The 57671-nt window shown below is 65.5% G+C and carries 44 protein-coding genes and 1 tRNA gene; 14 read left to right on the forward strand and 31 right to left on the reverse strand.

What is annotated here, in order from left to right; all coding sequences use genetic code 11:
- The first annotated feature begins 322 nt into the window (after nt 1-322).
- From CK620_RS12570 to CK620_RS12595, 7 genes are all read left to right on the forward strand, one after another.
- Complete coding sequence (locus tag CK620_RS12570) at nt 323-3763, forward strand: hypothetical protein (protein WP_095550595.1); 3441 nt, start codon at nt 323-325, stop codon at nt 3761-3763.
- Nucleotides 3760-5382 carry a carboxypeptidase-like regulatory domain-containing protein gene (locus CK620_RS12575; protein WP_095550596.1) on the forward strand — a complete coding sequence of 541 codons (1623 nt, stop codon included), beginning with the start codon at nt 3760-3762 and terminating at the stop codon, nt 5380-5382. Before CK620_RS12570 ends, CK620_RS12575 begins: the two co-directional genes overlap by 4 nt.
- Nucleotides 5383-5467: 85 nt before the next feature.
- Nucleotides 5468-6043 carry a hypothetical protein gene (locus CK620_RS12580; protein ID WP_143326101.1) on the forward strand — a complete coding sequence of 192 codons (576 nt, stop codon included), beginning with the start codon at nt 5468-5470 and terminating at the stop codon, nt 6041-6043.
- On the forward strand, nt 6043-6360 hold the full coding sequence (locus CK620_RS13930; protein WP_143326102.1) for a hypothetical protein: 318 nt from the start codon (nt 6043-6045) through the stop codon (nt 6358-6360). Before CK620_RS12580 ends, CK620_RS13930 begins: the two co-directional genes overlap by 1 nt.
- Nucleotides 6357-7466, forward strand: coding sequence for an ABC transporter ATP-binding protein (locus CK620_RS12585; RefSeq protein WP_095550598.1), 1110 nt, complete (start codon nt 6357-6359; stop codon nt 7464-7466). Before CK620_RS13930 ends, CK620_RS12585 begins: the two co-directional genes overlap by 4 nt.
- Complete coding sequence (locus CK620_RS12590; protein ID WP_095550599.1) at nt 7463-8062, forward strand: formyltransferase family protein; 600 nt, start codon at nt 7463-7465, stop codon at nt 8060-8062. The genes CK620_RS12585 and CK620_RS12590 overlap by 4 nt, the downstream gene beginning before the upstream one ends.
- A 391-nt stretch (nt 8063-8453) precedes the next feature.
- A complete protein-coding gene (locus CK620_RS12595) occupies nt 8454-8828 on the forward strand; it encodes a helix-turn-helix transcriptional regulator (RefSeq protein WP_095550600.1) in 375 nt (124 codons plus the stop codon).
- Here CK620_RS12595 and CK620_RS12600 read toward each other — a convergent pair.
- The 7 genes from CK620_RS12600 to CK620_RS12630 form a co-directional block, all read right to left on the reverse strand.
- Nucleotides 8819-9694, reverse strand: coding sequence for an isocitrate lyase/PEP mutase family protein (locus tag CK620_RS12600; RefSeq protein ID WP_095550601.1), 876 nt, complete (start codon nt 9692-9694; stop codon nt 8819-8821). The two genes, CK620_RS12595 and CK620_RS12600, sit on opposite strands and share 10 nt — an antisense overlap.
- A gap of 91 nt (nt 9695-9785) precedes the next feature.
- Nucleotides 9786-10985 carry a 2-methylaconitate cis-trans isomerase PrpF gene (gene prpF, locus CK620_RS12605; RefSeq protein WP_095550602.1) on the reverse strand — a complete coding sequence of 400 codons (1200 nt, stop codon included), beginning with the start codon at nt 10983-10985 and terminating at the stop codon, nt 9786-9788.
- 56 nt (nt 10986-11041) lie between these two features.
- A complete protein-coding gene (locus CK620_RS12610) occupies nt 11042-12079 on the reverse strand; it encodes a hypothetical protein (RefSeq protein WP_095550603.1) in 1038 nt (345 codons plus the stop codon).
- A complete protein-coding gene (locus tag CK620_RS12615) occupies nt 12076-13068 on the reverse strand; it encodes a Bug family tripartite tricarboxylate transporter substrate binding protein (RefSeq protein ID WP_095543160.1) in 993 nt (330 codons plus the stop codon). Before CK620_RS12615 ends, CK620_RS12610 begins: the two co-directional genes overlap by 4 nt.
- Before the next feature lie 40 nt (nt 13069-13108).
- Complete coding sequence (gene acnD / locus CK620_RS12620) at nt 13109-15757, reverse strand: Fe/S-dependent 2-methylisocitrate dehydratase AcnD (RefSeq protein ID WP_095550604.1); 2649 nt, start codon at nt 15755-15757, stop codon at nt 13109-13111.
- Between the two features lie 97 nt (nt 15758-15854).
- Nucleotides 15855-17009 (reverse strand): bifunctional 2-methylcitrate synthase/citrate synthase, encoded by a 1155-nt coding sequence (gene prpC / locus CK620_RS12625; protein ID WP_095550605.1) that lies wholly within the window; start codon nt 17007-17009, stop codon nt 15855-15857.
- On the reverse strand, nt 17006-17404 hold the full coding sequence (locus CK620_RS12630) for an acyl-CoA thioesterase (protein ID WP_095550606.1): 399 nt from the start codon (nt 17402-17404) through the stop codon (nt 17006-17008). The genes prpC and CK620_RS12630 overlap by 4 nt, the downstream gene beginning before the upstream one ends.
- Nucleotides 17405-17538: 134 nt before the next feature.
- Between CK620_RS12630 and CK620_RS12635 the strand changes: the two genes are divergently transcribed.
- Complete coding sequence (locus CK620_RS12635) at nt 17539-18975, forward strand: short-chain fatty acyl-CoA regulator family protein (protein WP_095550607.1); 1437 nt, start codon at nt 17539-17541, stop codon at nt 18973-18975.
- 14 nt (nt 18976-18989) lie between these two features.
- Here the strand turns inward: CK620_RS12635 and CK620_RS12640 are convergent, their stop codons facing one another.
- The 9 genes from CK620_RS12640 to CK620_RS12680 form a co-directional block, all read right to left on the reverse strand.
- On the reverse strand, nt 18990-20138 hold the full coding sequence (locus CK620_RS12640; RefSeq protein ID WP_095550608.1) for an NADH:flavin oxidoreductase/NADH oxidase: 1149 nt from the start codon (nt 20136-20138) through the stop codon (nt 18990-18992).
- Nucleotides 20139-20170: 32 nt separating this feature from the next.
- Nucleotides 20171-21394 carry an MFS transporter gene (locus tag CK620_RS12645; protein WP_095550609.1) on the reverse strand — a complete coding sequence of 408 codons (1224 nt, stop codon included), beginning with the start codon at nt 21392-21394 and terminating at the stop codon, nt 20171-20173.
- A gap of 27 nt (nt 21395-21421) precedes the next feature.
- Nucleotides 21422-22381: an MBL fold metallo-hydrolase gene (locus CK620_RS12650; RefSeq protein WP_095550610.1), complete on the reverse strand. Its 960-nt coding sequence runs from the start codon at nt 22379-22381 to the stop codon at nt 21422-21424.
- 30 nt (nt 22382-22411) lie between these two features.
- A complete protein-coding gene (locus CK620_RS12655; protein WP_095550662.1) occupies nt 22412-23122 on the reverse strand; it encodes an ABC transporter ATP-binding protein in 711 nt (236 codons plus the stop codon).
- A gap of 16 nt (nt 23123-23138) precedes the next feature.
- The gene (locus CK620_RS12660) at nt 23139-24920 is read right to left on the reverse strand and encodes a branched-chain amino acid ABC transporter ATP-binding protein/permease (RefSeq protein WP_095550611.1); all 1782 of its coding nucleotides are present in this window, start codon (nt 24918-24920) and stop codon (nt 23139-23141) included.
- Complete coding sequence (locus CK620_RS12665; protein WP_095550612.1) at nt 24917-25840, reverse strand: branched-chain amino acid ABC transporter permease; 924 nt, start codon at nt 25838-25840, stop codon at nt 24917-24919. Before CK620_RS12665 ends, CK620_RS12660 begins: the two co-directional genes overlap by 4 nt.
- Nucleotides 25841-25911: 71 nt before the next feature.
- Nucleotides 25912-27108, reverse strand: a complete 1197-nt coding sequence (locus tag CK620_RS12670) for an ABC transporter substrate-binding protein (protein WP_095550613.1) — start codon at nt 27106-27108, stop codon at nt 25912-25914.
- 69 nt (nt 27109-27177) lie between these two features.
- Entirely contained in the window at nt 27178-27942 is a 765-nt protein-coding gene (locus tag CK620_RS12675; RefSeq protein WP_238946131.1) for an SDR family NAD(P)-dependent oxidoreductase, read from the reverse strand.
- Between the two features lie 24 nt (nt 27943-27966).
- On the reverse strand, nt 27967-29682 hold the full coding sequence (locus CK620_RS12680) for an FAD-dependent oxidoreductase (protein WP_095550614.1): 1716 nt from the start codon (nt 29680-29682) through the stop codon (nt 27967-27969).
- Nucleotides 29683-30026: 344 nt separating this feature from the next.
- Here CK620_RS12680 and CK620_RS12685 point away from each other — a divergent pair, with 344 nt between their 5' ends.
- On the forward strand, nt 30027-30875 hold the full coding sequence (locus tag CK620_RS12685; protein ID WP_095550615.1) for an IclR family transcriptional regulator: 849 nt from the start codon (nt 30027-30029) through the stop codon (nt 30873-30875).
- Nucleotides 30876-30995: 120 nt separating this feature from the next.
- Here the strand turns inward: CK620_RS12685 and ubiB are convergent, their stop codons facing one another.
- From ubiB to CK620_RS12710, 5 genes are all read right to left on the reverse strand, one after another.
- Nucleotides 30996-32564 carry a ubiquinone biosynthesis regulatory protein kinase UbiB gene (ubiB, locus tag CK620_RS12690; protein WP_095550616.1) on the reverse strand — a complete coding sequence of 523 codons (1569 nt, stop codon included), beginning with the start codon at nt 32562-32564 and terminating at the stop codon, nt 30996-30998.
- A 17-nt stretch (nt 32565-32581) separates the two neighbouring features.
- Nucleotides 32582-33283 (reverse strand): hypothetical protein, encoded by a 702-nt coding sequence (locus CK620_RS12695; RefSeq protein WP_095550617.1) that lies wholly within the window; start codon nt 33281-33283, stop codon nt 32582-32584.
- A 147-nt stretch (nt 33284-33430) separates the two neighbouring features.
- Nucleotides 33431-33505: transfer RNA gene (locus CK620_RS12700), tRNA-Arg, on the reverse strand.
- A gap of 48 nt (nt 33506-33553) precedes the next feature.
- Nucleotides 33554-34528, reverse strand: coding sequence for an NAD(P)H-dependent flavin oxidoreductase (locus tag CK620_RS12705; protein WP_095543136.1), 975 nt, complete (start codon nt 34526-34528; stop codon nt 33554-33556).
- 345 nt (nt 34529-34873) lie between these two features.
- Nucleotides 34874-35164, reverse strand: coding sequence for an H-NS histone family protein (locus CK620_RS12710; protein ID WP_095550618.1), 291 nt, complete (start codon nt 35162-35164; stop codon nt 34874-34876).
- Between the two features lie 755 nt (nt 35165-35919).
- Here CK620_RS12710 and CK620_RS12715 point away from each other — a divergent pair.
- Nucleotides 35920-37887, forward strand: coding sequence for a TonB-dependent receptor domain-containing protein (locus CK620_RS12715; RefSeq protein ID WP_095550619.1), 1968 nt, complete (start codon nt 35920-35922; stop codon nt 37885-37887).
- A gap of 127 nt (nt 37888-38014) precedes the next feature.
- Here the strand turns inward: CK620_RS12715 and CK620_RS12720 are convergent, their stop codons facing one another.
- Nucleotides 38015-39460: an L-lactate permease gene (locus CK620_RS12720; protein WP_095550620.1), complete on the reverse strand. Its 1446-nt coding sequence runs from the start codon at nt 39458-39460 to the stop codon at nt 38015-38017.
- Nucleotides 39461-39520: 60 nt separating this feature from the next.
- Here CK620_RS12720 and CK620_RS12725 point away from each other — a divergent pair, with 60 nt between their 5' ends.
- Complete coding sequence (locus CK620_RS12725; protein WP_238944962.1) at nt 39521-40138, forward strand: helix-turn-helix domain-containing protein; 618 nt, start codon at nt 39521-39523, stop codon at nt 40136-40138.
- Between the two features lie 193 nt (nt 40139-40331).
- On the forward strand, nt 40332-40838 hold the full coding sequence (locus CK620_RS12730; protein ID WP_238946139.1) for a DUF2478 domain-containing protein: 507 nt from the start codon (nt 40332-40334) through the stop codon (nt 40836-40838).
- A 57-nt stretch (nt 40839-40895) separates the two neighbouring features.
- Here the strand turns inward: CK620_RS12730 and CK620_RS12735 are convergent, their stop codons facing one another.
- The 6 genes from CK620_RS12735 to bacA form a co-directional block, all read right to left on the reverse strand.
- Nucleotides 40896-46511, reverse strand: coding sequence for a DNA repair ATPase (locus CK620_RS12735; protein ID WP_095550623.1), 5616 nt, complete (start codon nt 46509-46511; stop codon nt 40896-40898).
- A 108-nt stretch (nt 46512-46619) separates the two neighbouring features.
- On the reverse strand, nt 46620-47273 hold the full coding sequence (locus CK620_RS12740; protein WP_095550624.1) for a pilin: 654 nt from the start codon (nt 47271-47273) through the stop codon (nt 46620-46622).
- An 11-nt stretch (nt 47274-47284) separates the two neighbouring features.
- Nucleotides 47285-49378: a flotillin family protein gene (locus CK620_RS12745; RefSeq protein ID WP_238946132.1), complete on the reverse strand. Its 2094-nt coding sequence runs from the start codon at nt 49376-49378 to the stop codon at nt 47285-47287.
- 57 nt (nt 49379-49435) lie between these two features.
- Nucleotides 49436-50086: an OB-fold-containig protein gene (locus CK620_RS12750; protein ID WP_095550625.1), complete on the reverse strand. Its 651-nt coding sequence runs from the start codon at nt 50084-50086 to the stop codon at nt 49436-49438.
- A gap of 140 nt (nt 50087-50226) precedes the next feature.
- Nucleotides 50227-50952 (reverse strand): PspA/IM30 family protein, encoded by a 726-nt coding sequence (locus CK620_RS12755; protein ID WP_095550626.1) that lies wholly within the window; start codon nt 50950-50952, stop codon nt 50227-50229.
- 47 nt (nt 50953-50999) lie between these two features.
- Nucleotides 51000-51632 carry a biofilm formation regulator BacA gene (bacA, locus tag CK620_RS12760; RefSeq protein ID WP_095550627.1) on the reverse strand — a complete coding sequence of 211 codons (633 nt, stop codon included), beginning with the start codon at nt 51630-51632 and terminating at the stop codon, nt 51000-51002.
- Between the two features lie 174 nt (nt 51633-51806).
- Here bacA and ahpC point away from each other — a divergent pair, with 174 nt between their 5' ends.
- Together ahpC and ahpF are read left to right on the forward strand one after the other, a co-directional pair.
- Nucleotides 51807-52370 (forward strand): alkyl hydroperoxide reductase subunit C, encoded by a 564-nt coding sequence (ahpC, locus tag CK620_RS12765; protein WP_095550628.1) that lies wholly within the window; start codon nt 51807-51809, stop codon nt 52368-52370.
- A 144-nt stretch (nt 52371-52514) separates the two neighbouring features.
- Entirely contained in the window at nt 52515-54068 is a 1554-nt protein-coding gene (gene ahpF, locus CK620_RS12770; protein WP_095550629.1) for an alkyl hydroperoxide reductase subunit F, read from the forward strand.
- A gap of 120 nt (nt 54069-54188) precedes the next feature.
- Here the strand turns inward: ahpF and nrdE are convergent, their stop codons facing one another.
- The 3 genes from nrdE to nrdH all read right to left on the reverse strand — a co-directional run bounded on the left by nrdE (nt 54189) and on the right by nrdH (nt 57302).
- Nucleotides 54189-56435 carry a class 1b ribonucleoside-diphosphate reductase subunit alpha gene (nrdE, locus tag CK620_RS12775; RefSeq protein WP_095550664.1) on the reverse strand — a complete coding sequence of 749 codons (2247 nt, stop codon included), beginning with the start codon at nt 56433-56435 and terminating at the stop codon, nt 54189-54191.
- Nucleotides 56436-56535: 100 nt separating this feature from the next.
- Nucleotides 56536-56982, reverse strand: a complete 447-nt coding sequence (gene nrdI / locus CK620_RS12780; RefSeq protein WP_095550630.1) for a class Ib ribonucleoside-diphosphate reductase assembly flavoprotein NrdI — start codon at nt 56980-56982, stop codon at nt 56536-56538.
- Nucleotides 56983-57071: 89 nt separating this feature from the next.
- Nucleotides 57072-57302 (reverse strand): glutaredoxin-like protein NrdH, encoded by a 231-nt coding sequence (gene nrdH, locus CK620_RS12785; protein WP_095543123.1) that lies wholly within the window; start codon nt 57300-57302, stop codon nt 57072-57074.
- Between the last annotated feature and the right edge of the window lie 369 nt (nt 57303-57671).

Genomic DNA, 57671 nt, shown 5'->3' on the forward strand with positions numbered 1-57671 from the left:
CGCGGCCTGCCTCCGCCCGCGCCAGCGCCCGCGCCCCAGCCCGCCCCTCCTGCGCCGCCTGCGCCGCCGGTGCACATCACCCTCAACGCCAACGGCGTCAATGACCCGCTGCGCCTGGCGCGGCTGATTGAGCCCGAGCTCAGACGCATGGCGCAGCTGGCGCGGTAGGCAAAACGGCCACAAAGGCCGGTTTGCTCATCTTCTGACACCTGTCAAAAGACCTGCCCTTACAAACCCGGCACAGTGCCCGTCACTGGCCGGGTTTTGTTTTTGCAAAACGCTTTAATCAACGTTCGCGGCCAGTACCCAGCACACTGCCGCCATGCCATCCGTCCAACGCTATCTCTCCGGCCACAACAACGCCGCCCGCAGCGCCGCATTGAGCGCCTCCAGCGTGCGCGCCAGCCAGGCCATTGAGCGCGTGCGGGCGCAGCGCACGGGCGGCGGGCGCGTGCGGCTGTCAGGGGCCTACAGCGGCCATGCGGCCGCGCAGGTGGAGATTGAGCTGCGCGCCGCCGGCGGCGTGCCGCGCGCCTCGCAGCCGCAGTTTGCCGGCGTGGGCAATGGGCAGCTGTCGGTGCTGGGCGTGGATGCGGCCGCGCCGCTGCAGGCGTTGACGCTGACGCTGGTCGATCTGGGCGTGCCCACCGAGCATGCGCAGCTGGCGCTGCGCGAGGTGCAGATCCGCGCCCGCGCCCCGGGCGCGGCGGGCAATCAGATCCGCATCACGGTGCAGCCGCAGCTGCACCGCGCGGCCACCGATTGGGCGCTGCTGGCCGATTGGCCCGCAGGCAGCGCCCTGCAGCAGGGCGCGCAATGGGATTGGGGCGGCCTGCCGCTGTCGGCCCAGGGGCAACTCGATGAGCGCAGCGGCCGCATCCAGGTCGGCCACGACCCGCAGGTGTATCGCCCGTACCGTGTTTACAAGGATGGGGCCTGGCAGTTTGGGATCACGCCCGCGCCCGAGCGACCGCTGCCGGCGGGCGCGCCGGTCTGGCGCGTGACCGGCGGGTATGTGGTGACGGTCACCGATGGCCAGGCGGTGGAGACCTACGGCGACACGGCCGCGGGCCAGGCGGCGCTGGTGACGCTGTACGAGCTGCTCTCCGCACTGGCCGGCTCGGCCCTGGTGGAGGTGGCCGGCGTGGTGGCCGCCGAGCGCGCCCTGGGCGGGCAGGCGGCGCTGGACGTGCCGCTGCGCACGCAAGCCTGGCTGCATGGCCTCTCGGGCAAGGTTGATCTCAAGGATGTGAGCGTGCCGCCGGCTGCGCCCACGCAGCAGCTGACTGTGCGCTGCATCAATGCCGACGTGGTCGGGCGCGAGCGCTGGAGCGTGCAGGGCGCGGTCTCCGGCGCGCTGCCCGTGGCCGTGACCGGCCAGCGCTACCAGAGCGCGGCGGCTGATTTTTTGATCCCGGCCACCCCGCCGGCTGCCGTGGGCAGCGGCGAGGTGGGGTTTGTGTACACGCCCACGGGGCGCAGCGATGACGAGGGCCTGCCCAGCGTGTGCCTGCGCCCGTTGCGCCTGGGGGCCAATGCGCGGCCGCTGACGGTGACGTTCCGGTATTCCAAACGCCCGCCGGCCGAGTGTTCGTGCAGCGACATGCCAGCGCCGCGGCTGTCGCCAGCCTGTCTGGGGATTGGAGAGGATATGGACATTGAGGACGTGGAGTTCATGAGCCGCATCAAGGCGGTCTACGCCTGGCGCGAGGCGTTCATTCGGGGCAACACCGGCGTGCAGTTGGCGGGCATGACGCCCGGCACGCCGGAAATCCCCGGTACCCCCGGCACGCCGCCTGTCACGCGCTGGCGGTTTACCGTGCAGTACGGTGGCAATGTGATGCAGGGTGGCTCCACCACCTGGCAGTCGGCGCGCGCCGTGTCGCAGCAGCTCTACGATGATGAGTCTGAGGCGCGGACGGCGCTGGATGCCGCCAAAAACGCAGGCCCATTGCCGGCAGGTACGGCCCTGGGGCCCATCACCCGTGGCGGCGTGGCGCTGGATTTGCAATCGATTTCTGGTGGATTCAGTTTTTCGAAGGTGGATGGGCCATTGCCGGTGGATATCCATGCCTCAGGCGCCGGCTCTGTTGTCACCGGGGGCACGCCTGGTACGCCGACCATCCCGGCGCAACCGGGCAAGGCTGTGCCGCTGAGCTACCGCGCCTATGTGATTGATCTGGATTGGATGGAGTCGGCCATCCCCATCCTGGTGGGGTGCCTGTCCCGCGTGTACGACAAGCCGGCTGCGCGGCAAGCGTGGGATGCGCTGTGGGAGGAGGTCAAGACAGACCTGGGCCACCTGCAGGCTGCGCGCAACGACCTGGAGACCGCGGCGCACGCGCACGCGCGCTATCTGGATCGCTACAAATCGACGGTGGACAACATCCTGCTCTCGGTGGGCATCCTCCCAAAATCTGAGGCCAGCAGCACAGACGCGGGCAGCTGCTGGACCGACCACGGTGGCACCCATTGGTGGGTGGACACCGAGGGCAACTATCTGCCCGCATTCACAGGCCATGCCTACATCAGCGCCAAGCGCGACGCCGATGGCAAGGTGTACTCGACCAAAGAATTCGGCTTCGGCCTGCTGGTGGCCTGCGCCGAGCGCCTCAAGGAGGGCGACCAGATCACCGTGCGCATCCACAGCGTGGATGGCCACCGGCCCTACCAGGTGGGCGATGAGGCTGTGATCTCCACCGTGGCCGCAGGCCCGGCCTGGCTGGCCGGCGGCGTGGACGGCACGGATGCGCAGACCTGGCGCGTGGCCGGCAGCGTCAGCGGCGCGCTGCCCGATTACATCGTGCCCACCGATGGCGCGGCCGCGCCCGTCTATCACCAGGCGGGCGCGCGCCTGCAAATGGCCCTGGGCGGCATCCCGTTTGCGCTGGGCGATACGTTCAGCCTGGCCATTGAGGCCGGGCAGTGGCGCTGGCGGCGCGATGCCGGGGCCTGGTCGGCCCTGGCGGACATCCCCGCCAGCGGGCAAGCGCCGCTGGCCGATGGGCTGCAGGTGCATTTTGATTCGGGCGCGGCGCCCTCGTTTGCCGATGGCGACGCCTATGTGTTTGCCGTGCACCAGCCCTGGGCCGTGGGCCACGTGCGCGATGCGCACGAGAGCGCCTGGGGCTGGGCGGGCGCGGCGGCCACGCTGGAGATCGACCTGGGCGCGCCCACGCCGGTTGCGGCCCTGGCCCTGGCGCGCTACCACCTGCCCGCCGGGGCACAGGTGCGCGTGGCCATCGATGGCGCCGCGCCCCAGCTGCTGGACACCAGCGGCCCCGTGGCCGTGCTGCTGCTGCCCGCGCCCGTGCAGGCCAGTCGCCTGCTCATCAGCATCAGCGGCGCCGAGGGCGGGCACATCGGCTGGCTGTGGGCTGGCCTGCCCCTGGCCACCGACCACCACGCAAGCCAGTGCCAGCGCGTGCGGCGCTGGGCCGTGGGGCGCGGCAGCGGCATCAACCCGGCCAGCCTGTACGCGGGCGCGGGCGATGGCTGGCGCCTGGCCTGGTCGCCCAGCGACGCAGCCGCCTCGCGCCTGCTGCAGGCCGACCTGCAGCGGCTGCTGCCGCTGCTCGATTGGGCCCAGCAGCAGGATGAGCCGCTGATCCTGGTGCCGCACCACCGCCACCCGCAGGACGCCAGCCTGGTGCGCCTGGGCGCAGACGCCTTGGAGATCACCGACCAGCACGCCTGGCAGCCAGACGATGCGCAGCACCGGCTGCTCTCGGCCACGCTGGATTTGGAGCCGGTGTTCGCATGATCTGCTGGCTGGACGTGGACGGCGGCGCCGATGGGCACCGCATCAGCCTGGTGCCGCCGCGCGGCGCGCCGGCCGGCGGCGCGCGCGTGCTGCCGCTGCTGGCGGGCATCTCGGCCATTGAGCGGCCGCTGTCCATCCCCGGCATCGCCGCAGCACCCACCAGCCACCTGGACGCGGCCCTGGCCAATGCCGGAGGCGCCATCACGCGGCTGTGGGGCCAGCGCCCGCCGCTGCGGCGCGCGGCGCGCATCATGGGCCGCGCCGGGCCCATCTGGCAGGGCGTGGTCACCGCGCTGGAGCTGGGCCAGCAGGCCCGCATCACGCTGGAGGCCGGGCTCGATCGGCCGCTGTCGGACAACCTGCCGCTGCGCACCAGCGCCGTCTGGGGCGGCTGGCGCGACGTGCGCGTGCTGCCCTGGGCCTGGGGCCGCGTCACGCTGGCACCTATCCAGTACAGCGACGACCAGCGCGTGTACCTGCTGGCCGACCACCCCATCGAGGGCGTGGACGAAGTCAAGCGCGACGACGTGGCCACCCAGGCATACGAATGGCGCAACGCGCTGGACAGCACCGGCCATGCCGTGGCCCTGCTGGAGCTGGCCGAGCCCCTGGCCGAGGGCGAGCGCCTGGCCGTGACCCTGCGCGGGCGCATGCACCCGGAGACGGGCCGGCTGCTGCAAACCCCGGCCGAGATCGTGCACGACGTGCTGGCCCGCCTGGCCGGCGCGCCCGTGGCCTGGGCCGAGCTGGACGATTGGCGCGCGCAGACCAGCGATTGGAAGCTCGGCGGCGTGCTGGCCGACAACAGCATCACGGTGCGCGCCGCTGTGGATCAGATCGTGCAAAGCGCCGGCGGCGCCTGGTCGCCGGCCATGCCCGGCATTGCCACCACCTGGCCGCCGCTGCCCGATGCGGCCGCGCCCGCGCACCCCGTAGGGGTGCGCAATGTGCGCGAGGTGCAGGCCAGCGCCGAGGCCGGCGGCATCGTCACCGTGCTGCGCGTGCTCTACGACTGGGACCATGCCGCCGGCCGCTACCTGCGCGCCGTGCAGCTGCGCGCGCCCGACGCCGCCCGTGAGTTTGGCGAGCTGGAAATGGACTGGCCCGCCCCCTGGCTGCGCAGCCCGCGCCAGGCCCAAGCCCTGGGCGCGCGCATGCTCGCCTGGCTGGCCCGGCCGCGTTGGCGCGTGAGTTGGCAGCAGGACTTTGCGGACATCGCCACCGGCGCCTGGGTGGACATCGATCACCCGCTCGCGCCCATCAGCGGCCGCCAGCGCCTGGTGCATGCGCAGCTGGATCTGCAGCAGGCCAGCCTGGCCTGCAGCGTCATCGCGCCCGTGGGCGATGCGCCTGAGATCGAGATCGTTCGGCTGTCCAGCGCCTTCGAGCCTGTGATTCAGCCAGGCATCACCGTGGAGGTGGCCGAGGGCGAGATCATTTTTACGGCCCGCGATGAGCAGGGCCGCGTACTGGCCGGCGCGCGCATCACCCTCAACGGCCAGGCCACCAGGATTGCCGACAGCGCCGGGCGCGTTTCGTTCCCCGTGGCGCGTGGCCGGCACGCGCTGCTGATCGAGGCCGATGGCTACCCGGCCACCGAGGCCGTGGTCGTTGTGTGAGGAGGCAGTGATGGATCAGGGCAGGAGACGATTCTTTCCATCCCGGCGCGTGCAAACCGTGCCCGGCCGAAGCGTGGAGATAGAGATGCAGCTGCGCCCCGGCGCCGCCGCGCCCGAGCCTGTGACCCTGCCACCGGCGCCGCCAGAGCCACCGCCGCCGGCAGGCGGCTGCGGCTGTGATGTGCATGGCGCCGGCTGGCTGGTTTCGGGTGGCGGAGAACTCTCCGAGCAACTGCCCAATGGGCAGACGCGTTTTTACAGCCAGTGGGGCGACGCCGAATCACGCTGGACAGGCACGCCCGCGCACCACGACGCGGGCGGCAACCCGCTGCCCATCCCGGCCGAGCAATTCCATTGCCACTACCTCAAGACCACGTATTTGCCAGAAAACGGGTTGTACGCCGTGCTGCAGGGCCGGGCGCTGGCCGATGCGCACTGGACGTTTCAATGGCAGGGCGGCGCGCTGGGCGACCCCAAAGCGCCGGGCGGCGATTACAGCGGCGGGTTCCGCGTCAACACCTGGGGCAATGTGCTGCAGGTCATTGGCGGCGCCATCAGCCATGGCGGCTCCGAATTCGCCCTCAGCCTCACCGCCTGGGCCCACTGCGGCGGCCAGCAAGTGGCCGAGCTGACGCTCGATATCTACTTTCCAGGTTATTGATGGGCAACAGAAAAAAAGACGGGCGACTGCACTGGTGCGGGAACACCAGCGCGGCCCCCGATTCGCTGACCAAGGCAGCAAATCAGGCAAGGCCCGCCACCTGTGCACAGGCGGGGCGAGCCTATCACGGGTTTACAGCCAGCAAAAAGGATTTGCACACCATGCAAAAGGAAAACACTCAACCCCTAGGAAAAAACGGCTTCAAGTACAAGCCACAGTTTGGCCTGATCATTGTTTGCAAGGATGAGGCCGAGCAGCAAAAACGCTATGCCGCGCTGGTGCGGCAGGGCTACAAGGTCAAGGTGGTGGCGGTATGAAAGTGCATATCGACCACTCCTGTGAGGACTTCAACAGCTACCGCGCTGCGCGAGTCAAGTCGCTGTTCAACGTGGACAGCGGGGCCAGTTTCACCCTGTCGGCGGATTTGCCCCTGGGTGAGCGCCCGTGGCAGATCGGCCTGATCGTGGGGCCCAGCGGCAGCGGCAAGACCAGCATCGGCCGCGCCGTCTGGGGCGATGGCGCGCTGTACGCCCCCAGTTGGCCGCAGGATGCGCCCGTGATCGATGCCATTACACCGGGCGGTTCCTTCGACGCGGTCACCGCCGCACTCTCCAGCGTGGGCCTGGGCAGTGTGCCCGCGTGGCTGCGGCCGTGGCCGGTGCTCTCCAATGGCGAGCAGTTCCGTGCCAACCTGGCCCGCCTGATTGCCGAGGCGCCCCCGCGCGCAGTGCTCGACGAGTTCAGCAGCGTGGTGGATCGGCATATCGCCCAGATTGGCGCGGGCGCCTTCGGCAAAGCATGGCGCCGCACGGCAGGACAATGCATTTTGCTCAGTTGCCACTACGACATCATCGATTGGCTGCAACCAGACTGGGTGTTTGATACCGGCTGCGGGCAATGGCAATGGAGGCGCCTTCGGCGCCGACCAAACATTGCCCTCGATATCTGGCAAACCGACTGGCGCCATTGGCCTGCATTTGAGCCGCACCACTATCTGAAGCTGCCGCACATGATTGCCGCGACCAATTACGTGGCTACTGTGGACGGCCAAATGGTTGCCCATGTGGCCGTGAGTACCCGCAGCAGGCATGAGGCCAGGGCCTGCCGCCTGGTTGTCATGCCCGAGTGGCAAGGCGCTGGCGTCGGGCTGTGTTTTCTCAATGCGGTGTGCGAGATGTGGCGCCAGGGGCAAAACCGCTACGGCAGGCCCATGCCAACGCTGTTTCACACCAGCCACCCGGGGCTGGCCGCCGCGCTGCGCCGCTCCCCCTTGTGGACGCAGGTCTCGGCCTCTCTGTGCGGGCAAAACAAAGCCCGCTCCGCACAAAGCATGCGCCGTAGCGGGCGCAATGGGGCGGGCTACGGCGGGCACTTCCGGGCCGTACAAGGGTTCAGGTATCTGGGCCAGGAGGGTGCGCCATGAGGGTATTGCTCATAGGCCAGAAGTGGCTCGCAGCCCAAGTACTGGGGCTATGCCAGCAGCGCGGCGACGACGTGGCGGCCGTCATTACGACCAGCGCGGAAGACCGCTTGGCCATTGCGGCACGCCGTGATGGCATCCCGGCGCACATAACGGCACGGATTGAGCCGCAGCATGTGCCCGCTGGTTTGGATGTGATCGTGTGCGCGCATGCCCATGTGTTTGTCCCGGCGTTTGCCAGGCAGGCCCCTCGCCTGGGCGCGCTGGGCTATCACCCGAGTCTGTTGCCCCGCCACCGTGGGCGTGATGCGATTCGCTGGGCCATCCACATGCGTGAGGTCGTCACAGGAGGCACGGTCTACTGGCTCGATGACGGCGCCGACACTGGCCCCATTGCCGCCCAGGATTGGTGCTGGGTCACGCCAGGGGATACAGAGCAATCGCTCTGGAGGGACAAGCTGGCGCCCATGGGTTTGCGCCTGATCGGGCAGGTTCTGGCGCAGCTCGATCAAGGCATCTGCCCCAGGGTTGACCAACCGCCGGAGATGGCCACATGGGAGCCTGCGTTCGACCGCCCCCGGCTAGGCGGGGACCCATAAACGGCAACGTCGGCATAAACGCCGACGTTGTGTTGTTTCCGCTGATGTAATTTCTTTGCGCCTGCTGCAATAACTCGCTGCCCTATTTATCTCGCCAAGCAGCCGGCATTTATCGCGCGCCGCTTCAGCCACCTGCGCCCGCACTCGCACGAGGAAGGGCTGCTGTTCATGCTCACCGGCGGGCTGATCCACGTCGAAACCGAGCGTCAGGCCTGGTGCGCCAGCCCCGGCCACCTGGGCTGGATCGCCCCCGGCGTGCCGCACCGCGCGCAGTGGCACGGCGTGGCAGGCGGCATCTTTTTGTACCTGCACCCGCGCCACTGCGCCCCCTTGCCCGCCGAAGGCGCCACCGTGCGGCTGACGCCACTGGCCGAGGCGCTGATGCGCCGCCTTGCCCGGCCTGCCGCTGCCGCGCTCGGCCGCTTTGCAGGCATTGGCGCAGGCCTTTCTGGCCGCGCCCGACAGCGCGGACGATCTGCCGCAATGGGCGCGCCGCGCCCGGATGTCGGCCAGCACCTTGCAGCGCCGCTTCAAGGCCGAAACGGGCCTGAGCCCCAGCCACTGGCGCCAGCGCGCCCGCCTGATGCGCGCGCAGGAGCTGCTGGCCGGCGGCGCCAGCGTCACGGCGGCGGCCATGCACGTGGGCTACGGCAACGTCAGCGCCTTCATCGAAGCCTTCGCCCGCCACTTCGGCGCCACGCCCGGCCAGTACCTGCAAGCCGATGCAACGCCCGCACGGTCTGCCGAAACAGGCCCTCAGCCGTAGCGCTGCTCCAGCGCGTCCCAGGCCGGTTTGCCGACCAGGCGCTGGCGTTCGGCGAAGGGGGCGACCAGGCCGCTGGATTCGAGCAGCTGCTTGTCGCGGCGCAGCGCGCCCAGGGCGTTTTGCATGCCAGTGAGCGCGCCTTGCAGCGCGGCGTTGGCGTAGAGCACGATGCCGTAGCCCAGCGCGGCCAGCTCGTCGGCGCCGACGATGGGGGTTTTGCCGCCGATGACCATGTTCATCAGCTGCGGCACGGGCAGCAGGCCGGGCAGGGCGCGGATGTGCTCGGCGCTGGTGACGGCTTCGACGAACAGCAGGTCGGCCCCGGCTTCGGCAAAGCGCTGGGCGCGTTCGACGGCTGCCTCGAAGCCGTGCACGGCGGCGGCGTCGGTGCGGGCCATGATGAGCAGGTCGGCGTCGCGCCGGGCATCGGCGGCGGCCTTGATCTTGCCCACGGCCTCCTCGGTGCTGATGACCTGCTTGCCGCTGAAGTGGCCGCAGCGCTTGGGCGCGAGCTGGTCTTCGAGCTGGATGCAGTCGGCCCCGGCGCGCTCGAGCGTGCGCACGCTGTGATAGACGTTGAGGGCGTTGCCAAAGCCGGTGTCGGCATCGACGATCAGCGGCAGGGCCACGGCGTCGCGGATGCGGGCGGTGTGCTCGGCGATTTCGTGCAGGCCCATGAAGCCCTGGTCGGGCAGGCCCAGCCACATGTTGGTCACGCCCGCGCCGGTGACGTAAATGGCTTCGAAACCCAGGTCTTCGACGACCTTGGCCGACAGGGCGTTGAAGGCGCCGGGCACGAGGGCGCCGCGGCGGGCCTGGATGAGGGCGCGCAGTTGCTGGCGCGGGGTGGCTGGGCTGGTGGACATGGCTGAGGTTCCTTGGCAAAAGGGCGTGCGCGCTGGCGCACGAGATCAGGGGGAAAGAGGTTTGGCGCGAACAGGCGCGAAAGGCCGGGGTTCAGCGCAGCGTGTCGGCGGGCACATGCACCCAGCCGCTCATCAGCACCCGGGCGCTGCGGCTCATCACGGCTTTTTTCACCGTCCATGGGCCGCTGGCGTTTTCCACTGCCGCGCCCACGCGCAAGCTGCCGGAGGGGTGGCCAAAGCACACGCTCTCGCGCGGTTCGCCGCCAGCGGCGCGGTTCACCAGCGTGCCGGGCACGGCGGCGGCGGCGGCGATGGCGACCGAGGCCGTGCCCATCATGGCGTGGTGCAGCTTGCCCATGGACAGCGCCCGCACCCGTAGGTCGATGTCGGCAGCATGAATGGTCTTGCCGCTGGAGGCGGTGTAGTCCGCGGGCGGGGCGACAAAGGCCACCTTGGGCGTGTGCTGGCGCTGGGCGGCTTCTTCCGGGCGTTGGATCAGGCCCATGCGCAGCGCGCCGGCGGTGCGGATGGCCTCGAACATGGCCAGCTTTTGCGCATCGGCGTTGATGTCCTTTTGCAGCTCGCTGCCGGTCAGGCCAATGTCGGCGGCGTTGACGAACACGGTGGGGATGCCCGCGCTGATGAGCGTGGCTGCCAGTTGGCCGATGCCGGGCACATCCAGGGTATCGACGACGTTGCCGGTGGGGAACATCGCCCCGCCGCCCTCGCCCTCGCCCTCGCCCTCGTCGGACGGGTCGATGAATTCCAGCACGATTTCCGCCGCCGGAAAGGCCACGCCATCGAGCATGAAATCACCGCCCTCCACCACCTGCCCGCCCTGCACCGGCACGCGGGCGAGGATGGTCTTGCCGATGTTGGCCTGCCAGATGCGCACTTCCACCAGGCCGTTCTGCAGTCGCTCGGGCGGGATGAAACCATTGGCAATGGCGAACGGTCCGACGGCGCTGGAGAGGTTGCCGCAGTTGCCGCTCCAATCGACCAGGGCCTCGCCAATGGCGACCTGGCCGTAGAGGTAGTCCACGTCGTGGCCGGGCCGGTTTGACGGCGAGATGATGACGCACTTGCTGGTGCTGGAGCTGGCCCCGCCCATGCCGTCGATGTGCTGGGCATAGGGGTCGGGCGAGCCGATCACGCGCATCAGCAGCGCATCGCGCGCCGCGCCGGGCTGCTGCGCCTGGGGCGGCAAATCCGCAAGACGAAAAAACACGCCCTTGCTGGTGCCGCCGCGCATGTAGGTGGCAGGGATGCGGAGTGCGGGCCTTGGGTGCATGGGCAAATCCTTGTGGGCAAGAGGGCAGAGCGAACAACGAATGGGGGCAATGAAAGTCAGTCATCCACGCCAGGGCGCAGCGGCGGCAGGGTCACGCTGCCGTCGGCGTTGCGGATATTGCGCAGCAGGCGCTCATCGCTGGCCTGGCCGCTGTGGCTGTCGTATTGCAGCGCCAGGGCCATGTCCTCGTGGCAATTGCTGCGGCGCTGGGCCACAGCCTGGGGCGAGCAGAGCAAGATCTGGGCGTGCAAGCGGCCGATGTCCGCAGGGTCGGGCGCCATTCGCCAGACCACCGGGGAGATGGCGTTCAGGGCCGCCCCCCGCAGATGCGTCTCCAGATAGCGCTGCGTGTGCGCCAGGATCGCGGCCTGCAGCTGCTTGTAGTAATCCGTGTAGGGGATCACGCGCAGCCGGGATGGATCGGGCGGCAGCGGGGTATCGGGCCTGAGCCAGATGGAATACAGCGGCGCATCCGGGCGGCTGGGCGCCCGGGTTTCCCAGTCCAGGCGCTCGGGCATTGCAGCCGGGTTGGCCCCCGACTGGCGCAGGTACAGCTCCCAGTGCGGCCGCCCCCAGTCCTTGCTCGCAGACGTCTGGCCCCAGGCCTGCCAGTACGCCTGGGCACAAGCGCCCACACGGGCCAGCGCGGCGCGGGTATCGCCTTGGATGTCCAGCTCCACCAGCGGCGCGGGGCCGCTGCCGCCAGAGACCATGCCCAGCATCGGCAGCCCGCAGCCACGCAAGGCGGCCACGCTGGTGTTGAAGATGGTGGCGTTGTAATGGCCGCTGTCGTAGGCGTGCTGCAGGATCTGGCGGCAGCGCTGCGGTTCGCAGATGCTCAGGTCGCGGTGGCTCAGCTTGACGCGGAAGTTGGCGTCATCGCGCGCGGCCAGGATGATTTCATAGCCCTGCAAATCCCCGCGCCGGCCGGCCTTGTACAGCTGGAACTGGCCTGGCCAGGTGGCCTCGGCCAGGGCCAGTGTCTGCCGCGTGGCCTCATCCAGCGCGCGCGGGTTGTGGCAGGCCGCCAGCGGCAGGCAGGCCAGCAGGCCCGCCAGGCTGCGCAGTCGTGCAGCGCGCTGGCGGCGCATCATTTCGCTTCCAGCTTGGCGGCCGAGATGGTCTGGGCCCATTTGGCGGTTTCGCTCTCGATGAGGCGGGCGAAGTCCTCGGGCGAGCCGCCGCCGACCTGGCCGGCCGTTTCCTCGAACGCGGCGATCACATCGGGCTGCTGCAGCACGCGGTTGGCCGCGGCATTGATCTTGTCCACGATGTCGCGCGGCACGCCCGCCGGGGCGATGAGGCCCTGCCAATTGGTGGACTCAAAGTCCGTCAGGCCCGATTCGGCCAGCGTGGGCACCTCGGGCAGCAGCGGCAAGCGCTGGGCGCTGGTGACGGCCAGCGGTCGCACCTTGCCGGATTTGATGGCTGGCATGGCTGCATAGCCCATCTCGAACATCATCGGGATGTGCCCGGCCATCAAATCGGCCGCGGCCGGCGCGCCACCTTTGTAGGGCACGTGCGAGAGCTTGATGCCCGCTTGGTGGGCAAACAGCTCGCCCGAGAGGTGGTGCGCCCCGCCCATGCCGGAGGAGCCGAAGCTGATGCCGCCCGGGTCTTTCTTGGCCAGCGCAATCAGCTCCTGCACCGTCTGGGCGGGCACGCCCTGGTGGACGTTGAGGACCAGCGGCGCCTGCTCAATCAGCACGATGGGCGTCAGCTCGGTCTTGACCTGATAGGGCACGGTCTTGGGCGTCAGCGTGGGGTTGACTGCCAGTGGCGCCAGGTGGCCACTGCCAATGGTGTAGCCATCGGGCTTGGCCTTGGCGATTTGCGCCGTGCCGATGACGCCGCCTGCACCAGCTTTGTTCTCAATGACGATGGTTGCGCCCAGCTCCTTCTCCAGCTTGCTGGCAATCAGGCGCATGCGCGTGTCGGCAAAGCCGCCTGCGGCATAGGGCACGATGAAGGTGATGGGCTTGGCAGGCCAAGCCTGCTCTGCCTGGGCGGCGGCGGAAAACGCCGTCGCCCCGGCCAGGGCCCAGGTGCACAGCGCGGCCAAGCGCAAGGAAAAGCGTCGCATGTTCATGACTCCAGATGAGATGGTTGTGGCAAAGCGCGTGTTATGCCACGTTGGCGGCCGCTGTGGCGTCAACTGGGCGGCTGCCCGCCTGCGCCAGAAAGTCCTGCGCAAAGCGTTGCAGCACGCCGCCGGCTTCATAGATCTGAACTTCCTCGTCCGAGTCCAGGCGGCACAGCACCGTGGCTTGGCTCTGGCTGCCATCCTGGCGGTGGATGACCAGCGTCAGGCGCGCGCCGGGGTGGCGCTGGCCGATGACGTCGAAGGTTTCCGTGCCGTCCAGCGCCAGGGTGTGGCGGTTCTGGCCGGGCAGAAATTGCAGCGGCAGCACGCCCATGCCGATGAGGTTGGTGCGGTGGATGCGCTCGAAGCCTTCGGCCACGATGGCCTCGACCCCGGCCAGGCGCACGCCCTTGGCGGCCCAGTCGCGCGAGCTGCCCTGGCCGTAGTCGGCCCCGGCGATGACGATGAGCGGCTGGCCGCGCTGCATGTAGGTTTCGATGGCCTCCCACATGCGCATGACCTGGCCTTCTGGCTCCACGCGCGCCAGCGAGCCTTGGCGCACGCTGCCGTCTGGGTTTTTCACCATTTCGTTGAACAGCTTGGGGTTGGCAAAGGTGGCGCGCTGGGCGGTGAGGTGATCGCCCCGGTGGGTGGCGTAGGAGTTGAAATCTTCCTCGGGCAGGCCCATGCGCGCCAGGTAGTCGCCCGCGGCCGAGTCGCGCAGGATGGCGTTGGAGGGCGAGAGGTGGTCGGTGGTGATGTTGTCGGGCAGGATGGCCAGCGGCCGCATGCCGCGCAGCGTGCGCACGCCCGCCAGCGCGCCAGACCAGTAGGGCGGGCAGCGGATGTAGGTGCTTTGCGGCCGCCAGTCGTACAGCGGGCGGGCGTTTTCGGCGCGCTCGCGCTTGGCGAACATGGGGGTGTAGATGCGCTGGAACTGCTCGGGCTTGACGGCGGCGGCGACCACGGCGTCGATTTCGGCGTCGCTGGGCCAGAGGTCTTTCAGGCGCACTTTGCGGCCTTGTTCGTCCAGGCCGAGCACGTCCTGCTCGATGTCAAAGCGCACGGTGCCGGCGATGGCATAGGCCACCACCAGCGGCGGGCTGGCCAGAAAGGCCTGCTTGGCGTGGGGGTGGATGCGGCCGTCGAAGTTGCGGTTGCCCGAGAGCACAGCGGTGGCGTAGAGGTCGCGCTCGATGATTTCGCGCTCGATGGCAGGGTCGAGCGTACCGCTCATGCCGTTGCAGGTGGTGCAGGCGAAGGCGACGATGCCAAAGCCCAGCGCCTGCAAGTCACCCAGCAGGCCCGCCTCCTGCAAATACAGCTCCACGGCCTTGGAGCCGGGCGCCAGCGAGGTCTTGACCCAGGGCTTGCGCGCCAGGCCGCGCTGGCGGGCGTTGCGCGCCAAGAGGCCCGCGGCGATGACGTTGCGCGGGTTGCTGGTGTTGGTGCAGCTGGTGATGGCAGCGATGATGACGGCGCCATCGGGCAGCAGGCCCCGCGCTTCTTCCGAGCGGGCCATGGCCAGCTTGACGGGGCCGGCGATGCCGCGCTTTTGCAGCTCGGAGGTGGGCAGGCGGCGGTGCGGGTTGCTGGGGCCGGCCATGTTGCGCACGACGTGCGAGAGGTCGAATGCCAGGTTGCGCTCGTACTCGGCCTGGGCCAGGTCGCCGGCCCACAGCCCGGCGGCCTTGGCGTAGCGCTCCACCAGCGCGACCTGCTCGGGCGCGCGCCCGGTCAGGCGCAGGTAGTCCAGCGTTTGATCGTCGATGGCGAACATGGCGGCGGTGGCGCCATATTCGGGCGCCATGTTGGCGATGGTGGCGCGGTCGCCCACGGTCAGGCTGGCCGCGCCCTCGCCGTGGAACTCCAGGTACGCGCCCACCACCTTCTGCTGGCGCAAAAACTCGGTCAGCGCCAGCACGATGTCGGTGGCGGTGATGCCCTCCTGACGGCGGCCGTCCAGGCGCACGCCGACGATCTCGGGCGTGCGCATCCACGAGGCGCGGCCCAGCATCACGTTCTCGGCCTCCAGCCCGCCCACGCCGACCGAGATCACGCCCAGCGCATCGACGTGCGGCGTGTGGCTGTCGGTGCCCACGCAGGTGTCGGGGTAGGCCACGCCGCCCTGCGCCTGGATCACCGGCGACATCTTCTCCAGATTGATCTGGTGCATGATGCCGTTGCCCGCCGGGATCACGTCCACCTTGTCGAAAGCGCTGCGGCACCACTCGATGAAGTGGAAGCGGTCTTCGTTGCGGCGCTCCTCGATGGCGCGGTTTCTGGCGAAGGCGTCCGGGTCGAAGCCCGGCGCTTCCACCGCCAGCGAGTGATCGACGATGAGCTGCACCGGCACCACTGGGTTGACCTGCGCCGGATCGCCCCCCTGCGCGGCAATGGCCTCGCGCAGCCCGGCCAGATCGACCAGCGCCGTCTGGCCCAGGATGTCGTGGCAGACCACGCGCGCCGGGTACCAGGGAAAGTCCAGCGTGCGCAGCCGGCCGATGAGCTGGCCCAGGTAGTCGTTGATGCGCGCCGGCTCGGCGCGGCGCACGATGTTCTCGGCATGCACGCGCGCGGTGTAGGGCAGGCGCGCCCAGGCGCCGGGCGAGAGGGCTTCGACGGCGGAGCGCGCGTCGAAATAATCCAGCGCGGTGCCGGGCAGGGGTTTGCGAAAGGCGGTGTTCATGGGGTGCGTGGGGGTATGGGGCTATGGGCGGCAGCAAGCCGGGATGCGCGCGCCTGTGTGGCGAGCCGCCATCCCGTCATGGGCGGAACGCTCAGGCTCAGGCCCGCGCCTCGATGGGCACGAACACCTGGTCTTCCGGGCCGACGTAATGGGCGCTGGGGCGGATGATCTTGTTGTCCACGCGCTGCTCGATCACGTGCGCGGCCCAGCCGCTGGTGCGGGCGATCACGAACAGCGGGGTGAACATGGCCGTGGGCACGCCCATCATGTGGTAGCTGACGGCGCTGAACCAGTCCAGGTTGGGGAACATCTTCTTGACCTCCCACATGACGGACTCCAGACGCTCGGCAATGTCGTACATCTTGGTGGCGCCGGCCTCGTCCGACAGGCGCTTGGCCACGCCCTTGATGACCACGTTGCGTGGGTCGCTGACGGTGTAGACCGGGTGGCCGAAGCCGATCACCACCTCCTTGGCCTCGACGCGGCGGCGGATGTCGGCCTCGGCCTCGTCGGGGTTGTCGTAGCGCTTCTGGACTTCAAAGGCCACCTCGTTGGCCCCGCCATGCTTGGGCCCGCGCAGCGCGCCAATGGCGCCGGCGATGCTGGAATACATGTCGCTGCCCGTGCCCGCGATCACGCGCGCGGTGAAGGTGCTGGCGTTGAACTCGTGCTCGGCGTACAGGTTCAGCGAGGTGTGCATGGCGCGCACCCAGCTCGCGCTGGGCCTTGCGCCGTGCAGCAGGTGCAGGAAATGCCCGGCGATGGACTCGTCGTCCGTCTCCACCTCGATGCGGCGGCCCGAGTTGCTGAAGTGGTACCAGTACAGCAGCATGGAGCCCAGCGAGGCCAGCAGCCGGTCGGCAATGTCGCGCGCGCCGGGCAGGTTGTGGTCGTCCTTTTCCGGCAGCACGCAGCCCAGGGCGGACACGCCGGTGCGCATCACGTCCATGGGGTGGGCGCTGGCGGGCAGCTTTTCCAGCGCCTCCTTCACGTTCGCGGGCAGGCCGCGCATGGCTTTGAGCTTGGCCTTGTACGCCTTGAGCTCGGCCGCCGTGGGCAGCTTGCCATGCACCAGCAGGTGGGCGATTTCCTCGAACTCGCAGACCTCGGCCATGTCCAGGATGTCGTAGCCGCGGTAGTGCAAATCGTTGCCCGTGCGGCCCACGGTGCACAGCGCGGTGTTGCCCGCCGTCACGCCGGAGAGGGCGACGGATTTTTTGGGCTTGGTGGGGGCGGCGGTCGTGGGGATCATGAAGAGGTCTCCTGGTTGATGTCAGCGCGGTCAATGGCAATGGGGCGGCCCTGGCCGTCGATCGCCACCATTTCGAAAATTCCCTTGAGCACCTCCTCGCGCGGCAGGCCGGGCGCTTCGGTCAAACCCTTGACGCACACAGTCATGGAGCTGCGGCCCACGCGGCTGACCCAGGCCAGCAGCGCCAGGCTATGGCCCACGGGGATGGGCTGGGCGAACTGGATGCCGCTGACCCCGGCCATCACCACTTCACGCTGTGCCAGGCTGCGCGCCGCCAGGAACGCAGCCTTGGCCATCAGTTGCAGCCCTTGGCCGGCAAACAGCGTGCCGTGGTGGTTGGCCATGGCCGGCAGTACCAGCTCATGCACTTCAGCGGTTCCGAGGGGTGTTGTCATGATTCGCAATTTACGCAAGAATCCCGCGCGACTCAACGACTGAAAAGGCGAATGATTGCGAACTAAAACCAGCCCATTTGCAAATATTGCGAATTGTCTGCCGAGGCCGTTGCAAGTGTTCGCCCCCTTAAGCGATGAAAAAAACCTTCATGGGCGTCAAACTGCGCCGCCTGCGCGCAGAGCGCGGCCTGTCGCAAGTCGCGCTGGCCCAAACCCTGGGCCTGTCACCCAGCTACCTGAACCAGCTGGAGCAGAACCAGCGGCCTTTGACCGTGTCCGTGTTGCTCAAGATCAGCCAGGCGCTGGGCGTGGATGTGCAGCACTTCTCCGAAGACGAGGAAATGCGCCTGGTGGCGGCGCTGCAGGATGCGCTGGCCGATGCGCCGCAGCCCGTCACCCTGCCCGAGCTGCGCGAACTTGCCGCGCAAATGCCCGCCCTGGCCCATGCCCTGCTGGCCTTGCACCGCCGCAGCGTGGATGCGCAGGCGCGCTGCGACGCGCTGGCCCTGCGCCTGGGCGGAGACGAGCGCGCCCAGGCGCAGCCTGCTGCCGAGGCGGCCGCTGCCACGCCGCGCGCCATGCCTTTTGAAGTGGTGCGCGACTTCTTCTTTGCCCACCAAAACCACTTCGACACGCTGGATCGCGCCGCTGAGGGCCTGGCCGCGCAGGCGTGCAGTGCCGGCGGGCCTCTGCCCGCCTGGCTGGAGCAGCGCCTGCACCAGCGCCACGGTGTGCGCGTTTTGCGCAGCGATGCAGCACAAGAGCGCCAGCGCAGCTACGACCCCGCCCAGCGCATCCTGCACCTCTCAGCGGCGCTGGAGCCAGGCCAGCAAGCCTTCCAGTTGGGCACCCAGCTGGCGCTGCTGGAAATGAGCGAGGCGCTCGACGCTTTGGCCCACCCGGCGGCCCTGCAGCACGATGTCGCAGCGCAGCGCCTGGCGCGCATCGGCCTGGCCAACTACTTTGCCGGTGCGTTGCTGCTGCCCTATGCCCAGTTCCTGCAGGCGGCCGAAAACCTGCGCTACGACATCGACCTATTGGGCCAGCGCTTTGGCGTCGGCTTCGAAACTGTTTGCCACCGCCTCAGCACCCTGCAACGGCCAGGCGCGCCGGGCGTGCCCTTCTTCTTCGTGCGCGTGGACCGCGCCGGCAACATCAGCAAGCGCCAGTCGGCCACGCACTTTCACTTCAGCCGCACCGGCGGCACCTGCCCGCTGTGGAACGTGTACGAGGCCTTCGCCCAGCCCGGACGCATCGTGCCGCAGCTGGCGCAAATGCCCGACGGCCGCACCTATCTGTGGGTGGCGCGTACCGTCTCGCGCGGCCGCCACGGCTGGGGCTCACCGCGCAAAACGTTTTCCATCGGTCTGGGTTGCGACATCCGTCATGCCTCCAGGCTGGTGTACGCCAAAGGGCTGGACTTGAAAGATCCTAGCGCCGCCATCCCCATCGGCATGGGCTGCAAGGTCTGCGAGCGCCCGCACTGCCCGCAGCGCGCCTTTCCCTACGTGGGCGAGGCCTTGCGCATCGATGAAAACCAAAGCCGCTTCTCTCCCTACGGTGTGGCTTGATGCGTTTTGGCGGGCTACGGATTGGCCTGGGCACTTGCCAAGATAGGCGCGCGCCGAGCAAGCCAAATCCCATGCCTGAGGGGCCATTGCGCATAGCTTGGATCGGCATTCAAGGTCTGTGCGGCATGGTGGGCCCAGTACGGGTCGAACAAGGCCTCGCGGCCAATGGCGATCAAATCGGCCTTGCCTTGCGTGAGTATGGCTTCTGCCTGATGGGCATCGACGATCATGCCCACGGCCTGGGTTTTGACATGGGCGTCGTGGCGAATCCGTTCGGAAAATGGGACTTGAAAACCCAATCCCCTGGGTACTGGCAGGGCGCGGGTTTCTTCCGTCAAACCCCCGGACGAACAATCGATGACATCGACGCCGCAGGCAGCAAGCTCTTTGGCCAGCACGATCGAGTCCTCCAGGCTCCAGCCGCCCTCGCTGCCATCGACGGCGGAAATTCGGCAAAACAAGGGCTTGCCTGCTGGCCATATGGCACGTACTGCCCGCGCAATGTCCAGTGCCAATTTCATGCGCCCAGCCAAATTGCCACCCCACTCGTCACGGCGAAGGTTGGACAGCGGCGAGAGAAAGCTGGCGACCAGATAGCCATGGCCAAAGTGCAGCTCCACAGCATCGAAGCCTGCGGCGTTGGCGCGCCGGGTGGCATCGGCAAAGCTGCGCACGATGGCGGCAATGTCTTGCGCAGACAAGGCCTTTGGGGCCGTCCATCCAGGGCCTGCCGGCAGCTTGCTGGGGCCAAGACGCTCCCACGGATGGGCGTCGGCGGCCAACTGTGCATCTGATAATGCTGCCCCGCCTTCCCACAGTGGCTGGCTGCCCGCCTTTCGACCAGCGTGCGCCAGTTGTATCCCAATGGCTGCACCATTGCTGTGTACGAAGTCGACCAGTGTTTTCAATGGCTCGATCTGGCTGTCTTGCCATAGGCCCAGATCGGCGGTGCCGATTCGGCCTCGTGGATCCACGGCTGTGCTTTCGGTGAGGATCAGCCCGGCGCCGCCCAGGGCAAACTTGCCCAGATGCACCAGATGCCAAGCAGTGGCATGGCCCGATTGGGCGGCATGCTGGCACATGGGCGAGATGACGATGCGGTTTTTCAGCTCCAGATCACGCAATCGGATGGGTTGGAAAAGAAGGGGTTGGGCTGGGTGCATGGCAATTACTTTCTGTGTTCAAGCGCAGTCCTTCAGGCCTCAGCCAATGGCCTGGGGCGTTGTTGGAGTTGCCAGGCGAGCAAGCCTGTCAGGACCACAAAGCCCGAGGAAGATATGAAAAACACCGTGGATAGACCGAGGCGGTCAACGATCCAGGCTGCGGCCATGATGCCTGCTGACTGGCCCACAAACAGCGTGCAGACAAACAGCGATACTGCCGTGCTGCGCACAGTCGGGGCCATTTGCGTGGCCTGGGTTTGCAGCGTGTTGTGTAGCGCATAAAAGCCCAATCCGGCAAGCCAGCAGGCGGGTACGAACCAGGCCCAGTGCGAGGTCCATGCCATGGTTGCCCAGGCCAGGCCAAGGCAGGCGCCGCCGAAGCAGGTTTGCGCGACCTCTCCACCGTGGTGCAGCAAACGGCAGGCGCAGCAGCTGTAGAACAGCCCGCCCAGTCCGTAAAAGGCAACGATGGCGCCTGCGGCCAGTGGCGTCATGTGAAAGCACGCCTGCATGTGCGCTGGGATGAAGGACAGGGCACCCAAAGCCAGCGCCCCTTCCAGACCTGTCACGATCAAAATCACTCTGGCCCAGGGATGGGATAGGACGTGTCTTATAGGGCGTTGGGTGCAATAGGCGCTGACCCCTGCCAGGGATTGGCCTGTGCTGGCGTTAGCGTCGGCCCGGACTCTTTGGCACAACGCCATGCCGCTGAGCAGGAAGGCCAAGCCCGTGGAGGCAAAGGCCAGGCGCCAATCGAACAGCGCGGCAGCCAGAGCGCCAAACAGCTGACCGAACATCATGCCGCACACCACTGCACCCGACAGTTTGGCCAGTGCCCCGGAGCGCTCGGAATAAGAAAAGTGGCTTCCCACCCATGCCATAGCCATGGGCACGATGCCCGCTGCGGTTGCACCCATGAGGATGCGACCAGCGACCAGCCATGCTAACGATGGCGCCAACGCTGCCGCCACACAGCCAATGGCACTGGCGCAACTGGCATAGCCCACCATCTGTACAGTGCCGTAGCGTTCTCCCATCAAGCCGTAGAAAAGCTGTAGCACGCCATAGGCCACGGCAAAGCCAGAGATGGCATAGCTGGCCTGCCCTGTGCTGACCCCAAAATCCTCGGCCAGTGCGGGCAGCATGGCGTCGCACAGCCGCATGGCCGCCATGCTGGTGAAAGCGCACACACCCAGTAGCCGGAACATGCTGAGCGAGCAATCAGGGGCTGTGGCCTGGTTTTCCCAAGCTGCCATGGCGAGGCTGCAGTGCTGGCTGGCGCGTCAACCCTCTAGCGCCCGCCACATTTCCAGATCGCGCTGCGCCGTCCAGATGCGCGGGTCGGGATATTGGGTGAGTTCGTCGTAGCAGCGCGTGACATCGAATGGCATGCAGTGCTCGAAGATGACCCAGTGACCATATTTCGGCCGCAGCGCGGTCATGGTGTCCTGATAAATCGTTTTGAGATCCTTGCCGGCCTGCACGCCTTGTTGCACACAGGCGCGCACGTCGGCAATGAAGCTGCGCGTTTCCCCGATGCCTTGAGCGATCGTCTCTGGCGTCGTCAGCGCCGCACCCCGGCCTGGCACCAATGCCTGGGGCTGCAGTGTGGCCAGGCGATCGAGCGTTTGCGGCCAATCCTTGAAGTAGGCGTCGCCAGCGTAGGGCGTCGCACCGAATTCGACCAAATCCCCAGACAGCAAGGCCCGCTCCTGCGGCAGCCACACCACGGTATCGCCCTTGGTGTGACCGCGCCCCAACTGCAGTAACTGCACCTCAAGCTTGCCAAGCCAGAGAGTCATTTTGCCCGTGAAGGTGATGGTGGGCCAAGTCATCCCGGGGGGCACAGTTTCTACCCCGGCGAACAGGCGTGGAAAACGGGCGATCTCGCTGGCCTTGTCCTGCTCGCCACGCTCAACGATCAGGTCGTAGGTGTCTTGGCTGGCCAGGACATGGTCTGCGCCGTAGGCGCTGGCACCCAGCACGCGAACGGCGTGGTAGTGCGTGAGCACCACGTATCGAATGGGCTTGTCGGTGACTTGCCGGATACGGCGGATCACATCCTGCGCCATGGCGGGCGTGGCCTGTGTGTCTGCCACCAGCACGGCGTCATCGCCAATGATTACCCCGGTGTTGGGGTCGCCCTCGGCCGTGTAGGCCCAGGCGTGCTCTGAGATCTGGCTGAAGCTGACCTGCTTTTCATCCAGGTCGGCTTGTGAAGCAAATTTCTTAGTCTGGCTCATGGGTGTTCCTTGTTCAGTGCGTTGATGGTTTCAGTGCGTGCCCAGGTAGGCTGCCTTGACCTTGGGGTTGTTCAGCAGTTCAGGCCCTGTGCCCTCTAGCGTGATGCGGCCGGTTTCAAGCACGTAGGCGCGATCGGCCACGCCCAGGGCCTGCTTGGCCATTTGCTCCACCAGCAAAATGGTCAGGCCCGATGCACGCAACTGCTCGATGGCGTGGAAGATGTCCTGGATGACCAGCGGTGCCAGCCCAAGCGATGGTTCATCAAGCAGCAGCAGTCGGGGTGCACTCATCAGTGCGCGCGAAATGGCCAGCATTTGCTGCTCTCCACCAGACAGAGTCCCGGACAGCTGGTGCTGGCGTTCGCGCAAGCGGGGAAAGCGCTGGAATTCGCGCTCCAGGTCGGCTTCAATCTGTGCCGTGTTTCTGCGGCGCGTGTAGCCACCCAGCAGCAGGTTTTCCCGCACCGTCTGGTCTGCAAAAACGCCACGCCCTTCAGGTGACATGGCGATGCCCAGCCCGACGCGCTCATGCGCCTTGACTTTGGTGATGTCGCTGCCATTGAAGCGGATGCGGCCTGCGGCGGCGGTCTCCAGGCCGCAAATGCATTTCAGCAGCGTGCTTTTGCCTGCGCCGTTGGCGCCAATGATCGTGACCACCTCACCGGCATGGACCTGCAGGTTGACGCCTTTGATGGCCTGGATCGCGCCGTAGGCCACTTGGACTGCTTCGAGTTTCAGCATATTGCCCCCCTGTTGCTCATGCCACGGTGGGGCTGGGCCCCGGCTCATCGATACCGAGATAGGCCTCAATGACACGGGGGTCGGCCTGTACTTGTGCAGGCTGCCCTTGTGCGATCTTGACGCCGTAGTCCAGCACGATCACATGGTCGGAGATCGACATGACCAGGTCCATGTGGTGCTCGACCATCAGAATGGTTACGCCATGCTGGCCAATGCGCACCAGCAGCTCGCCCAACTCCGCTGTCTCCTGAGGGTTCAAGCCGGCAGCGGGCTCATCGAGCAAGAGAAGCTGCGGCTGCGTGGCCAGGGCCCTGGCCAATTCAACGCGGCGCTGCAGGCCGTAGGGCAGGCTGGCCGCCCGATGGTGGGCCCAATGCAGCAGGCCCACCAGATCCAGCAGCTGCAGGGCCAAGGCTTGCGTGGCGGCTTCCTGCCGGATGGCGCTGGGCAAGGCCAGCAGCGAGGCAAAAAAACCGTTGCCCATGCGGCAGTGGTGCCCCAGCATCACATTGTCCAGAACCGATAAGTCGCCAAACAGCCGCAGGTTCTGGAAGGTGCGGCCCATGCCCATGCGGCAAATGGCATGTACCGGGTGCTCGGAGATCTCCTGCCCGAGAAAGCGGATCGAACCTGCACAGGGCTTGAGCAGGCCGGTGAGCATGTTGATCATGGTGCTCTTGCCAGCGCCATTGGGGCCGATCAAGGCGTGGATGTGCCCGCGCTGCAGCTCAAAGGACACGTCCTGCGCGGGCTTGACGCCGCCAAAACTTTTGGTCACGCCCTGCGCAACCAGCAATGCGCTGTCGTGGTCCGTGTCAGATTGCAAGGGCGAGGTGTCGCCTTCTTGGTTGACAGCAGGTGCGTCGGGCTTGGGGGCAAGCCACCTGGAGAACAGGCCCGCCACGCCGCCTGGCATCACGTAGAGCGCAAACAGCAGCAAAACGCCGTAGAGCAAATGCTGCACCGATGGCCAGCGCGCCAGCATGGCATCGACCAATGTCAGCACCACGGCACCGATCAATGGGCCATATTGCGACCCGGGGCCACCAAAGAGCACCAGCAGCAAAATGAAGATCGACAGATGGAATGTGATGAAGTCCGAGTTGATGTACTGGTTTTGCTGGGCCACCAGAGCCCCTGCGATGCCACAGGTCACGGCCGCAATGACAAAGGCCATGACTTTGGCGCGATAGACCCGCACACCGACCGATGCAGCGGCGATCTCATCGGCCTGCAGCGATTGCAGGGCCCGGCCAAAGCGCCCCTGCAGCACATTGCGCAGCAGCCAATGTGTCAGTGCGCACAGGCCAATGCCCAGCCAAACCCATTGCTGCGAGGTCAGCGGCTGTGCATTCCAGGTCAAGGGCCTGATGCCATAAATCCCTTGTGCGCCGCCGAACACTTCGGTCCATTCGCTCACCAGCTTTTCCACCACGATGCCAAATGCCAGCGTCACCATGGCAAGGTATGGGCCTTTCACGCGCAGCGAAGGCAGGGCAATGAGCACGCCGCAAGCGGCGGATACGCCTGCGGCAAGAACCAATGCAAACCATGGGTTGATGTCCGTGCGCGTGGTGAGCAGCGCCGCCGCGTATGCGCCTGCAGCAAACAGCCCGGCCTGTCCCAGGGACTTCTGCCCTGCGTAGCCCACCAGCACATTCATGCCGGCAGCGCAGAGGTAATAGACGCACATCATGAAGATGATGCGCAGGTAATAGTCGTTTTGCAGCAAAGCGATGAGGCCGGCCAGTGCGGCAGCCACCAGGGCCGTGCCCACCAAGTGTCGATAGCGCTTCATACTTTCTCCACCATCGCTTTGCCAAACAGCCCGGTCGGACGCAGCGCGAGCACCAGGATCACGAGAGCGAACACGGCCACTTCTCGCCACTGTGCAGACCAGAGGTTCACGAGTGACTCCAGCACGCCCAGCGCAAAGCCGCCGATGACGCAGCCGCGGGGGTTGTTCAGCCCTCCGATGATCGCGCCTGAAAAGCCTTTGAGCCCTACGGCCAGGCCCAGGAACAGCGATGCCTGGGCGATCGGCGCCAGCAGAAAGCCCGACAGGCCCGCCAGTGCAGAGCTCATCACGAACGCGCCGGCCATCATCGCGTTGGTGTTGATGCCCATGAGGCTGGCCACTTGGCCATTGGCGGCCACTGCGCGCATGGCCTTGCCGGCCATGGTGTGGTTCATCACCCAGTCCAACCCCAGCGTGATGACTACGGCCACACCCAGCGTCAGCAGCTCTTGCGGGCGCACGCCAATTCCCAGCACGCGGATGACCGAATCACCTAAGGGGCTGGGCACGACCACAGGCTTGGGGCCCCAGATGGCCAGGCCGATGCTTTGCAAAATGACGCCAAAGCCCAGGGTGCTCATGACCCAGGCCATGCCGGGGCGACCCGCAAAGGGGCGCACGCCCACGATGTACAGCAGCCAGCCAAGAGCACCCATGACACCCAGTGCGGCTGCCAAGGCCAATAGCTGGGCCCCTGTGCCAGGCTGCGTCTGGCCGAAGGTGGTTGAGGTCACGGGCATGCCCAGCAGCAAGAACAAGGCGCTCATGCTGATGAATGCCCCTGCCGAGACGAACTCCCCATGCGCGAAGTTCAAGGTCTTGGTGGTTGTAAACGTGATGCTGAAGCCCAGGGCGACCAGGGCGTAGGCGCCGCCCACGGCCAGGCCGCTGAGAATGGATTGCAAGACCGCTTCTGTCATGGTTGACTCCAGAGCGAGGGCCCCGGGTGGCACGGTTACAACCCGGTGGCGTAGAGCATCTTTGTGGGTGCTTATTTCTTGAAGTCAGCGCTGCTCAGCGCTTCAATGACCGAATCCGAGTAGGGCGCGAGCTTGCCGTCCTTCCAGCGAATCCAGACGAAATCCTCGGCCTTCAAGGCTTCGTGATTTGTGGCGCTGAAAGGCTTTTCGTAGGTCTTGAGCAGGCCCTGCACGGGCGCTTGCAAATCCTCCAGCGCTTGGCGCACGGCCTTGCCATCGGTGCTATCAGCCTGCCGGACTGCGGCGGCATACAGCATCACGGAGTCGTAGCCATGCAGGGCGAAGGAGAAGGAGCCGGGCGCCTTGAGTTTGGCTGAAATGCGCTCGAAGAGGGCCTGCTGCGCAGGGGTGTAGGCATCGGCCACCGTTCGCATGAAGATGGGTTTTTCTGCCAGGTTCTTGCCTGCGGCGTCATAGAAAGTGATGTTGTCGGCCGCCCAGGAGGTGAGTACCAGCGGGAAGTAGTCGATCTTTTCCATGCTGCGTACCAATTGCGCGATTGGCGTGCCCTGTGCCCAGACCACCACCGTGTCCACGCCGGCTGACTTCATTTTGTTCAGCTGGGAAGTCATGTCCGTATCGCCCACGCCAAAACGCTCAGTCGCAGCAACGCTGATGCCTTGCAGCTTGGCAATCTCCTCCAGATCCTTGAGCCCGCCTTGCCCATAGCCCGTCGTCTCTGCCATCAAGCCGATGCGCTTGGATTGCTGCGCATTCTTTTTCACATAGGCCATCAGGGCTGCCACTTGTTCCCGGTCCACCATAGAAATGCGGAACATGTAGTTCTCAGCATTGGCGCTCATGGGTTTGGTGATGTCTGTGCCGGATGCCACGTTGCCGATGACGGGAATCTTTTTCTGATTGGCAATGTGCTTCCAGGCCATGGCGTTGCCGGAGTTGGTTGGGCCGAATACGGCAGCCACCTTCTCGCGGTCGATCAATTCGCTCATATTCTGAATCGACTTGGGAGGCGCCGAGGCGTCGTCACGGGTGATCAGCACCAGCTTTCTTCCCAATACGCCGCCTGCTGCGTTGAGATCCGCGATGGCGGCTTCCATACCCAGCACCGCCGCCTGCCCGCTTTGGGCAGAGGGCGATGCTGACAAATCCCCGTTGTAGCCCAGCTTGATGTCTTGTGCGCTGGCCATGGCCGTGGCCACCAAACCGGCTGTGAGCAAGGCTCGCTTGAAGAGTTGAGAAATGCGCATTGTTGTCTCCTTGTTGGCTGTTGTGATTCAAAGTGAACAGGCCCATGAGTCGAGAGCGCATCCCATGCGCTAAGCGGCGAGGAATCCGCCGTCCACGGGCAAGGTGACGCCTGTGACATAACTGGCCATGTCCGAGGCGAGAAACACCACCGGGCCCACCAGCTCCTGCGGTTGCCCGACACGGGCCATGGGTGTGCGCTGCATGAATGGGGCCAGGCGCTCGGGAGCGCCGCGCGTGTAGGCCGTCATTGGGGTGTCGATCACCCCGGGCGCAATTGCATTGACCCGTACGCCATGCCGAGCCAGCTCCACCGCCATGGCCTGGGTCATCAGTCTGACGGCACCCTTGGATGGCGAATAACCCACCACATTGGGGATACCGACGCAAGAGGCGATGGAGGCTACGTTGATGACTACGCCCCGCCTGCGTTTGAGCGCGTCCAGCCAAGCCAGGGTCGGGAAAAAACTTCCCATCACGTTGACATTGAGCGTGCGCTGCAGGTTCGATGCGGCCTGTGGGCTGTCCAGACCTTCTCGAATGAGCATGCCGGCGTTGTTGACCAGGATGTCAATGTCGCCCACTTGCGCTGCCAGCGCTTGGCATTCGTCTTGAGAAGTCACGTCCAGCCTATGGGCCACTGCCTGAGCGCCTGCAGCATGAATTTGCGCTGCAACAGTCTGCGCGTTTTGGGCATCCAAATCCGTCACGATGACCTGAGCCCCCGCTTTTGCCAGGCCCTGCGCGATGGCTTGGCCATTGCCTTGGCCCGCTCCGGTGACGAGAGCAATGCGCCCATCGAGGATTCTGGGAGCCATGCATGCGGTGATTTCCATTGGGCCGCTCCTTGGATGCGCTGTTCAAGCGCTCGTGGGCAGTGCGGCCTGGTTGGCCAATGCCCGCCCGGCGATGTAGCCAAAGGTGAGGGCCGGGCCGAGCGTGATGCCCGCGCCGGGGTAATTTCCGCCCATGATGCTGGCGGCGTCGTTGCCGACCGCGAACAGCCCCGGCACGGGCTGCCCGTCTTTCTGCAAGACCCGGCAATGCCGGTCCGTGGCCAGACCGGCGAAAGTGCCAATGTCCCCGACAACGACCTGGATGGCATAGAACGGGCCATGCTGGATTGGCGCCATGCAAGGGTTGGGTTTGACCAGCGCATCGCCCTGGTAGCGGTTGTAGGCAGTGCTGCCTTTGGCGAATCGGGTGTCAGTGCCCGATATGGCATCGCGATTGAACGCTTCGACCTCCTCCTGCAAGGCATCCGGGGGGACGCCGATGGCTTGCGCCAGCGCTTGCAGGCTGCCCCCCCGCTTGAGGTAGCCGCTTTTCAAATGCTTGCCAATGGGCAGCGGAAATGGAGCCACTGCGCCCATGCCGTATTCACGCAAATGCGCGTGGTCACACACCAGCCAGCAGTTCACAGCAGGGCTGCCGGCGCAGGCCTTCACCAAATCCTGGATGAAGTCATGGTAGGACAGGGCCTCATTGGTGAAGCGCCTGCCCTGGGCCGTGACGGCAATCACCCCCGGCTTGGCGCGATCGATGAAGTGCGGCATGACCCCATCGGTGCCATCCTTGCGCTTGACGATTGAGGTAGGGCACCAGGCGGCGGCATTGGGGATGGTTGGGTCCACCCAGCCGCCGACGGATTCGCCAAGGCGCAAGCCATCGCCGGTATTGGGCGTTGGTGATGGAGTGAAATGCTCATGGCCGGTGGGCGCATGCGGGAACAATTGCTTGCGGCGCTCAATGTCATGGGGAAAGCCGCCGCAGGCGAGCACGACCCCACGGCGCACGCGCAGGTCTGTGGGCTGGCCCTCGCGAACCACCGTCGCGCCCACGACCCGACCTTGATCGGTGATGAGCTTTTGCGCTGGGCAGTTGAGCCAAACGGGGATGCCCAGATCCAGACCGGCCTTGAAGAGTCTGCCAGCCAGCGCATTGCCATTGGTCAGTGTCATGCCCCTGCCGTGCTGCAGCACGTCGGCGAAGTGCTTGCCAAAGCGCTTGGCGACATACCAGAAGGACTCCAATGACTTGAAGGCGCGCAGGAAATGCCAGAGCTCCTTGCCGGATCCCAGCATCATGCCGAACACCGTCAGCTCCGGCACGGGGGGCGCCAGTTGCGCGACGTGTTGCCCAAGCTCTCTGGCGTCGAAAGGGCGCGTCACCATAGAGCGCCCACCTGGCTGACCGCCCGGCGCTTCGGCGTGATAGTCTGGAAACACAGCCGGCATGTCGAACTGGACGCAGGTGTTGTTCGTAAAAAAATCGATGGCCTGGGGCCCGTTCTCGATGAAGGCGGTCACGCGGTCGGCATCAAAGTGCGTCCTCGCTTCATGTTGCAAATAGCTGCGCGCAGCATCCACAGGCTCATGAATGCCTTGCTGCTTGGCCAGTTCGGTGCCAGGAATCCACAGCCAGCCGCCCGAGCGTGCCGTCGTGCCGCCATAGACGGGGGCTTTCTCCACGACCAATACCTTCAAGCCTTGGTGAGCAGCCGTGATGGCTGCTGACATACCGGAAGCGCCGGTGCCTATCACCAGAACGTCATACATGGATTCCTGCTCGCTCATTGCTTCATCCCTTGCCATCGCCGGTCATTCCTGGTTTGGTTGTATAAATTAGCTTAATACTAATCCATGTTTTATTTACTAATGGTTTACCCTTGATGTATGCACTTGATATTGTTTGATGTGGCTGGCAGACGCAGAGCTGGTGTCAAAGCAGCGCATCGCAGCATTGGGGGCGGGAGGTTGGCAGCTAGAGCGTGTTATGCACTTTCCGCCCCCCCGCGAGAGCGCAAAGTGCATAACACGCTCTAAAGAAAACGTTGCTGGGAGCTGTATATTGGCGCGGCAGTAGTGCCAGGCGCCAGCGGCGTCATGGAAGCGATGGATTCAACCGTTAGGAGAAAGGCATGCCTGCAGCCGATGCAGCAAGCAGTGGGCTTACGCCCGAAAAAGGGCGCCGTGGCATTCAGTCGATCGAGGTCGGTGGGCAGCTGTTGCTGGCCCTTGGCGCCCAGGGGCGGCCGATGCCATTGAGGGAGTTGGCCAAGGCGGCGGACATGGCTCCTGGCAAGGCCCACCCCTATCTCGTGAGCTTTGCCAAGCTGGGCTTGGTTACGCAGGAGCCATCCACCGGCTATTACTGGCTCGGTCCGATGGCCATGCAGTTGGGCCTGGTGACTTTGCGCATGCTCAATCCCGTGCGCGAGGCCACGCCCTACGCACAGGCCCTGGCACGGGAGACTGGTCACAGCGTCGGGCTGTCCGTTTGGGGCAATCAAGGGCCGACCATGGTTTTTCTCTTTGATGCGATCTACCCACTGCACACCAATATTCGCACCGGCACCGTCATGTCTTTGGCTGGTACGGCTACAGGGCGTTTGTTTGCTGCCTATCTACCGGCAAAGCTGATCGAGGAATCACTGCTCGAAGATGAACGACGCCTTGGACCGGACATTGCCAAACCCATTGATGCCGACGAACTGCAGGAAATGCTCAAGCAGGTGCGTAGGCACGGCGTCTCGCGCGCCGTGAACAACCCGACCCCTGGCGTGTGCTCGTTTGCTGCGCCAGTGTTTGACTACTCTGGCAACATTGTGCTTGGCATGACTTTGATGGGGCGTACGCGCGCATTTGATACCCATTGGAATGGCACACAGGCCAATGCTGTGCGGGCCTGTGCCCAGGAGGTTTCAAAGCGTCTGGGAAGCCTTGCGCACAGCCTGGCGCAAGCGAACTCCAAGGCGGGGAGGGTATAGCCCCCGCCTTCGGTATGACTTGCAAAGGCTGGCCGTGCCAAATGGCCCAGCGGTGCGGCTGCATGTGTCGGGAGGTGCTTTGCAGCCCGTCCCTGGCGCGGATGCGCGCGGCGGTGGCGGTTAGCCCCAGAGCCTGATACGCAGATAAACCTGCAGCAGCAACAGGCCCAGTGCGAAGCCCAGGCTGCCGTAGAGCAGCGATTGCAGCAGGCGGTTGGTGCGTTTTTGCTCTTCGATCAGGCGGCGCAGTTCCTGGTCGCGTTGTTGCACGCTGTGCTGCAGGAAGTCCTGCACCAGGCGCGGCAGGGCTGGGAGGATTTGCGCGTAGCGCGGCGCTTCATTGCGCAGTTCTTGCCATAGGCGCTTGGGGCCGACCTGATCGACCATCCACTTTTCCAGAAAGGGTTTGGCGGTGCTCCACAGGTCGAGGTCGGGGTCGAGTTGGCGGCCCAGGCCTTCGATGTTGAGCAGGGTTTTTTGCAGCAGCACCAGCTGCGGCTGGATTTCGACGTGAAAGCGCCGTGAGGTCTGGAACAGACGCATCAGCACTACGCCCAGCGAGATTTCCTTGAGTGGGCGGTCGAAGTAGGGTTCGCAGACGGTGCGGATGGCTGCTTCAAGCTCGGCCACGCGGGTGTTGGCCGGCACCCAGCCGCTTTCGACGTGCAGTTCGGCAATGCGCTTGTAGTCACGGCGGAAGAAGGCGGTGAAGTTTTGCGCCAGGTATTCCTTGTCGAAGTCGGTCAGTGTGCCGACGATGCCGAAGTCCAGCGAGATGTAGCGCCCGAAGCTGCGCGCATCCAGGCTGACCTGGATGTTGCCCGGGTGCATGTCGCCGTGGAAGAAGCCGTCGCGAAACACCTGGGTGAAGAAGATGGTCACGCCATCGCGCGCCAGTTGCGGCAGGTTGACGCCGTGCTGCCTGAGGGTTTCGGTTTGGCTGATGGGCACGCCCGTCATGCGCTGCATGACCATGACGTCGGTGTGGCAGTAGTCCCAGAAGACTTCGGGGATCAGCACCAGATCCAGCCCTTGCATGTTGCGCCGCAGCTGGGCGGCGTTGGCCGCTTCGCGCATCAGGTCGAGTTCGTCGTGCAGGTAGGTGTCGAATTCGGCCACGACTTCGCGCGGCTTGAGGCGCTTGCCATCGGCGGAGAGTTTTTCCAGCCAGCCGGCGAGCATGTGCATCAGCGCCAGGTCTTTCTCGATGACCTTGAGCATGCCCGGGCGCAGTACTTTGACGGCCACGTCATGGCTTTGGCCGTGCTTGTCCACCAGGGTGGCGAAATGCACCTGCGCGATGGAGGCGCTGGCCACTGGCTGGCGCTCGAAGCTGGTGAAGACGGCATCGATGGGGCGGCCGAAGGCTTTTTCGATGATGGCTACGGCCAGCTCGCTGTCAAACGGCGGCACGCGGTCTTGCAGCCGTGCCAGCTCGTCGGCAATGTCTGGCGGCATCAGGTCACGCCGCGTGGAAAGCACCTGGCCGAATTTGACGAAGATCGGGCCAAGCTGCTCCAGCGCCAGGCGCAGCCGTTGGCCGCGAGGCGCCTGCAGATTGCGTCCGCGCGAGAGCAGGCGCACCAGCGTCTGCGCCCAGCTGCTGCGCAATTGGGTGAGCACCATTTCATCCAGGCCATAGCGCAATACCACCCAGACGATGGCCCAACCGCGTAGCAATTTGCTCATGGCGGTGCTGTCGGCGCTCAGGCTTGCGGCGCCTGGGTGGGCGCGGCGGGCGAGTCGGGTGAATTGGGCGCGGCCGCAGCCGGCGCTGGCGCATCGTTGGCGGGCCCGGTGCGCACGACGGCGACCGGATATTCGGCGGCATGGCCTTGGCCGGCGGCCGGTGCTGGGGCTGTGCGGCTGCTCAAGCCGTCCCAGGTGGCCAATGCGCCCTGGGCGAACTTGCGCAGCGCATCGGCCACGATGCGGCCCAGTTGCGCCAGCTTGTGCGCTGGCACATCGCCGACCAGGCGTGCCAAATCGTCTTCCACATCCCAGCGCACGTTGTCGATGACCCAGTTCAGCTCGCTGGCCAGGGCTACATCGCCGGCAATGCGGATCGGCGGGCGCTCGCCTTGGGCGGCGTGGCGGGTCAGCTGGCTGATGGAGGGCTCGGCCACCTCAACCAGCAGATCACTGCTTTGCTGGGTGCTGTCCAGGTCCAGCAGGCCTGCGGGCGTGATGCGCACCTGGCCGTTGAACTGGCGCCAGCTCAGGTAGATGGTTTTGCCCTGTTGCTTGGCCAGACGCTGCTGGGCCTGGGGCTCTTGCTGCAGCACGTGGTTGAGCAGCAGCACCATGCGGCGCTGCATTTCTTCGATCAGCCAGGCCGGCAGCGTGATGCTTTTGCCAATGCTGCTGGCGATGTTGCTCAGAAAAGAGAGTGGGGACTGTATTGCCATAGGCCCCGATTGTGCTTGAAGTTGGCCGCCATGCCAGGCCTTGCGGTTTTCTCGCGCGGCCACTGGCCCGGGGCCTTCGCAGGGCAAAAAAACCCGCCTGGCTGCGAAAGGGCGAGGCGGGTTTGGGCGTTTGCCCGTGCCGTGGGCTGGTCCCCCCGACAGGAATCGAACCTGTATCTAGCGCTTAGGAGGCGCTCGTTCTATCCATTGAACTACGGGGAGGGCCGGGCTCGGGCGCGGATTGTACTGGTCGCAGGCTCTGACACGGCCTCAGCCCAGCTGCAAGCGCTGGCGCGCAGCCTGGTACTCGCGCTCCAGCCGATCCACCAGGGCGGCGGTGGAGGTCACGGCCTTGATGGCGCCAATGCCCTGGCCGCAGCCCCAGATGTCGCGCCAGGCCTTGGTTTTCTGCGCCTGACCGTCGCTGGTAGTGGCAAAGCTCATGTCCTTCAAATTGCCTTCGGGCAGATTGTCTGGATCCAGCCCGGCATTGCGGATGCTGGGCGCCAGGTAATTGCCATGCACGCCAGTGAACAGGCTGGAATACACGATGTCGTCCGACGTGTGGTCGACGATGGCCTGCTTATATTCCTGTGAAGCGTTGGCCTCATCGGTGGCAATGAATGCCGAGCCCATATAGGCAAAGTCCGCCCCCATGGCCTGGGCCGACAAAATCGCATCGCCCGTGGCCATTGCGCCCGACAAGGCCAAGGGCCCGTCAAACCATTCGCGGATTTCCTGCACCAGAGCAAATGGGCTTTTCACGCCCGCATGACCGCCAGCGCCGGCAGCCACAGCGATCAGCCCATCGGCGCCTTTTTCAATGGCTTTTTTGGCAAAGGCGTTGTTGATCACATCGTGCAACACGATGCCGCCATAGCTGTGCGCTGCTTCATTGATTTCAGGGCGCGCGCCCAGCGAGGTAATCACGATGGGCACGCGGTACTTGACCAGCAACTCCATATCCTGCTCAAGCCGGTTGTTGCTTTTGTGGACGATCTGATTGATGGCAAAGGGCGCGGCCGGACGCTCAGGGTTTTTGGCATTGTGCTCGGCGATGCCCTCGGTAATCTCCTTGAGCCAATCTTCCAGCACTGAAGCGGGCCGGGCATTGAGCGCCGGCATGGAGCCCACGATGCCCGCCTTGCATTGGGCCAGCACCAACTTGGGGTTGCTGATAATGAACAAAGGCGAGCCAATGACAGGCAGGCGCAGATTCTGCAAAACAGCGGGAATGCGTGACATAAAAATCCTTGAATCGACAAAAAGCCATTTGGCGATGGGCCTGGTGGACGGCTGTGTGCTGCTGCGTGGCAGGTGGGCAGGCGTGGGCCAGGATTGGCCACTGATTCTAGAGCCACTCGCCTTGCCAGCCGATGCATGGCTTGCAGCCCATGCGACAGCGCCAGATGAGCTGGGATGGGCCTGTTGGGCCATGGGGCGCTCATGCCTCATGTCAAAGCGGACTGCAACTGCGGGCATGGCAGGCGTTTGCCTTGTGCTGGTTGCGAGAGCTCCAAAACAACACGGCCACCTCTTACAAAGGTGGCCGTGAAGGCAGTCAAATTTTGCAGACTTGGCCCTGCAACATCAAACCTTGAATTGTTCGCGATCCAGCCCTTGAATCCAGCGGGGCGGCTTGCCGCGGCCTGTCCAGGTTTCGCCCGTGGCTTTGTTCATGTATTTGATGGCCACTTTCTTGGCGGCTCCTGGCTGGCGGTTAGCCTTGCTGTTGCCGAACACATCCGCCACACTCAAATCATTTTTTTGCACAATGGCGCGCACCTGTTCAATGGCTTGGGTGCGCTCTTGCTCACGAATTTTTTGAATGCGCTGCTCCAATTCTTCGCGCTGTTGAAGGAGTGCGGTTAATTCAGACATCAGGAATCTCCACTAAGTTTAAGAATGAGGGGTTAATCAGTTATTGAATGATTGTATCGCAAAAACGAAGGTTGTTTAAATGGCTTGTCAGGCGGCAGGCCTTTGCCGTTCGCACGGCGTTGTCTTTGGGTGCCTGAATATAAATTATTTTTTAATGTTGCCTTGTCAGGCGCGGATCAAGAGCAGATTGAATTGATTACAGCCTTGTCATTGATCTGTCACAAATTAAGCAAGGCAAGGGCATGAGCATTCAGGTGTGCTGCCTCTTCAGCTGAAGGCCAGGTTTTGTGCAGCATTAAAACCTGGCCATGGCGCAGCAAAGTCGCAGGCAGAGCGCCTCGCGCTTGTGCCTAGGGCAGAGAAGCAGAGCAGGGACGAGAGCCCTTGCCCAGGGCGTGGATATGGCCCGCGGCGATTGGTGCACGATCGATGGCATTATAATGAAGCGAATCGTTTCTATTCTTATTTGAGGTCCTTGTCCTTTCGCTCGCAGGCATGTTGCTTGCAGGGGACAGGGCCTTTTGGCGAACAGGCCGGCAACAGTGCCCCGACTGGGGCTTGAGCACGGGATGCGCGGCGCGGTTTTAACCGCGCCGTTTTTGCGGCCTGGGCCGGGCGGGCAGGCGTGTTGCTTGCGGCAAACCGCGCCATGGGATGGAGGCATGGTTGCGCACCGTGTTGTTTTTTTGCACCACGCGCATGCTCTTTTGCGTAATGCTGGGCAGGCGCAGATTTTTTTCTCATTGAGGAGTTTTATGTCCGCGCTGAAAAGCACCCCTTTGTTTCGTCTGAGTATTTTGCAGATGGCTTTGTTGGCGGGTTTTGCCCATGCCCAGCAGCGGGCCGATACATCGAAGAAAGATGCGGAATTGCCTGCCGTGCAGGTGCAAGGCCAGGCTCCCACGGCTGAGCCTGTAGAGGATTGGCGTGCTCAGGAGCGCAGCACGGATACCGACCTGAAAGAAGTCTTGGCCGATCAAGTGGCGGTGCAGTTCGGTGGTGGCAATGGTGCGTCGCAGTGGGTCACGATCCGTGGCATGGGGCAGGACCAGATCGACTACGTGGTTGATGATGCCTCCAGCGATGCGCAGATCTTCCATCACCAGGGCCGCTTCATGATGGATCCGGCACTGGTGAAGATCATCGGTATCGAGAAGGGTACGGGCTCGGCCAGCTCGGGCATTGGCGCCACCAGCGGCAAGATTGAGGCCACCACGGTCGATGCGCTGGATCTGCTGCGCGATGGTCAGGGCGTGGGCTTTCGCGTCAATGGCGGTATCAACACCAACAAGGGCCGCAATGGCGGGCTCTCCGTCTATGGCCGCAGCGGCAATTTCGATGGCCTGTTCGTAGGCAACCGCGTCGATGACCAAAACTACAAGGATGGCAGCGGCCGTGAAATCGGCAACAGCGCGCTCGATGGCCGCAGCTTCATGGCCAAGGCCGGGGTGAATTTCAGTGACGACCTGCGCCTGACGCTGAGCCACCGCCGTGAGCAGGAGTCGGGTCTGCGCAATCTGCGCGAGGAGTTTTTCTTCGACACCGCCAACGACGATCCTGCACACCGCCGCCGCACGGTGGACAGCACCACGGCCGCGCTGCGCGGCAGCCGGCTGGGCTTCATCGACACACTGGACTTGAATGCCTCGATGATCCGCTCCGAGCAGGAAAGCGGCGCTGGCAAGCGTCTGCCGGCCTCGACGGTGAACATCGACACCAATGCCGGCAACCTGCGCCTGAGCAGCCGCCTGGGCGCGCACCGCATCAAGTACGGTGTGAACCTGCGCCAGCAGCAGGCAGGCTCCACGCGCTCGCAGGCTGCCGGGCTGGGCAAGCAGGAGAAAACCGACACCGGCCTGTACGTCGAAGGCATCTGGAGCTGGCACCCCATCACGCTGACCACTGGCCTGCGCTATGACCGCTTCAGCCTCAAGTCCAATGAGGGCGCCAAGCATTCGGATGGCAACGTCAACCCCAGCGTCGGCCTGATCTGGGATGCCACCGACACCCTGTCCTTCAACATCAGCCACAACCGCGCCAGCCGCAGCCCGCGTTTTTACGAGGCCCTGCTGGCCAGCACGCCTGTGCGCTACGACCGCGATCTGAAGGCCGAGCGCTCGCAGAACTCGGAAATTGGTTTTGACTGGGTCGATGGCGGACTGGCTGTTTCCGGCAGCTATTTCCAGCAGAAGATCCGCGATCTGCAGAACTTTGCCGGCATGAACTGTGTGGAGCGGGTTTGCGAATACCGGCTGGTGCGCAACAACGGCGAACTGACCAACCGCGGCTACGAGCTCAACAGCAGCTACCGCTGGCGCGATCTGACGGCCCGCCTGGGCGTGGCGCACAGCAAGCCCAAGCTCAACGGCGCGACCTACGATTCGGTGGCCACGGCCATCCCGATGGGCCGCCAGTGGACCACCGGCCTGAGCTACCACTACCGCCCCTTCAACCTGGAGCTGGGCTGGCGTGGTCGCTATGCGCAAAAGGGCAGCTACATCAACGCCACCCGTGGCAGTGGCACGCCCGTCTCGCGCAGCGGCTACGGCGTGCACGACCTGCACGCCACCTGGATGCCGCTGGGCAAGGACACGCTGCACGTCAACTTCGCCGTGCACAACGTGGCCGACAAGCTCTACCGCAGCCACAGCCAGCGTTCGGGCAACAACGCCTTGCCCGAGCCAGGCCGCGAATTCCGCCTGAGCGTCAACTACCGCTACTGATCACTCTCGCTGCGTTCAGCGCGCGAGTGCGCGGCCAGGTTTGATCGCCTCTGCCGCGCCCCGCGTGCTCTCCCGCCCCCACAGCCACGGCCCTGCCGTGGCTTTTTCATGGCCTTGGCAGCAGAGCTCACCACCACAGCAGCGCCACGCAAAACAGTGCCAGCACCGATACCGAGGGCAGCGCCGCCAGCAGCACCATGCGCTGCACCCAGGCGCGCTGGCCGGCAGCCTCTGGCGGGCACAGTTGCACGGCCATCTCCACCTTCGCCGGGGAGGCCATGAGCAGCAGTGCCGCGCTCACGTTGTGCGCTGCCATGAAGGGCAGCAGCGGCAGGCCCATTTGCAGCGCGATGCGCGCCTGCGTATCGGCCAGCATGGCATTGGCGCCGGTATTGGAGCCGGTGACGAAGCCGCCCAGCGCACCGACGAACGGCGCTGCCAGCGCATATCCGTGGCCCAGCCCGGCCAACGCCTGCGCCAGGCGGGCGGCCATGCCCGAAAGCGCCATCACCAGCCCCAGCAGGATGTAGCACACCGCCACCGCAGCCACCAGGGCCCAGCCGTGCAGCACGCGGGCCTGCAGGCCGCGCCACTGCAGTGCTGGAAGGGGCGTGCTGCCGCGCTGCACGCGCCAGGCCGTCAGCGCCGTGGCCAGCCACAGCCACAGCGCGGGCGAGGCCAGCGCCATCCAGGCGCTGCCGCCCAACCCTGCGGCGCGCAGGCTCTGTGCGGCCAGCAGCAGCCCACCCAGCAGCAGCGCATAAGCCTGCAGAGCCAGCAAGGCTGCCTGCGGCAGCGGCGGCCAGGCGCCGCGTTGGCGCATCAGGTGCAGCAGCATCACCAGCAAGGCCCCCAGCGCCCCCGCTGGCGCCGTGCCGGCCAGCCGGTTGCAGGCCCATACAGCCAGCCACAGCGCCAGTGCCGAAGCCGTGGCCAGCCCCAGCGCACGACCGCGCTGCCCCGGTTGCCCGGCCAGCCAGGCCGCGCCCCAGCCCGCCACCAGAAAGGGTGGCAGGCTCAGCCAGGCCGAGGCCTCGCCCAGCGCCTGAAAAGGCAGCTCGGCCATGCGTGCAGCAATCAGCGTGCCCGGCCCCATCGAGCCCCAGGGTACGGCGCACAGCCCCAGCAGGCCCACCAGCGCCGCGCGCGCTGGCGCCAGGCCCAGGTGCAGCAGCAGCGGAATACCCACCGTCACGCCAATGCCAAAGCCGGTGACCGATTCGGCAAATGGCGTCGCCCCATGCACCACCAGCAGCGCCGCGCCCACGCCCTGGCCGGCGCGCTGGCGCAGCCAGCCTGCCAGTGCCGCCTGCGCGCCGCTGGCTTGCAGCAGCTGGCTCAGCGCCAGGCCGCCGCCGATGATGCCCGCCACCTCCAGCACCACTGGCAGCCAATGCCAAGCTGCTGATGTCAGCGCTGGCGTGCCCGGCAGGCTGCCGCCAGTCAGGGGCTGGGTCGCCGCCAGGGCCAGCGCCACAGCCAGCCCCAGCAGGGCTGCGCGCAATGAAGGCCAGCCGCGCAATAAGGCGCCCAGCACCGCCAGAACGGGTAACAATGCCGCCAGGGACCACATGACATGCACTCCTGAAATTCCTTATCTGCAATTTTAGTTTCCGATAAGAAATTAAAAAACATGGCAAATACCCTGATGACCCCCTTGCCCGACGAGCCTCAGGAGCCCCAGCCAGGGCCTGGCCGACACGACGCCGCCTTCGGCGCGGCCGTGCGCGCGCGCCGCGCGGAGATTGGCATCACCCTGGAGCAACTGGCCGAGGCCACCGGCATCTCGCGCAGCGCGCTCTCGCGCATCGAGCGCGGCGCCCTGGCCACCAGCCTGAACTACGGCCTGGCCATCGCCCAGGCGCTGGGGCGCGAGCTGCCCGAGCTGCTGGGCCAGGGCGGGCCGGCTGGCCAGCACATCACCCGCGCGGCCGATGGGGTGCGCTACGTTGATCCGGCCACGGGCGTGCAGCGCCAGGCGCTGGCGCGCCCGGCCCCGGGGGTGGAATGGGTGGCCTACACGCTGCCCGTGGGTGCGCAGACCGGCACCTTCGCACCCCATGGCCCGGGCACGCGCGAGACCTTCCATGTCGTCTCAGGCACGGTGGAGATTGAGCTGGATGGCCAGGCCGTTCGCCTGGGCCCGGGCGACACCGCCACGTTGCGCGCGGACGTGGCGCACCGCTTTCGCAACACCGGGCGCAGCGCGGCGCGCGTCATGCTGATCGTGGCTGAGCCCAGGGCCTGTTGAGGTTTAGGGGTTGTTGAGATTTAGTCTTGCGGCGGTGTTTTCGGTCAAAACTCCACAGCTGCCGCGTTTTCGCCTTGCATCTGCGGCTTTTGCCTCGAAAAACTGCTTTGTGCCCACTTGCACCGAAACTTTGAACAGGCTCTCAATGACAGCAAAACCTGAACGACCTAGACCTAGTGCCCTCTTGGCAGCGGTGTTGCACGATGGGCACGGCATTGCCGAGCCTGTGCTCAAAGCCTTTGTGCAACGCTTGCAGGCTCGTGGCGTCCGTGTGCGTGGCTTGCTTCAGGACAGCGTCGTGCAGGCTGACACGGCTGCTGATGGCAGCAGCATTTGCCAGCGCCACATGGAATTGGTGGATGTGCAAGGTGGCCAGCGTTATCTGATCTCTCAGGTGCTGGGCAAGGGGTCGCAAGCCTGCTGTCTGGATGCAGCAGGGGTGGCTGCAGCCAGCGTCGTGCTGCGTCGCGCCCTGCATGAGCAGCCCGATCTGATCGTGGCCAACCGCTTTGGCAAGATTGAGATCGAAGGCTCCGGCTTGCGTCAGGAAATTGCTGCCGCTGCTGCTGCTGGCATTCCATTACTCACGGCCGTGGATCAGCGTTTTTTGCCCGAGTGGCAGGCTTTTTGCGGTGGTATGGGCATGCAGCTTCCGCCCGACGTGCAAGCCTTGGAGCAGTGGTGGCAACACCTGCCCTGAGTACCTCGTTCAAGGCCGCTGCATAACACGCTCTAAGCGGCAATGGGCCCGACGCCATCATGGCGCAGGGCTGGGCGGTTCGGTGCGCACCATTTTGTCGAAGGCCTTGTCCACCACTTCGGTGTGGCGCACGCGCTCCTTGTCGCGTGGCGCGGCTTTGGCGTTGAGGATGTCGAGCTGCTCCTGGATGGCGGCGGCGATTTGCAGCATGACGCGGTGCAGGCCCAGCTGCTGGCGGCGGCTGTTGGCCAGGTGGTCTTGCACGGGTTGCAGGGCGCTGGCCACCAGGTGGCCCAGCTCGCGCGCGGCCAGCAGGCGGCTGGTTTGTTCGGCCAGGTCTTTTTCTGCCTGGCTTGGGCTGGCGGCGTCAGCCTGTGCGGCAGGCGGCTGCGCGGCGGCCAGTTGTTGCAGGCTGGCCAGCAGTTCGGCCCAGGGGGCGGCGGGCTGGTTGGCGCTGGCTTCGGCCTGGGCACGGGTGGCGCGCACCAGGTCGATGAGCTGGGCGACGATTTGCCCGCCGGTGTCGGCATCGGCGCCGCCCATGGCTTGCGTGCGCTGGTAGTTGAGCTGGATTTCGCGCCAGCGCGCCTGCTGCGCTTGGCTCATGTGGCTGCGCAGCTCGGCGAGCTTGAGCAGGTTTTCCTCTGCGCCGGTGGTCAGCAGCTGCGCTTCGCCCAGGTAGTGGTCGTCCAGCAGTTGCTGCATTTCGGCTTCGTTCATGACGCTGGTGATTTTCTCGGCCAGCTTGTTCATGTTGCGGTAGGAGCCTTGCAGCTTGAAGGGCGGCTCGGTGCGGTTGGCGTCGGCCTGGGCGGCGCTGGCGATGTATTGCTGGTTGACGCGGTAGACGATTTCGCGCACAGCCAGCATGCGCTGGAGCACGGCGTCGATCTCGCGCAGCTCGGCGGCGCTGTAGTCGTGGCTGAGGTCGCCGGCGGAGAATTCCCGGCCCTGCGCCTTGCCGATGAGCAGGTACAGGTCCTTGAGATCGCGCGTGGCCAGCGGCGCCAGCGTGGGGTTGCTGGTCAGGCTGTTTTCGATGTAGCTGAGCTTGAAGGTCTCCTCCATGCCGCCGAGCACGTCGCCCAGGTTGTAGACGTCGGCGCGGTTGGCGAGCATGTCGGGGATCTTGAAGACCTCGCCCGATTCGGTGTAGGGGTTGCCGGCCATGACGATGCAGAACTTCTTGCCGCGCATGTCGTAGGTCTTGGTGCGCCCGCGCCAGACGCCCTCGATGCGGCGCGTGCCGTCCGACAGCGAGATAAAGCGCTGCAAAAACTCCGGGTGGGTGTGCTGGATGTCGTCGATGTAGAGCATGACGTTGTTGCCCATCTCCAGCGCGAGGTTGAGTTTTTCCAGCTCCTGGCGGCTGGTGGCGTCGGGCGCCTGGGCGGGGTCGATGCTGCGCACTTCATGGCCCAGCGCCGGGCCGTTGATCTTCATGAAGATCAGCCCCAGGCGGCTGGCGACGTATTCCATCAGCGTGGTTTTGCCGTAGCCGGGTGGGGAGATCATCATCAGCAGGCCCATCAGGTCGGTGCGCTTGTGCTCGCCCACGGTGCCCATTTGCTTGGCCAGGTTGTCGCCGATGACGCTCAGGTACACGTCGTTGATGAGCTTGTTGCGCACGAAGCTGGCCAGCGGCCGGGGCTTGAACTCGTCCAGCCGCATGGCCGCGCGCTGCTCGGTGAGGATGTCCTGGCGCAATTGCTGGTAGCGGCGCAGGCCGGGCACGAAGTGGTTGGTGTGCCAGTGGGCGCGGCGCGCGAAGTCGTCCACGCCCAGCTCCAGCGCGCCATCGTGGATGCGCGGGTGCTGGCCCAGCAGGCCGGTGACAGTGGTGCGCAGCGGCACGTGCAGCACCTCGTGCGCCGTGCCCTCGTGCAGCAGGGCCAGGGCGGCGGCTTCGGGCACGTAGTCCAGCGCGGCCTGGGCGTTCTGGGCCGATGCGCTGGCCTCGGCCTGGGCGATGGCGTTCAGCCACTGGACGGCCAGGGCAAAGCGCACGGCCAGCGGCTGCTCGGCATCGTGCAGGGTGGCGTGCAGCTCGGCCCAGCGGCCCTGGGGTTGCAGGCGCTCTTGCAGGCTGTGCAGCAAGGCTGCCGCCTGGCTGGAGAAGTGCAGCCGGGCTGCGCCGCCGCTGGCAGGGCCGGCCAGCTCCTCGGCCAGATAGGTCGCGGCCTGGGCGGCCAGGGATTGCAGGGCGGTATTGCTGTGCTGTGGTCTGGGCTGGGTCGGATCGCCCAAGTTGGCTTGGGCGGCCAGGTCGGCCGGCGCAAACACGGCTTCAAGCTGCTGGCTGCGCGCAAAGGCCAGCAGGGCCTGGGCCATTTCCTGCTCCAGCGCGGTGCGCGCCTGGGCGCTGCCCAGCAGTTGCTGCATGGCGGCGGCGCCCTGGGCGCGGCTGGGCCAATGGCGCGCTTGGGCGGCCAGTTTGAAGCCCGGCTCCGCGCCGCCATCCAGGCCCGCACTCAGGCTGCTCCACAGCAGCACGGCCAGGGCGCGGGCGCGGGCGTCGTGCGCCAGCACGCCGGCCTGCTCCTGCAGCGGCAGCAGCGCTTGCAGGATGAGGGCGGCATCGTGATCGTGGATGCCGCGCTCATAGCCTTCGCGGTAGCGCGGCGCGGCAAATTCGCGCACGGCGCGCACCAGCGCCTCGGGCTTGGGCAGCAAGGCCATGAGCTGGTCGCGGCTGGGGGCGGCGGCGCTGGCTTCTTCGCCTGGCTTGCCGCCTTCGCCGCCCTGGCTGGCGGTGCCTGTGGTGCCCACTGCTCCCACCCCTGTTGGGCGCGCTGCTTGCAGCATTTGCAGGGCCAGGTATTCAGCGCGGCTCAATTGGGGCGATTCGGATTCGAGCGAGACGTCCCAGAACGGGCGCAGCGCGGCCAGCTCGGGCGCGTGCAGCGGCTCCATGAAGTCCGTGCCCGTCAGGTGCAGATGCAGCGTGTCGCCGCGCGGCATCAGCGTCAAATCCAGCGCCTGGGTGTTGACGGAAAAGCGGTGCCGGCCCAGGCGGATGACGCTGCCGTCGCCTTCGAACAAATCGCTCTTGTCGCGCAGCGCGCGCAGGGCCTGGTCGCGGATGCCTTTGAGGCGCGCCTCGATGTCGTCGGCCTTGACGTGGTCGTGCAGCGCGCGCAGGCGCTCGGCCAGCTCGCGCAGCTTGAGGATCAGCGCATCGCCGGCGAAGAAGGCGTTGAGCGCGTCCTGCCCGTCCATGCGCTCGGTGCGGCGCGGCAGCCCTTCCAGAATGCGCAGCGCAGCGTCGAACACGCCCTGGGCGCGGCGTTGGCGATCGTCCAGCAGGGCCTGTTTGTGGGCTTCGAAAGTCTCCAGCAGCTCCTCGCGCTTGGCGATGATGTCGGTCAGGAACTGCTCGTGCTCGCCGTACTGGCTCTCCAGCTCTTCGAGCTGCACCAGCAGGCGGGCCAGTTGCTCATCGCATTTTTCCGGGTCGGTGGCCAGGGCCAGGGCGCTGGCGATGCTTTGGCCAAACAGCGCGAACTGCGCGCCGAACTGCGCCACCTGCTCGGCCGCGCCCATGCCGCGCTTTTTCTGCTCGGCGCGGGCGCGGCTTTGGTTGAGCGCGGCGTAAATCTCGGAGATGCCCTGCACGATGCGGGTGCGCTGCGTGGGGTCGTCCACGCGCAGCACGGCCATCAGCTCGGAGAGCGTGTCCAGCTCGGCCGACATGGCCTGCATGGCCGTAAGCGGCTCTTGCAGCTGGGGTGTGGTCTGGGCCTTGGCGACTTGCTCGTCCAGCTGTTTGAGCCCTTCGGTGTAGGGGGCCAGGGCCTCGTCGCTGGCGAGGAACTCGGCCGTGCGCTGGGCCGTCTCGGCATGGGCGACGTCCAGCTCGGCCTGCAGGGCATCCACGGCGGCGGCATCGACGTAGCGCAGCTCGCGCACGCTCATCAACCGCCCGCGCTGCGCGCCCAGGCTGGCCAAGGCCTGCACGTAATCGCGCGTGTGGCGCAAATCGCCGCGGCGGATCTCGCCCAGCAGGCTGCGCTGGCGCGTGGCGGCCTCGTTCATCTGGCGCTGCGTGTCGCTGCGGATGCTCTCGACCTTTTCGTACTCGTCCAGCACCGCCTCGCCGCTGGCGACGATCTCGTGCAGCACGCGGGGCAGCCTCGGCAGTGCGCCCTCCAGCCCCTGCTCCATCCAGTGGTAGCGCTCGAACAGGCGGCGCGTGGTGTCGATCAGCCGCCCATAGCGGCCGCTGGAGATCTCCTCGGCCTCGATCTCGCGCGTGAGGCTGTACAGCTCGGAGATGCCGCGCACCAGCTCGGCATTGCCGATGCGCCCCAGCGGCGTGTGGCGCGCGGGCTGGCGCGCAGCGTATTCCTCAGTGGCGAATGGCGTGCGCCAGATCTGCATCGGGTGGATGCGCGTGGGCTCGTCGGACTCGGAGCTGAACAGCACCATGCGCCCGTCCTCCAGCAACGCGTAGCCGTGGCCGATCAGCGGCGCTTGCAGCTCGCGCGCGATCAGGTTGTAGGTGAACAGCGCCACGCGCCCGCCTTCGGGCTCGTAGAACACGTAGAGCACGTCCTCGCCGTTGGGCGAGCGGTAGCTGCGCTTGAAGCGCATGCCGCCCATGTCCTGGCCGAAGCTGCGGCTCTCGCCGTTTTGCAGGTAGTAGCCACCGGGGAAGATGATGCCGTGGTCCTCGGGCAACTGGATGCAGGCCAGGCCGATGGCATCAATGCGCTGCACCTTCTGCGTCAGCGTGTTGTAGACCAGATAACGCCACTGCTCTTCACGGTAGGGCAGCACCTTCAGCAGGATCAGGCTGCCCACGCGGGCGTATTCCAGCCTGGCGTCGTCCAGCGACTGGGTGGCGTCCTGCACGGCCTCGCGCCAGATGCCCAGGCCATCGTTGGTGTTGTTCTCGATCTTGACCGTCAGCTCGCCGCCCAGCGTGTCGATGAATACCGTATCCAGCACATTGATGTGCGGGTGGCGGCCCTGCACCACGTCGGCGCGGCCTGCGGCCGTCCATTCGAAATCGTAGGGCGCGGGCAGGGCGATGTCGCGCTCGCCGCGGTTGTCGATGTACTGCACCTGGCGGCCATCGGGCGAGACCGACCAGCGGAACACCCGCACGTCCGAGAGCCGCTCGCCAATCTGAAACGCCGCCAGCAGCTTGCCGTCCTTGACGCGCAATTGCAGCAGCCGCGCGCCCTTGTAGTAGGTGTAGAGCTCGCGGAAATCCTGCACAAAGCTCTGCTGGCCCAGAAAGGTCTGGGCCGCATCGACCGGCACCACGTCGTAGCCCGCGCCGCCTTCGCTGCCATCGCCGGCAGAACCCGCCGCGCCTTCGTGCAGGCGATAGACGGCGAACACATCCTCAACGCGCGTCTCCTGCTTGATGCCCAGGAACACGTTGTAGCCAAACACCATCAGCTCGCCCAGCTGCACGATGTCGCGCCCCACGCAGTTGTGCTCGGTGCGCACCCGCACGCGGCCCAGCAGGCCCATCTGGCTGGCGCCGAACTCGGCCAGGCGCTGCGCGTTCAAGTCCGCCGCCAGCGCCTGCAAGCTGGCGCCCTGCTCGGCCAGGCGATTGCGCAAAACCTCATACGCGCCGCCGCTGGCGACGGCCTGGTCCACGGCGTGATCGGCGCTGGCTGCTGCGGCCTGCTGGGGCTGCTGTTGTTGTGTGGTCATGCCTGGTGTTCCTTGCGGCGGATGCGCAGATTCCGGGTATTGGTTCAGTGGTGGCCCGGCGCAGGCGCAAGCCATGCCTGCGCCCTTCGCGCTGCCTGGTTCGGGCGCTCAGCGCGCCTTGACGTAGCGGCAGTTGGGGATGGCAGTGGCGATGAAGTCGAAGTCGGCCGAAGTGCAGTCCCAGCCGCGGATCATGCCCTGCTCGGGCACGGCGTCCGGAATCAGCAGCACCTGGCCGTCCAGATCGATGCCGGCGATGGGCTGCAGCACGATCACGCCGCCGGGGCGCAGCTGCACCGAGGCCAGCAGATTGCTGGGCGTGTAGTCCGTATCGATGCTCAGCTGGCGCAGCTCGGTGGGCAGCTCGCCGTTGACGGCCAGGTATTCGGCGATGGCCACGCGCACGCTACCGGCAGAGTCCACCACCTGGCGCAGGCGCTCCATGCGGCGGGTCTGGGCCACGGCCTGCTCCAGGCGTTGCTGGTGCTCTTGCTTCATGTGCTCGGCGGTCTCGCGCGCCACGTTGCGGGCGATGTCGCGCTGGGGCCGGCCGATGGTGAAGTCATAGACTGCCACGGCCAGCGCCGCCGTCGCCACGGCGATGAGCACCACGGCCCAGATGGGCAGGCTGCGCGCCTGGGCTGGGCGTTGCACAGGGCGCGGGCGTGCCGTGCGGGCTTTGGGCGGGGCGCTTTGCGCGCGCTCTGGGCGTTGGCCTGCCGCGCCCGGTGGCGTATGGCGGCGTGTGGGCTCGCTGGGCATGGCCGCTCCCTTCAGGCGTCAGCGCCAGGGGCCCGGCCTGGCTGGCTGGCCGGGGGCGTGGCCGGCTGTGCCTGGGTCAAGGCCTTGAGCAAGTCGCCGGAGGGGGCGCCGCCGCCGGTGAACTTTTGCAGCAGGTCGTGGATGATGGGGCTTTTGCCCGCCGCGCCTTCGAGGAATTTGCCCATGGACAGGCCGCTGGCGAATTTGTCGAAGAACGCGCCTTCGCCGCCAACGATGTCGATGTTGGCCTTGGACAGCGCCGAGGACAGCACCTCGGCCTGCTCGCGCGCGATGTGCTTGCTGGCCTCGATGCCGGCAATGGCCTGCTCGAAGCTCTTTTCCAGTTGCATGCGGAACTCCTCGTGCGCGCGGGCGGTGTCGCCCAGTTGGCCCAGGGTGGCGAATTTCTCGGCCAGGCCCTTGGCTTCGGCCATGAGTTTTTCCAGCAGCACAGCGGCCTCGGCATTGCCCACTTCGCTGGTGACCTTGGCGCGCGCCAGGCCTTGCTCCTGCTCGCCCTTGGCGATGGCAATGAGCTTTTCGGCTTCCACCTTGGCTTCGGCCAAGCCCTGCTTTTCGACGGCATCGGCCCTGGCGTCGATCACGCGCGCTTCGGCCAGGCCTTTTTCTTCCAGGCCCTTGGCCTCGGCCATGAGCTGCTCGGCAGTGACCTTGGCTTGCGCCAGGCCTTCTTTTTCCAGCGCGGCGGCGGCCACTTCGCGCACGCGGGCATCGGCCAGGCCGGGGGCGGCGCGCTCGGCCTGCACGCCTTCGGCCAGGCGCTTCTTGGCCTCGGCCTGTTGCGTGGCCGCTTCCAGCTCGGCCTGGGCGACGACGGTGATTTCCACGGCCTTGTGGCGCGAGGCGGCCTCATCGGCCTCGGCTTTTTTCACCTGCTTGACCAGGGCCTCTTCGGCTTCGGCCTGGGCTTGCAGCACGGCCACTTGCTTGAGGCGGTCGGCTTCGGAGACCTGGCGCACTTCCTTGATGCGCTCTTCTTCCTGGGCGACGGTTTTCTCCACCGCCACGCGCTCGCGCACGACGTTGGCGATGTGGGCTTTTTCCACTTCCAGGGCTTTTTCCTTCTCGATGCGTTGCAGCTCGACTTCGCGCTCGCGCGAGACGATTTCCAGATCGCGCGCGCGGGTGACTTTTTCCGCTTCGATGACCACGGCCCTCTGGCGGTTTTGCTGGGCCACTTCCACTTCGCGCAGGCGGTTTTCCTCGCGGATGTCCACTTGCTCCTGCGTGGCGATGCGGGCCTGCTCGGCCTTGAGGCGCTCTTCTTCCTGCACCTTGCGGGTTTCGGCCTCTTCGCGCGCCTGGATGGTGGCGATTTCGCGCTTTTGGCGCGCCTCGGCGTCGGCCTGTTGGCGCTCCAGCGCCAGCAGGGCCTCCTTGGTTTCGACGTTCTTCTTGGTGATGGCCATTTCCTCGTTGCGCTCGAGTTCGTTGGTCACCACGTTTTGCGCCGCTGTCAGCTCGGTGATCTTGCGGATGCCTTCGGCGTCCAGGATGTTGTGGGGGTCCAGCGCGGCCTTGGGGGTTTGCTCCAGGTAGTCGATGGCCACGTCTTCGAGCGCGTAGCCATTGAGGTCTTCGCCGATCACTTGCACGATGCGGTCGCGGAACTCCTGGCGGTTCTCGAACAGTTTGACGAACTCGATTTGCTTGCCCACGGTCTTGAGCGCCTCGGAGAACTTGGCGTTGAACAGCTCGTTGACGGCGGCTTTGTCCGAGGCGCGATCGACGCCGATGGACTTGGCGACCTTGAGCACATCCTCGGGCGTTTCATTGACGCGCAGGTAAAAGGCCACGGTGATGTCGGCGCGCATGTTGTCCTTGCAGATCAGCCCTTCCTTGCCGCGGCGGTCCACCTCCAGCGTGATGAGGGAGATCTTCATGAACTCCTTCTTGTGGATCACCGGATACACCAGGCCGCCTGTGAATTTGACCTTGGGCGTGGAGCTCATGTCGTTGATGATCAGCGCCGTGCCCTGCGGCACTTTGACGTAGAAGGCTTTGAACATCGCCAGCAAGGCGACGACGATGACGACGACGACGCCAATGCCCAGCAGCAGGGGCATGATCCAGGCCAAGTTCATCGGTGTTCTCCCAGGGGTGTGTGGTGTGTGAAAGGAAAGGGGGCGGCGCAGGGTGGCTTATTGCGATGCACCGGTGTTGAATTCTTCTTCGGAAACGACGCGCCAGGCGCGCTGCTCGGGCAGCGGCTCGATCAGCACCACGCGGCTGCCGCGCGGCAGCTCATCGCCATGGGTGCGGATTTGCAGCACCAGGCCCGCGCCGCCATCGTCCACGGCGGCATAACCGCTTTGGGCATTGACGCTGGCGCTGCGCACCACGCCCACGCGGCCGAGCAAGGTTTTGGGTTCTTCCTGCGGGATCTTGCGCAGCAGGGCGCGCACGGGCTTGAGCGCCAGGCTGGTCAGCGCAATGGCGGCCAGGCTGGCGGCGGCAAACACCGCTGCGCCCAGCGCGAAATGCACGGCAGGGTGGCCCAGCAGCGGCAGCGCAATCAAAACGGCAAAGTAGCTGGCCAGCCAGCCAAAGAGCACGATGAGGCTGAGGATGACGGTCAGCGGCACGCCGCCCAGCCCCAGGCGCGAGAGCAGGCCGGCCAGCGCGCCGGCATCGGCGCCGTCCAGCCCGTCGGCGTCGAAGAACAGGCTGTCGAGCACTTCGGTCTCCAGCAGGCCCAGGGCCACGACCAGCCAATACAGCACGACCACGGCCAGCAGAACGCTGAAAACCACGGTGGGAAAGCCAGTGACGATCTGCAAAAAGCTGTGCATGCGAACCTCTTGGGCGGGAGCTGTGTGGGACGGCTGGTGGGCGCACCGCGCGGCCATGCCGCTGGCGCGGACACAAGGCTGGGATTTTCGCGCGCTTTGGGCGCTAAGGGCCGGGGGCAAGGCCCCCGACAGGGCCTGGTTCAATCGTTTTGGCTGGCAGGGCTGGCCGCCGGCTGCCCGCCGCGCTGGGCCTTGAGCCGCGCCAGCACGCTGCTGGCGCTGTGCGCGTCGGGGCTGATGCCAGCCTGACGCAGGCGGGCATCGAGAGCGTCTTCGGCGTTTTCCTGGGCCAGCTCTGCGGCTGCCTGCAGCCGCGCGCCGCGCTCGGCCTGTTTTTGCTTGATGCGCTCCAGCGAATCCAGCGCGGTTTGCACGCGCGACTGCCCGCCGCTGTAGCGTTCGGCCACGGTGGCCTGGGCGCGCTGCACGTTTTCCGTGGCCTTGACGGTGTCGGCCTGTTGCTTCAGCCGCCGGATGTGCGCCTCGGCCTGGGCAATGGCCTGGCGCAGCTGGCTGGCGCTGTGGGCGAATTGCTCGGCCTGGGCCTGCTCCTCGTCGCGCACGGTCTCCAGCGAGGCGATCTTGCCCGCCACCTCCAAGGCCAGGGCTTCGTCGCTGCCATCGAGCGCCTTGACGGCATAGCCCTCGTATTCAGCGATTTTCTTGGCGCTTTGCTCCAGCTTGCCGCGCGCCAGCTTCTCCTTGGCGATGATCTCGGCCAGCGCCTCCTTGCTCTTGCGCAGGTCGGCGTCGGCGTCGCGGATCTCCTGATCCAGAATGCGCAGCGCCTGGCCATCGACCAGGGCCTGGCCGGCTTCATGGGCGCCGCCGCGCAGCGCTGTGATGAGTTTGTTCCATACCGACATGGTGGTCTCCTCCTTGCTCAGTGAAAAGGGGTTACAGGGGCGGGCCATCAACCCGCAGCCTGTTGCGCGGCCGGGCGCAGCAGCGGCTCGAAGGCCTCGGTCATCTGGATGACGTTGTCTGCCAGGGTTTCGATTTCATACAGCACGTTGGCCAGCGAGGCGGCGGCGCTGAGCGCGCCAAAGACGATGTAGCCATCTTGGCCGTCGGCAAAGCGCTCGATGGCCACCGTGGCCAGTGGGAACACCTTTTGAGCGCGCAGCACCTGCTCGTTGAAGGCAGCGCGATCTGCGATGTGCTCGATTGGCCACAGGTAGGCCTCAATCACGATCTGCCCGCCAGCAACTGCCAGAAACAGCGGCAGCTGGCCGTAATCGTGCATGGTGATCAGGATGCTGGCCTCTGCGCCTTCGAGCAGCTCCAGCGTGGCATTGCCGCTGGCGGCCCAGTCGCTGTCCAGCATGGACTGGTGCAAGGCGTGGATGGTCCAGGGTGTTGCCGTGTTCATGATGCCCTCCTTGATGCTTGTCTGCGCGCCGCGTGGCAGGCGCATCTGTTTTTCCAATGCCAGCAGGTCTTGCGCGTATTCGGGCAGAACCCACAGCTCCTTCTTGACCAAGCCTTTCTCGCGCAGGCGCTGGCGATGCAAGCGCTGGTAGTAGGCCGACGACTTTCTTTCCATGTGATGGATTTTATTGTCTTTACATGTGAAGTCAATCGAGTTTGTGCCGGATTTGGAGGGTGTTTGATTTATTTTTTCTATCCAAGAAATGAATTTGCTCAATTTGATCTATTGCGTTGCAGGCCGTACACTTCGACCCATCATTGTTCACCTGCAAACGTAAGAGGTATTTCCATGGCAAAGGTCAACACCCCCATCAAGCCTTTCAAGGCCACCGCCTACCGCAATGGCCAGTTCGTCGACATCACCGAGAAGGACGTGCTGGGCAAGTGGGCAGTGTTTTTCTTCTACCCCGCTGACTTCACTTTCGTCTGCCCCACTGAGCTGGGTGACGTGGCCGACAAGTACGAAGAGCTGCAAAAGCTCGGCGTCGAAGTGTTCTCCGTCTCGACCGACACGCATTTCACGCACAAGGCCTGGCACGATACGTCCGACACCATCGGCAAGATCAACTACTACATGGTGGGCGACCAGACCTTCCAACTGGCCAACAACTTTGATGTGCTGCGCGAAGGCCAGGGCTTGGCCGACCGTGCCACCTTCATCGTCGATCCGCAGGGCGTGATCCAGGCGGTGGAAATCACCGCCGAAGGCATTGGCCGCGACGCCGAAGACCTGCTGCGCAAGATCAAGGCCGCCCAGTACGTGGCCGCCCACCCGGGCGAAGTCTGCCCGGCCAAGTGGAAGGAAGGCGACAAGACTCTGGCCCCTTCGCTGGATCTGGTCGGCAAGATCTAAGCGCCTGCTCGCGCTGCGCGCCGGCGCCCTGGCCCCCATCGGCCAGGCCCGGCCACCGTCAAGCCCCGAGACCTCGTGCGGGTGCTCGGGCTTTTTTTTGCCCAATTTCTCATACAAGAACCGTTGATCAGGAGGAAATGAACCATGTTGGACGACGCACTCAAAACCCAGTTGAAAGCCTATCTGGAGCGCCTGACCCGGCCCGTGGAGCTGGTGGCCACGCTCGACGACAGCCAGGGTGGGCGCGACATGCGCGCGCTGCTGGAGCAGATTGCCGAGCAAAGCGACAAGATCAGCCTGCGCACCGATGGCAGCGATGCGCGCGTGCCTTCGTTCCTGATCACCAACCCCGGTGTGGACAGCGGCTTGCGCTTTGCCGGCGTGCCGCTGGGGCATGAGTTCACCTCGCTGGTGCTGGCGCTGCTGCAGGTCGGCGGCCACCCCTCGAAAGAGCCCGAGCAGCTGCAGCAGCAAATCCGCGACATCAACGGCCGCTTTCACTTCGAGACCTATTACTCGATCACCTGCCACAACTGCCCGGACGTGATCCAGGCGCTGAACCTGATGGCGGTGCTCAACCCCAACATCACGCACACGGCCATCGACGGGGCGCTCTACCAGCAGGAGATCGAAGACAAGCAAATCATGGGCGTGCCCACGGTGTTCCTCAATGGCCAGCACTTCGGCCAGGGGCGCATGGCGTTGGCCGAAATCGTGGCGCGCATTGACGACAGCGCCGCAGAAAAGGCCGCGCAGGAAATCAGCAGCAAGGAGCCGTTTGACGTGCTCATCGTCGGCGGCGGCCCCGCTGGCGCGGCCGCCGGCGTGTATGCCGCGCGCAAGGGCATCCGCACCGGCATTGCGGCCCAGCGCTTTGGTGGCCAGGTGCTCGACACCATGGACATCGAGAACTACATCTCCGTGCGCAAGACCGAAGGCCCGCAGTTCGCGGCGGCGCTGGAGGCGCACGTCAAGGACTACGACGTGGACATCATGAACCTGCAAACTGCCAGCAAGCTGGTGCCGCCCAGCGCGCCGGGCGGGTTGATCGAGGTGCAGTTCGAAAGCGGCGCGCGCTTGCAGGCCAAGACCGTCATCCTCTCCACCGGCGCGCGCTGGCGCGCCATGGGCGTGCCCGGTGAGGAGGAGTACCGCACCAAGGGCGTGACCTTCTGCCCGCACTGCGACGGCCCGCTGTTCAAGGGCAAGCGCATTGCCGTCATCGGCGGCGGCAACTCTGGCGTTGAGGCCGCCATCGACCTGGCCGGCATTGTCGAGCACGTCACTTTGCTGGAGTTCGCCCCTCAGCTGCGCGCCGACGACGTGCTGCAGAAGAAGCTGCGCTCGCTGCCCAATGTCGAGGTGCTGCTCAACGCCCAGACCACGCAGGTGCAGGGCCAGGGCGGCAAGGTCAACGCTTTGGCGTACAAGAATCGCGAGACAGGCGCCGAAAGCACGCTGGCGCTGGAGGGTATCTTCGTGCAGATCGGGCTGCTGCCCAATACCGACTGGCTCAAGGGTACGCTGGAGCTCTCGCCCATGGGTGAGATCGTCGTCGACGCCCATGGCCGCACCAGCATCCCTGGGGTGTTCGCCGCAGGCGATTGCACCACCGTGCCCTACAAGCAAATCGTCATCGCCGCAGGGGATGGCGCCAAGGCCGCATTGAGCGCCTTTGACCATCTGATCCGCTCGTGATCGACCCACGCCCTGGCCCGGTGCGGGCCAGGGCGCCATGCAAAAAGCGCCAGCGGCATGTACAGCCGCTGGCGTTTTTTTATGTTCAGAGCCCAAATCGCTTAGGGCGTGAACAGGTTCTTACAGCGTGCAGGAGACGCAGCCTTCGACCTCCGTGCCCTCCAGCGCCATCTGGCGCAGGCGGATGTAGTAAATGGTCTTGATGCCCTTGCGCCAGGCGTAGATCTGCGCCTTGTTCACATCGCGCGTGGTGGCGGTGTCGCGGAAGAACAGCGTCAGCGACAGGCCCTGGTCCACGTGGCGCGTGGCGGCGGCGTAGGTGTCGATGATTTTCTCCGGGCCGATTTCGTAGGCATCCTGGTAGTACTGCAGGTTGTCCTGCGCCAGGTAGGGCGCGGGGTAGTACACGCGGCCGACCTTGCCTTCCTTGCGGATCTCGATCTTGGCGACGATGGGATGGATGCTGCTGGTGGAGTTGTTGATGTAGGAGATCGAGCCGGTGGGCGGGATGGCCTGCAGGTTCTGGTTGTAGATGCCGTGCTGTTGGATGCTGGCCTTGAGGGCTTTCCAGTCCTCCTGCGTGGGGATGGCGATGCCGGCCTGCTCGAACAGTTGGCGCACGCGGGCGGTCTTGGGCTCCCACTTCTGGAAGATGTATTTGTCGAAATACTCGCCGCTGGCGTACTTGGAGTCCTTGAAGCCCTTGAAGGTCTTGCCGGTCTCGATGGCCAGTTGGTTGGAGGCGCGCAGCGCGTGGTAGGTGATGGTGTAGAAGTAGATGTCGGTGAAGTCGATGCCTTCTTCACTGCCGTAGAAGATTTTTTCGCGCGCCAGGTAGCCGTGCAGGTTCATCTGCCCCAGGCCGATGGCGTGCGAGTCGTCATTGCCCTTGGCGATGGAGGGCACGCAGCGGATGTCGCTCATGTCGGAGACGGCCGTCAGCGCGCGGATGGCCATCTCCACCGTCTTGGCGAAGTCGGGCGAATCCATGGTCTTGGCGATGTTCAGGCTGCCCAGGTTGCAGGAGATGTCCTTGCCAATGCTCTCGTAACCCAGGTCGTCCACGTAGTGCGAAGGCTCGTTGACCTGCAGGATCTCCGAGCACAGGTTGCTCATGTTGACGCGCCCCTTGATGGGGTTGGCGCGGTTGACCGTGTCCTCGAACATGATGTAGGGGTAGCCCGATTCGAACTGGATCTCGGCCAGGGTCTGGAAGAACTCGCGCGCGTTGATCTTCTTCTTGCGGATGCGCGGGTCGTCCACCATCTCGCGGTATTTCTCGGTGACGGAAATGTCGGCCATGGGCTGGCCATAGACGCGCTCGATGTCGTAGGGCGAGAACAAATACATGTCCTCGTTGTTCTTGGCCAGCTCGAAGGTGATGTCGGGGATGACCACGCCCAGCGACAAGGTCTTGATGCGGATTTTCTCGTCGGCGTTCTCGCGCTTGGTGTCCAGAAAGCGCAGGATGTCCGGGTGGTGGGCGTTGAGGTACACCGCCCCCGCGCCCTGGCGCGCGCCCAGTTGGTTGGCGTAGGAAAAGGCGTCTTCCAGCAGCTTCATGATCGGGATCACACCCGAGGACTGGTTCTCGATGTGCTTGATGGGCGCGCCCGCCTCGCGGATGTTGCTCAGGCAAAAGGCCACGCCGCCGCCGCGCTTGGACAGTTGCAGCGCCGAGTTGATGGAGCGGCCGATGGACTCCATGTTGTCCTCGATGCGCAGCAAAAAGCACGAGACCAGCTCGCCGCGCTGGCGCTTGCCGCAGTTGAGGAAGGTCGGCGTGGCCGGCTGAAAGCGTCCGCTGATGATCTCGTGCATCAGCTCCATGGCCATGGCCTCGTCGCCGCGCGCCAGCGTCAGCGCCACCATGCACACGCGGTCTTCGTAGCGCTCCAGATAGCGTTTGCCGTCAAAGGTTTTCAGCGTGTAGCTGGTGTAGTACTTGAAGGCGCCCAGAAAGGTTGGGAAGCGGAATTTGTGCGCATAGGCCGCATCCCAGAGCTTTTGCAAAAAGGCAAAGTCGTACTGCGCCAGCACCTGGCCCTCGTAATAGCCTTTCTCCACCAGGTAATCGAGCTTTTCCTTCAGGTTGTGGAAAAACACCGTGTTCTGGTTCACGTGCTGCAAGAAGTACTGCCGCGCGGCCAGCCGGTCCTTGTCCAACTGGATTTCCCCATTGGGCCCGAACAGGTTGAGCATGGCGTTGAGCGCGTGGTAGTCCAGCTCCAGCTCTTCCTTGGTGGCCGCCGGCGCCTTGTGCACTGGCGTAGCCTGCAGCGGCACCTTGGGCTGGGGCGGCTGGGCGGCGGAGGCCTGTGTCTTGGGGGCTGGGGCGTAGGCGGTCTCGGTAGAGGTGGCTGACATGGCGGGCTCGGCGGGAAAGAGGGTCAAACAGGAATCAACAAAAAAGAAAAGATCGGCGGGTGATGCGCCCAGCGCGGCCTCAGAGCGCATGGCCGCTGGGCTACGGGTGCGAGGCTGGTTCAGGCGCGGGCTCAGGTTCAGACGGCTGGGCCGCCTGCTGCAAAAAGGCACTGATGCCCTGGCGCACGCGCTGCACATCGTCGCTGGTGCCCAGCAGCTCGAACTTGTAGAGCAGCGGCACCTGGCATTTTTGCGCCACCACCGCCCCGGCCAGCCCGTAGGCCGTGCCGAAATTGGTATTGCCTGCAGCGATCACGCCGCGCAGCAGGCGGCGGTTCTCAGGCTGGTTCAAAAACGCAATGACGGGCTTGGGTACGGCCCCCTTGAGGCTGCCGCCGCCGTAAGTGGGCACGACCAGCACATAGGGTCCGCTGGCCTGGAACTGCTCGGCCTGCGCCACCTTCAAGGGAATGCGCTGCGCGGGCAATGCCAGCTTCTCGACGAAGCGGTGCGTGTTCTCTGAAACGCTGGAGAAGTAAACGATCATGCAGCAACGGCAATGCGGTCATGGCGGCCAGGAGTGCAGGCCGGGGCGCAAGGCTGGCGCAGCAGCGCCGAGATTTTGAACAGGCTCTCTCAAGCCGTGGCCGTCAGACTGGCGATCTTGTCGGGGCGAAAGCCACTCCAGTGCATGTCGTTGGCGATCACCACTGGCGCCTGGGTATAGCCCAGGTTTTTCACCATCGCCATGGCCTCGCTGTCCTGGGACAGGTCGACGACTTCATAGGCAATGCCCTGACGATCGAGGGCGCGGTAGGTGGCGGTGCACTGGACGCATGAGGGCGTGCTGTAGACCGTGACCTGCATGGGGGGCTCCTTCTTTGAGATCAGACGATGATGGCGTGCGGAAGGGGCGGCCCTGGGTCTCGGCAGCGGTTTCCCCATGCCGGGCCGTGCGCGGGTGTCCTCCCTCGTGATTGCATGGCCGCTGACCTTTGCAGTGGCCCTTGCCGGGGCCGGTGGCGTGGTGCCGCTGGGCCGCCGATGCAAACCGGGCGATGCTACCATAGCCCACACCCCGGCCACTAGATGTAGTGCTGCTCCCGAAAGAAAACACTACATCTAGTGTTTTTTGGCGATTTGTTGATTTTTTGCAAGATGCTGGCTGGGCGCGGCCTGCACGGCCTCATCGGGGCGCAGGGCCTGTGCTGGCAAGGGTTGAAAAGGCCAAAGCCG

Source organism: Vandammella animalimorsus (assembly GCF_002285285.1).
GTDB lineage: Bacteria > Pseudomonadota > Gammaproteobacteria > Burkholderiales > Burkholderiaceae_C > Lampropedia > Lampropedia animalimorsus.

Excerpts from the sequence above, each read along its gene's own strand:
- nrdE (WP_095550664.1), bottom strand. The coding sequence starts at position 56,435 with ATGTCAGCCACCTCTACCGAGACCGCCTACGCCCCAGCCCCCAAGACA.
- CK620_RS12675 (WP_238946131.1), bottom strand. The coding sequence starts at position 27,942 with ATGGAAATCACCGCATGCATGGCTCCCAGAATCCTCGATGGGCGCATT.
- CK620_RS12735 (WP_095550623.1), bottom strand. The coding sequence starts at position 46,511 with ATGACCACACAACAACAGCAGCCCCAGCAGGCCGCAGCAGCCAGCGCC.
- ubiB (WP_095550616.1), bottom strand. The coding sequence starts at position 32,564 with ATGAGCAAATTGCTACGCGGTTGGGCCATCGTCTGGGTGGTATTGCGC.
- CK620_RS12655 (WP_095550662.1), bottom strand. The coding sequence starts at position 23,122 with ATGCTGAAACTCGAAGCAGTCCAAGTGGCCTACGGCGCGATCCAGGCC.
- ahpC (WP_095550628.1), top strand. The coding sequence starts at position 51,807 with ATGGCAAAGGTCAACACCCCCATCAAGCCTTTCAAGGCCACCGCCTAC.
- CK620_RS12645 (WP_095550609.1), bottom strand. The coding sequence starts at position 21,394 with ATGGCAGCTTGGGAAAACCAGGCCACAGCCCCTGATTGCTCGCTCAGC.
- CK620_RS12650 (WP_095550610.1), bottom strand. The coding sequence starts at position 22,381 with ATGAGCCAGACTAAGAAATTTGCTTCACAAGCCGACCTGGATGAAAAG.
- CK620_RS12640 (WP_095550608.1), bottom strand. The coding sequence starts at position 20,138 with ATGCACCCAGCCCAACCCCTTCTTTTCCAACCCATCCGATTGCGTGAT.
- CK620_RS12740 (WP_095550624.1), bottom strand. The coding sequence starts at position 47,273 with ATGCCCAGCGAGCCCACACGCCGCCATACGCCACCGGGCGCGGCAGGC.
- prpF (WP_095550602.1), bottom strand. The coding sequence starts at position 10,985 with ATGCACCCAAGGCCCGCACTCCGCATCCCTGCCACCTACATGCGCGGC.
- CK620_RS12635 (WP_095550607.1), top strand. The coding sequence starts at position 17,539 with ATGAAAAAAACCTTCATGGGCGTCAAACTGCGCCGCCTGCGCGCAGAG.
- prpC (WP_095550605.1), bottom strand. The coding sequence starts at position 17,009 with ATGATCCCCACGACCGCCGCCCCCACCAAGCCCAAAAAATCCGTCGCC.
- CK620_RS12725 (WP_238944962.1), top strand. The coding sequence starts at position 39,521 with ATGGCAAATACCCTGATGACCCCCTTGCCCGACGAGCCTCAGGAGCCC.
- CK620_RS12570 (WP_095550595.1), top strand. The coding sequence starts at position 323 with ATGCCATCCGTCCAACGCTATCTCTCCGGCCACAACAACGCCGCCCGC.
- CK620_RS12630 (WP_095550606.1), bottom strand. The coding sequence starts at position 17,404 with ATGACAACACCCCTCGGAACCGCTGAAGTGCATGAGCTGGTACTGCCG.
- CK620_RS13930 (WP_143326102.1), top strand. The coding sequence starts at position 6,043 with ATGGGCAACAGAAAAAAAGACGGGCGACTGCACTGGTGCGGGAACACC.
- ahpF (WP_095550629.1), top strand. The coding sequence starts at position 52,515 with ATGTTGGACGACGCACTCAAAACCCAGTTGAAAGCCTATCTGGAGCGC.
- CK620_RS12590 (WP_095550599.1), top strand. The coding sequence starts at position 7,463 with ATGAGGGTATTGCTCATAGGCCAGAAGTGGCTCGCAGCCCAAGTACTG.
- CK620_RS12705 (WP_095543136.1), bottom strand. The coding sequence starts at position 34,528 with ATGTCACGCATTCCCGCTGTTTTGCAGAATCTGCGCCTGCCTGTCATT.
- CK620_RS12665 (WP_095550612.1), bottom strand. The coding sequence starts at position 25,840 with ATGACAGAAGCGGTCTTGCAATCCATTCTCAGCGGCCTGGCCGTGGGC.
- CK620_RS12685 (WP_095550615.1), top strand. The coding sequence starts at position 30,027 with ATGCCTGCAGCCGATGCAGCAAGCAGTGGGCTTACGCCCGAAAAAGGG.
- CK620_RS12585 (WP_095550598.1), top strand. The coding sequence starts at position 6,357 with ATGAAAGTGCATATCGACCACTCCTGTGAGGACTTCAACAGCTACCGC.
- CK620_RS12660 (WP_095550611.1), bottom strand. The coding sequence starts at position 24,920 with ATGAAGCGCTATCGACACTTGGTGGGCACGGCCCTGGTGGCTGCCGCA.
- CK620_RS12575 (WP_095550596.1), top strand. The coding sequence starts at position 3,760 with ATGATCTGCTGGCTGGACGTGGACGGCGGCGCCGATGGGCACCGCATC.
- CK620_RS12720 (WP_095550620.1), bottom strand. The coding sequence starts at position 39,460 with ATGTGGTCCCTGGCGGCATTGTTACCCGTTCTGGCGGTGCTGGGCGCC.
- nrdI (WP_095550630.1), bottom strand. The coding sequence starts at position 56,982 with ATGATCGTTTACTTCTCCAGCGTTTCAGAGAACACGCACCGCTTCGTC.
- CK620_RS12710 (WP_095550618.1), bottom strand. The coding sequence starts at position 35,164 with ATGTCTGAATTAACCGCACTCCTTCAACAGCGCGAAGAATTGGAGCAG.
- bacA (WP_095550627.1), bottom strand. The coding sequence starts at position 51,632 with ATGGAAAGAAAGTCGTCGGCCTACTACCAGCGCTTGCATCGCCAGCGC.
- CK620_RS12750 (WP_095550625.1), bottom strand. The coding sequence starts at position 50,086 with ATGCACAGCTTTTTGCAGATCGTCACTGGCTTTCCCACCGTGGTTTTC.
- CK620_RS12755 (WP_095550626.1), bottom strand. The coding sequence starts at position 50,952 with ATGTCGGTATGGAACAAACTCATCACAGCGCTGCGCGGCGGCGCCCAT.
- CK620_RS12745 (WP_238946132.1), bottom strand. The coding sequence starts at position 49,378 with ATGAACTTGGCCTGGATCATGCCCCTGCTGCTGGGCATTGGCGTCGTC.
- CK620_RS12680 (WP_095550614.1), bottom strand. The coding sequence starts at position 29,682 with ATGAGCGAGCAGGAATCCATGTATGACGTTCTGGTGATAGGCACCGGC.
- CK620_RS12615 (WP_095543160.1), bottom strand. The coding sequence starts at position 13,068 with ATGCGACGCTTTTCCTTGCGCTTGGCCGCGCTGTGCACCTGGGCCCTG.
- CK620_RS12670 (WP_095550613.1), bottom strand. The coding sequence starts at position 27,108 with ATGCGCATTTCTCAACTCTTCAAGCGAGCCTTGCTCACAGCCGGTTTG.
- CK620_RS12610 (WP_095550603.1), bottom strand. The coding sequence starts at position 12,079 with ATGATGCGCCGCCAGCGCGCTGCACGACTGCGCAGCCTGGCGGGCCTG.
- CK620_RS12580 (WP_143326101.1), top strand. The coding sequence starts at position 5,468 with ATGCAGCTGCGCCCCGGCGCCGCCGCGCCCGAGCCTGTGACCCTGCCA.
- CK620_RS12695 (WP_095550617.1), bottom strand. The coding sequence starts at position 33,283 with ATGGCAATACAGTCCCCACTCTCTTTTCTGAGCAACATCGCCAGCAGC.
- acnD (WP_095550604.1), bottom strand. The coding sequence starts at position 15,757 with ATGAACACCGCCTTTCGCAAACCCCTGCCCGGCACCGCGCTGGATTAT.
- nrdH (WP_095543123.1), bottom strand. The coding sequence starts at position 57,302 with ATGCAGGTCACGGTCTACAGCACGCCCTCATGCGTCCAGTGCACCGCC.
- CK620_RS12715 (WP_095550619.1), top strand. The coding sequence starts at position 35,920 with ATGTCCGCGCTGAAAAGCACCCCTTTGTTTCGTCTGAGTATTTTGCAG.
- CK620_RS12600 (WP_095550601.1), bottom strand. The coding sequence starts at position 9,694 with ATGTCCACCAGCCCAGCCACCCCGCGCCAGCAACTGCGCGCCCTCATC.